General features: G+C 66.9%; 43 protein-coding genes and 1 tRNA gene (2 of these 44 cut by a window edge). 15 read left to right on the top strand and 29 right to left on the bottom strand.

From position 1 onward, the window contains the following. The 3 genes in view from AMYAL_RS0112310 to AMYAL_RS0112300 are tightly spaced (each overlapping or abutting the next) and all read left to right on the top strand, a layout consistent with a single transcriptional unit that may run on beyond the window. On the top strand, positions 1–42 hold the 3' end of the coding sequence (locus AMYAL_RS0112310; protein WP_020631609.1) for a hypothetical protein. Its footprint begins 117 nt before the window's first position; 42 of the gene's 159 nt are visible here — the last part of the coding sequence; the start codon falls outside the window, past its left edge; the stop codon is at positions 40–42. Then, a complete protein-coding gene (locus AMYAL_RS0112305; RefSeq protein WP_020631608.1) occupies positions 39–386 on the top strand; it encodes a VOC family protein in 348 nt (115 codons plus the stop codon). The genes AMYAL_RS0112310 and AMYAL_RS0112305 overlap by 4 nt, the downstream gene beginning before the upstream one ends. After that, entirely contained in the window at positions 383–1615 is a 1233-nt protein-coding gene (locus AMYAL_RS0112300; RefSeq protein WP_020631607.1) for an MFS transporter, read from the top strand. The genes AMYAL_RS0112305 and AMYAL_RS0112300 overlap by 4 nt, the downstream gene beginning before the upstream one ends. Positions 1616–1761: 146 nt before the next feature. On the opposite strand, the gene AMYAL_RS0112295 is transcribed toward AMYAL_RS0112300, so the two are convergent. Genes AMYAL_RS0112295 through AMYAL_RS0112280 form a run of 4 tightly spaced genes read right to left on the bottom strand, consistent with a single transcriptional unit; the run spans position 1762 to position 17688 of the window. Further along, positions 1762–3894, bottom strand: coding sequence for a UvrD-helicase domain-containing protein (locus AMYAL_RS0112295; protein ID WP_020631606.1), 2133 nt, complete (start codon positions 3892–3894; stop codon positions 1762–1764). A 14-nt stretch (positions 3895–3908) separates the two neighbouring features. Next, positions 3909–10157, bottom strand: coding sequence for a DEAD/DEAH box helicase (locus AMYAL_RS0112290; RefSeq protein WP_020631605.1), 6249 nt, complete (start codon positions 10155–10157; stop codon positions 3909–3911). Next, entirely contained in the window at positions 10154–14827 is a 4674-nt protein-coding gene (locus AMYAL_RS0112285) for an Eco57I restriction-modification methylase domain-containing protein (protein WP_020631604.1), read from the bottom strand. The genes AMYAL_RS0112290 and AMYAL_RS0112285 overlap by 4 nt, the downstream gene beginning before the upstream one ends. Beyond that, a complete protein-coding gene (locus AMYAL_RS0112280; RefSeq protein WP_026467001.1) occupies positions 14827–17688 on the bottom strand; it encodes a helicase-related protein in 2862 nt (953 codons plus the stop codon). Before AMYAL_RS0112280 ends, AMYAL_RS0112285 begins: the two co-directional genes overlap by 1 nt. Positions 17689–17724: 36 nt before the next feature. On the opposite strand from AMYAL_RS0112280, the gene AMYAL_RS48385 reads away from it, so the two are divergent. Continuing rightward, positions 17725–18249 (top strand): very short patch repair endonuclease, encoded by a 525-nt coding sequence (locus tag AMYAL_RS48385; protein ID WP_245192895.1) that lies wholly within the window; start codon positions 17725–17727, stop codon positions 18247–18249. On the opposite strand, the gene AMYAL_RS0112275 is transcribed toward AMYAL_RS48385, so the two are convergent. The 3 genes from AMYAL_RS0112275 to AMYAL_RS0112265 are packed head-to-tail and all read right to left on the bottom strand — an operon-like array spanning position 18185 to position 24493. After that, positions 18185–19918, bottom strand: coding sequence for a hypothetical protein (locus AMYAL_RS0112275; RefSeq protein WP_020631601.1), 1734 nt, complete (start codon positions 19916–19918; stop codon positions 18185–18187). The two genes, AMYAL_RS48385 and AMYAL_RS0112275, sit on opposite strands and share 65 nt — an antisense overlap. A 12-nt stretch (positions 19919–19930) precedes the next feature. Beyond that, positions 19931–22978 (bottom strand): helicase-related protein, encoded by a 3048-nt coding sequence (locus AMYAL_RS0112270; protein WP_026467000.1) that lies wholly within the window; start codon positions 22976–22978, stop codon positions 19931–19933. Between the two features lie 30 nt (positions 22979–23008). Continuing rightward, positions 23009–24493, bottom strand: coding sequence for a sigma-70 family RNA polymerase sigma factor (locus AMYAL_RS0112265; RefSeq protein ID WP_020631599.1), 1485 nt, complete (start codon positions 24491–24493; stop codon positions 23009–23011). A gap of 237 nt (positions 24494–24730) precedes the next feature. On the opposite strand from AMYAL_RS0112265, the gene AMYAL_RS0112260 reads away from it, so the two are divergent. Then, the gene (locus tag AMYAL_RS0112260; RefSeq protein WP_051137523.1) at positions 24731–25867 is read left to right on the top strand and encodes a DNA cytosine methyltransferase; all 1137 of its coding nucleotides are present in this window, start codon (positions 24731–24733) and stop codon (positions 25865–25867) included. A gap of 280 nt (positions 25868–26147) precedes the next feature. Here AMYAL_RS0112260 and AMYAL_RS0112255 read toward each other — a convergent pair. The 4 genes from AMYAL_RS0112255 to glp all read right to left on the bottom strand — a co-directional run bounded on the left by AMYAL_RS0112255 (position 26148) and on the right by glp (position 29202). Then, a tRNA-Ala gene (locus AMYAL_RS0112255) sits at positions 26148–26220 on the bottom strand. 71 nt (positions 26221–26291) lie between these two features. Continuing rightward, entirely contained in the window at positions 26292–27098 is an 807-nt protein-coding gene (sepX, locus tag AMYAL_RS0112250) for a divisome protein SepX/GlpR (protein ID WP_020631597.1), read from the bottom strand. Between the two features lie 161 nt (positions 27099–27259). Next, complete coding sequence (locus AMYAL_RS0112245) at positions 27260–27931, bottom strand: GNAT family N-acetyltransferase (RefSeq protein WP_020631596.1); 672 nt, start codon at positions 27929–27931, stop codon at positions 27260–27262. After that, positions 27931–29202 (bottom strand): molybdotransferase-like divisome protein Glp, encoded by a 1272-nt coding sequence (glp, locus tag AMYAL_RS0112240; protein WP_020631595.1) that lies wholly within the window; start codon positions 29200–29202, stop codon positions 27931–27933. The genes AMYAL_RS0112245 and glp overlap by 1 nt, the downstream gene beginning before the upstream one ends. Positions 29203–29420: 218 nt before the next feature. Here glp and AMYAL_RS0112235 point away from each other — a divergent pair, with 218 nt between their 5' ends. After that, complete coding sequence (locus AMYAL_RS0112235) at positions 29421–29996, top strand: 5-formyltetrahydrofolate cyclo-ligase (protein ID WP_051137662.1); 576 nt, start codon at positions 29421–29423, stop codon at positions 29994–29996. A gap of 83 nt (positions 29997–30079) precedes the next feature. Continuing rightward, complete coding sequence (locus AMYAL_RS0112230) at positions 30080–31453, top strand: UTP--glucose-1-phosphate uridylyltransferase (protein ID WP_026466999.1); 1374 nt, start codon at positions 30080–30082, stop codon at positions 31451–31453. Here AMYAL_RS0112230 and AMYAL_RS0112225 read toward each other — a convergent pair. The 6 genes from AMYAL_RS0112225 to AMYAL_RS0112200 form a co-directional block, all read right to left on the bottom strand. Then, entirely contained in the window at positions 31450–32172 is a 723-nt protein-coding gene (locus AMYAL_RS0112225; RefSeq protein ID WP_020631592.1) for a class I SAM-dependent methyltransferase, read from the bottom strand. The two genes, AMYAL_RS0112230 and AMYAL_RS0112225, sit on opposite strands and share 4 nt — an antisense overlap. Further along, a complete protein-coding gene (locus tag AMYAL_RS0112220) occupies positions 32165–34345 on the bottom strand; it encodes an MMPL family transporter (RefSeq protein WP_020631591.1) in 2181 nt (726 codons plus the stop codon). Before AMYAL_RS0112220 ends, AMYAL_RS0112225 begins: the two co-directional genes overlap by 8 nt. A gap of 111 nt (positions 34346–34456) precedes the next feature. Beyond that, positions 34457–34726: a hypothetical protein gene (locus AMYAL_RS0112215; protein ID WP_020631590.1), complete on the bottom strand. Its 270-nt coding sequence runs from the start codon at positions 34724–34726 to the stop codon at positions 34457–34459. Further along, positions 34723–35064, bottom strand: coding sequence for an ArsR/SmtB family transcription factor (locus AMYAL_RS0112210; RefSeq protein ID WP_039793938.1), 342 nt, complete (start codon positions 35062–35064; stop codon positions 34723–34725). The genes AMYAL_RS0112215 and AMYAL_RS0112210 overlap by 4 nt, the downstream gene beginning before the upstream one ends. A 28-nt stretch (positions 35065–35092) precedes the next feature. Further along, positions 35093–35848 (bottom strand): GNAT family N-acetyltransferase, encoded by a 756-nt coding sequence (locus AMYAL_RS0112205; protein ID WP_020631588.1) that lies wholly within the window; start codon positions 35846–35848, stop codon positions 35093–35095. A gap of 49 nt (positions 35849–35897) precedes the next feature. Next, positions 35898–36632: a DUF2786 domain-containing protein gene (locus tag AMYAL_RS0112200; RefSeq protein ID WP_020631587.1), complete on the bottom strand. Its 735-nt coding sequence runs from the start codon at positions 36630–36632 to the stop codon at positions 35898–35900. A 93-nt stretch (positions 36633–36725) separates the two neighbouring features. Between AMYAL_RS0112200 and AMYAL_RS0112195 the strand changes: the two genes are divergently transcribed. Beyond that, positions 36726–38189 (top strand): phytoene desaturase family protein, encoded by a 1464-nt coding sequence (locus AMYAL_RS0112195; protein ID WP_020631586.1) that lies wholly within the window; start codon positions 36726–36728, stop codon positions 38187–38189. On the opposite strand, the gene AMYAL_RS0112190 is transcribed toward AMYAL_RS0112195, so the two are convergent. From AMYAL_RS0112190 to AMYAL_RS0112170, 5 genes are all read right to left on the bottom strand, one after another. Beyond that, complete coding sequence (locus AMYAL_RS0112190; RefSeq protein ID WP_020631585.1) at positions 38153–38818, bottom strand: response regulator; 666 nt, start codon at positions 38816–38818, stop codon at positions 38153–38155. The two genes, AMYAL_RS0112195 and AMYAL_RS0112190, sit on opposite strands and share 37 nt — an antisense overlap. Then, positions 38815–39975 (bottom strand): sensor histidine kinase, encoded by a 1161-nt coding sequence (locus AMYAL_RS0112185; RefSeq protein ID WP_020631584.1) that lies wholly within the window; start codon positions 39973–39975, stop codon positions 38815–38817. The genes AMYAL_RS0112190 and AMYAL_RS0112185 overlap by 4 nt, the downstream gene beginning before the upstream one ends. A 248-nt stretch (positions 39976–40223) precedes the next feature. Further along, entirely contained in the window at positions 40224–40781 is a 558-nt protein-coding gene (locus AMYAL_RS0112180; protein ID WP_020631583.1) for a TetR/AcrR family transcriptional regulator, read from the bottom strand. Continuing rightward, a complete protein-coding gene (locus AMYAL_RS0112175) occupies positions 40760–41560 on the bottom strand; it encodes an SGNH/GDSL hydrolase family protein (protein ID WP_020631582.1) in 801 nt (266 codons plus the stop codon). Before AMYAL_RS0112175 ends, AMYAL_RS0112180 begins: the two co-directional genes overlap by 22 nt. Before the next feature lie 68 nt (positions 41561–41628). Beyond that, on the bottom strand, positions 41629–43110 hold the full coding sequence (locus tag AMYAL_RS0112170; protein ID WP_020631581.1) for a helix-turn-helix domain-containing protein: 1482 nt from the start codon (positions 43108–43110) through the stop codon (positions 41629–41631). 105 nt (positions 43111–43215) lie between these two features. Between AMYAL_RS0112170 and exaC the strand changes: the two genes are divergently transcribed. Together exaC and AMYAL_RS0112160 are read left to right on the top strand one after the other, a co-directional pair. Then, entirely contained in the window at positions 43216–44739 is a 1524-nt protein-coding gene (gene exaC, locus AMYAL_RS0112165; RefSeq protein WP_020631580.1) for an acetaldehyde dehydrogenase ExaC, read from the top strand. Further along, positions 44739–45122, top strand: coding sequence for a DUF779 domain-containing protein (locus AMYAL_RS0112160; protein WP_020631579.1), 384 nt, complete (start codon positions 44739–44741; stop codon positions 45120–45122). Before exaC ends, AMYAL_RS0112160 begins: the two co-directional genes overlap by 1 nt. Here AMYAL_RS0112160 and AMYAL_RS0112155 read toward each other — a convergent pair. After that, positions 45076–45648, bottom strand: a complete 573-nt coding sequence (locus AMYAL_RS0112155; RefSeq protein ID WP_020631578.1) for a TIGR03086 family metal-binding protein — start codon at positions 45646–45648, stop codon at positions 45076–45078. The two genes, AMYAL_RS0112160 and AMYAL_RS0112155, sit on opposite strands and share 47 nt — an antisense overlap. 40 nt (positions 45649–45688) lie before the next feature. Here AMYAL_RS0112155 and AMYAL_RS0112150 point away from each other — a divergent pair, with 40 nt between their 5' ends. Together AMYAL_RS0112150 and AMYAL_RS0112145 are read left to right on the top strand one after the other, a co-directional pair. After that, positions 45689–46384, top strand: a complete 696-nt coding sequence (locus AMYAL_RS0112150) for an MOSC domain-containing protein (RefSeq protein WP_020631577.1) — start codon at positions 45689–45691, stop codon at positions 46382–46384. After that, positions 46374–46985: a TetR/AcrR family transcriptional regulator gene (locus AMYAL_RS0112145; protein WP_020631576.1), complete on the top strand. Its 612-nt coding sequence runs from the start codon at positions 46374–46376 to the stop codon at positions 46983–46985. Before AMYAL_RS0112150 ends, AMYAL_RS0112145 begins: the two co-directional genes overlap by 11 nt. Here the strand turns inward: AMYAL_RS0112145 and AMYAL_RS0112140 are convergent. Next, positions 46967–48550 (bottom strand): beta-N-acetylhexosaminidase, encoded by a 1584-nt coding sequence (locus tag AMYAL_RS0112140; RefSeq protein ID WP_020631575.1) that lies wholly within the window; start codon positions 48548–48550, stop codon positions 46967–46969. The two genes, AMYAL_RS0112145 and AMYAL_RS0112140, sit on opposite strands and share 19 nt — an antisense overlap. A 109-nt stretch (positions 48551–48659) precedes the next feature. Continuing rightward, positions 48660–50567, bottom strand: coding sequence for a propionyl-CoA synthetase (locus tag AMYAL_RS0112135; protein ID WP_020631574.1), 1908 nt, complete (start codon positions 50565–50567; stop codon positions 48660–48662). A 146-nt stretch (positions 50568–50713) separates the two neighbouring features. On the opposite strand from AMYAL_RS0112135, the gene AMYAL_RS0112130 reads away from it, so the two are divergent. Continuing rightward, positions 50714–52483: a serine/threonine-protein kinase gene (locus AMYAL_RS0112130; protein WP_020631573.1), complete on the top strand. Its 1770-nt coding sequence runs from the start codon at positions 50714–50716 to the stop codon at positions 52481–52483. Between the two features lie 79 nt (positions 52484–52562). Here the strand turns inward: AMYAL_RS0112130 and AMYAL_RS50315 are convergent, their stop codons facing one another. Next, positions 52563–53126 carry a hypothetical protein gene (locus AMYAL_RS50315; protein WP_245192894.1) on the bottom strand — a complete coding sequence of 188 codons (564 nt, stop codon included), beginning with the start codon at positions 53124–53126 and terminating at the stop codon, positions 52563–52565. A 103-nt stretch (positions 53127–53229) separates the two neighbouring features. Next, entirely contained in the window at positions 53230–54801 is a 1572-nt protein-coding gene (locus AMYAL_RS0112115; RefSeq protein WP_020631570.1) for a dolichyl-phosphate-mannose--protein mannosyltransferase, read from the bottom strand. A gap of 68 nt (positions 54802–54869) precedes the next feature. Here AMYAL_RS0112115 and rsmI point away from each other — a divergent pair, with 68 nt between their 5' ends. Further along, a complete protein-coding gene (rsmI, locus tag AMYAL_RS0112110; protein WP_020631569.1) occupies positions 54870–55706 on the top strand; it encodes a 16S rRNA (cytidine(1402)-2'-O)-methyltransferase in 837 nt (278 codons plus the stop codon). On the opposite strand, the gene AMYAL_RS0112105 is transcribed toward rsmI, so the two are convergent. Then, positions 55703–56257, bottom strand: coding sequence for a QsdR family transcriptional regulator (locus AMYAL_RS0112105; RefSeq protein WP_020631568.1), 555 nt, complete (start codon positions 56255–56257; stop codon positions 55703–55705). The genes rsmI and AMYAL_RS0112105 overlap by 4 nt on opposite strands. Before the next feature lie 99 nt (positions 56258–56356). Here AMYAL_RS0112105 and AMYAL_RS0112100 point away from each other — a divergent pair, with 99 nt between their 5' ends. Beyond that, positions 56357–57316, top strand: a complete 960-nt coding sequence (locus AMYAL_RS0112100) for a quinone oxidoreductase family protein (RefSeq protein WP_026466996.1) — start codon at positions 56357–56359, stop codon at positions 57314–57316. 1 nt (position 57317) lies between these two features. On the opposite strand, the gene AMYAL_RS0112095 is transcribed toward AMYAL_RS0112100, so the two are convergent. Further along, positions 57318–57671, bottom strand: partial view of an aminodeoxychorismate synthase component I gene (locus tag AMYAL_RS0112095; RefSeq protein WP_020631566.1) — the end only. Its footprint extends 924 nt past the window's final position; only the last 354 of its 1278 coding nucleotides appear in the window; the start codon falls outside the window, past its right edge; it ends in the stop codon at positions 57318–57320.

Here is a 57671-nt window from a genome sequence, read left to right as displayed (position 1 = left end):
CTGGAGGACTACCTGCGGAGCAGTGAGGAACGCGAACGATGAAGGTCATGCCGATCCGCTACAGCTCCGACGTCGCGGCGATGACACGGTTCTATGAGGCGCTCGGCCTGCGGGTCGGTTCGGCGTCGCGCCCCGGCGGCTGGGTCGAACTGCCCGCCGACGGCGGAATGCTGGCCATCCACCAGTCGTCCGGCGAGGACGCGGGCCGCTGCGAACTGGCCTTCGAGGTCGGCGAGCCACTGGAGGCAGTCGCGGAACGCCTGCGGGCGGCCGGATTCGAACCGGGACCGCCGATGGACGAAGGTTTCGGATACTCGATGCGCGTCCAGGATCCGGACGGCATCTGGGTGCAGCTCAACCTGTACGAGCGAGACCTCTACACGTGACAGGGGCCCGGCTCGCGGCCGGCATCGTCGCGCTCGAGTTCGCGGCCGCCGTGACCGGCTTCGTCGCCTCTACCCTGCTCCCCGTCGTCGCCGCCGATCTCGACGGCCGCGACAGCCTCGCACTCCTGATCGCCGGCTCGACCTTGGGCCTGTTCGTCGCGCTGCCCCTGGCGAGCCGGGTCCTCGCCCGCCTGGGCCCGCGCGGCACGCTGGCCGCCGGGATGACCGCCTATCTCGGCGGCCTTTTCCTGGCCGCGGCGGCGAGGACGGCGTGGATGTTCGCCCTCGGCCAGTTCGCCGCCGGGCTCGCGAGTGGACTCCTGGCGGTTTTCGGGATCAGCTCGGCGATCCGGCATCTCGACGACCGCCTGCGGATCCGCGTCGTCGCCGCGTCCTCGGCGATGTGGATCGTGCCCGCGCTGGTCGGCCCGGCCGCGACGCTGGGCCTGGAACATCTCGTCGGCTGGCGGTGGACCCTGCTGCTGCCGATCCCGTTCGTCCTTTTCGGACGGTTGCTGGTCGTGCGCGCCGCCCGTGGCTCTGTGGATTCCCCCGAGGCGCCGCGCCCGCTGTTGCGGACTTTGACGGTGCCGCTGGGCGCGGCGTGTGTCGTGTTCAGCAGTGGTTTCTGGCCGGTCGCGCTCGCCGGAGCGGCGATCACCGTGGTCGGGATGATCGCGATCCTGCCGCCCGGAACCGCGCGCCTCCGGCCCGGAACCCCGGCCGCGCTCGGCGCGATGGTGCTGTTCGCGATCGGCTACTTCGGCGCGGACAGCCTGATCACCGTGCTCCTGACGAGCGTTTTCCAGGTGAGCCTCGGGCAGGCGGCGATCGTCCTGAGCGCCGCTCCGCTGGGTTGGGCGGTGACCAGCCTCGTCGCGGCTCGATTCACCACGACATGCCTCCCCGCCGTCGGTTTGAGCCTGACCGCAGTCGGCACCGCCCTCGTGGCCTTCGGCGGTTCGTTCGCCGTTGCCCTCGCCGCCTGGACTGTCGCCGGAATCGGCGTCGGACTGGCTTATCCGGGGCTGTACATCAGGGCCACGACCGCGAACTCGACCGGCCTGACCGCCGCGGAACTCGCGACCGCCGTCATCACCGCGGAATGCGTCGGCCAGCTGCTGGGCCGGGCCGTCGGTGGCGCCCTGAGTTCCACGGGCACCGGCCTGCTCGCTTCGTACGCCCTGTTCGCGGTGGCTCTGGCCACCGCCGCGATCGCTGCGCGGTGACTGGTGCCGTGCCCGGTCACCTCGAGTGGTTTGTCCACCTACGGTCTCTCGGTGTGGTCATTTGGGATGCGTACAGCTGAGATCTCTGCTGACACACTTTGGCGAAAGGTTCGCATCGGTGTCACCCGATCCAAAGATCACGTGGCCTAGTGCTGCGGGTAGATCACTACCAGTTCATCGCGGGCACGGGTGGCTGCCACATAGCGTAGCGACCGACGACGGAGGTCGGCGTCGGCTCGTTCTGGCGGTGCCAGCGTTTCTAGGCGTGCCAGTTCGGCCGGAGATGGGCGGTCGGCTGCGATCACGACCTTGGAGAATTCGGTCCCCTTGGCGCGGTGCATGGTCATGACTGCCACACGTCCCTTTGCCGGTCGGTCACGATCGACAGCGCGGGCATCGACACCACGCTCGGTCAGCGCAGTCACTACCCGGTCACGATGGAAACGGTCCGGTACGAGGACCGCCACGGTGTCGGCGTGGGTGCCGGACGCCACCCATGCCTGGACACGCTTGCCGATCTCCTCCAACTCGGCACCGAGAGACTCGACAGGAACCATCTTCGGTTCCGGGCCGGTACGCGCTGAACGGTAACCGGTGGTTTCCATATCGTCTTCCAGGTCGACGTACTGCTCACCTTCGATGATCTTCATCGCGTAGTGCAGGTTCTGCGCAGTGGTTCGGTAGTTCAGGGTGAGTCGCTGCGAACGACCGACGATCGCAACGCCATATCTGCCCAGCACCACGCGGGCTCCGTAGATGCGTTGGTGGGCGTCCTCAGCGATGAACAGATCGTCCGGATGCTCACCGGTGAGAGCGCGAAGTAGCTGCCAATGGCTTGGCGAAAGGTCTTGACCCTCGTCGATTAGCACGTGGTCGGCAAGCTTGTCCATCTGCCCGGCCAGATGTGCAGCCGCGACTGCGGCTGCCTCAGCGAAGTCGAGACTCCCATCGATACGACCTTGCGCCCGGTATGCCGCGACGAGTTCCCACACGGCTGATCGCTTCGCTCGATCGAGTGCCACGCCGCGGCCGGGGCGGCGCACCCGAAGGTATCCCGCCTCGTCGTGGATCTTGTTGGGCAGTACGACATGCCCGTACTCACTCGACAAGAACGACTCGTTGGCCAACGCTGTCGGAAGTGACGTACTGGTCGACTCGACGATCTCGCGCCATCGGGTGCCGGTTGTTCGGGCAAGTGGCGCCGAACGGTCTTCTCCGAGAACCTCACGCACACTAGCGGCGAGGCTGCTGCCGGCGCTTCGCAGCACGGCAGAGGCGAGTGCATCCACACCGCTGACGTGCACACCTGGCTGGCCGAGTTTTTTCGTCTGCGGCACTCGTGGGTCGAGTTGTGTGAGACTGTCGCCAAGTGCGCCGGCAAGGTTCGTGGTGAACGTAGTCAACACGATCCGCGCACTGGGGCTTCGGCGCGCTAGTGCGCGAGCGCGGTGTACGAGCACGACGGTCTTGCCGGTGCCTGCTCCTCCGGACAGCCTGAACGGGCCGTTGTAGCTGCGTTCGACGTAGCGACGCTGCTCGGGGTGCAGGAAAACCCGCCAGGCACCGAAGTCGCCCCCGTCGATGACGCGACGCAGCTCATCCTGATCGCCGATCATGGCGTACTGGAAGGCCGCTCCTGGTCGTTTCAGGGAATGCAGAACGTCCGCGTCGGTATCGTCCGATGGAGCAGTCTTCTCGAGTTCCATCCGTGCAACGACCGAATCGACCGCGTCGCCAGCTGCGAGATCGACCAAGATCGTGCCAATCCAGCCGTCGTACCGCTGAGCAAGATCCAACACGGCGTCATCGTCGACAGCGGCGAGTGCCTGACCGGCTATGTGCTCCGGCAAACCGAGAGTCTCGACCAGTACGTTGCGATCGTGCCCCAGACTCCCGAGCAACGACTGGCTGGACGATGATTTGGTTGCGGCCGGGACCGACGCGGCCGGTGGCTCGATCTCGGCGATCTGCGGGAGTCCGTTGATCGGGTTGACACTCAACCGCACCCGGCGAGCCTCGGCAATCGCGTCGTCATGTGGCCAAATGCCGTGGATGACGTAGTGACGCTCGCCGTCGCTGTCGAGGCGGAACATGACCGCTCGCCAGAAGTTGTCCACCCTGCCGGTGCGTACCCGTGGGTCGACGGCGTTCTCGATGGGTTCGATGTGCAGGCCGGACGTGGTGTCGTCGGTCCCGAGCTTTTGCAGGAATGACATGGCCTTGCTGCGGATCGATCCGTCGATCTTGCTGGCCAGCTTGCCCATGATGATGGTCGGCATCGTTCCTCGAATTCCTACGCCAGTGGGAGTGCGGCGAAGATCTGTTCCAGTTCGGCTTCCACGACCCGCCATCCTGCCGCGATCAAGTCGTCCCGGTCCTGCTGGGGTGTGTGTTCGAAAACGACGGCGACACGCTCCGTAGGCCAGCAGATGTCGAGCATGATTCCGTCGGGACCCTCGATCCCGATCTTGGGTGGCGCAACTCCGCCGTGCGCGGCGAGTTTTGCGACGAGCTGGCGTTCGATGTCCGATCCGGCAGAGTCGTAAACGTCGGCCCAGGCACCCAGCGGCCTGTCTTCCTGGGGTAGTTCCTCCACTGGCGTAGTACCTGGGCTCACCTGGCTGGTCGTCGTGATCACTGTCGGCCAGTCGCGCGCAGCGAGCGCGTTGGACAGCTGCAGCCAACCACGCCACCCATCGGCGTGCGTATCGCCCAACTCCTCGTCGCGGTCGTCCAGCACGACCGCCACTCGCACCAGCCCGTTAGACAACAACATCTCGACGGTGGCGGCAAGCGCGCCTGCCCGGTACAGATGCACCTTGCGGTCGCCAATCGGGATGTGCTCGTCGAGCAGGGCCGCCCGGGCGACGACCTCCAGATCGACGGTGTCGGGGACGGTAACCGGTTGAGCGCCACGGGAGAGGAACATCGGCACCGCCCGGCTGACGGCGCGAACCGCGTTCGGCGCCGGGGCAAGCACCCAGTCGACCAGCCAATCCACCGGGCCGCGCCCGAGCGCCCGGTACGCCTCCGGTGGCGCCTGGAATGGCGGCACGTTCAGGAGATTTCCTGCCAGGTCCGGGTGATACCACGACGGCTGCTCGATCGCGTCGAGGTCGGCCATGGTGACGGCGAGGACGAGCAGTCCTGCGTCGCGCAGGTTCGCGCGTTTCGTAGCGTCGTCGGCGAGCCGGTTGCAGGTCGATGTGGCGTGATAGGCCCGGCCGTCGGTGAAGATCGCGATGTCCGGCACGTTCATGTCGTTGGTCTGCAGCAGAAAGTCCGGCCGTGAGTCGGCCACGTTCGCCTGAGGGGTCAACGTCCATTGCCGGTGTCCACCGGGGAAGGTGAAGCGCACTACGTTGCCAGTGGGACCGGGGGTCTCGGTGACAGTGGCGCCCGCGCGGCGGAGCTTGCCGACGAACAGTCGGTGGAACGCGCGCTCCAGATGGGATTCCGGTTCCTCGTATGGCGCCACTTCGGTCACCGTCCAGGTCGTTCCGTCTGCGGTCGACGCGTCGGCAGGCAAGCCGAGCAGGGTGCGCAGGTGCCGTTCCGTCGACGACCTGGACGCGCGGCTGACCATGCCAGGGGCCACGAACGGCAGCAGACAGCGATGGCAGGCCAGCCGTAGCTCGTGCCTGCATTCACACTCACGAACCCGTTGCCAGGCAAGCACCAGTAGCTCCCGCAGCTGCTCAGGAGCGGCGGTTTCGGCGAGATAGCCGGTACCACCGGGCACCACGTCGTGCAGCAGGATCGCTTCGTGGTTGTCGGTGCCGTCCGAGTGCGTCGGATCCACCACGAACTCGACCTGGATATGGTCGGGGTGGCCACCCATGCGTTCGCGCAATCCGAGCAGCAGTGCGGCGCCGAGGCTGGGAACCGCGAAGTCGTCCCCAAGGGTGACCACGCGAGGAAGCCTGATCAGCAGTCCTTGGGTGCGCAACGTTCGAGACAACGCGATGGTGCTCGTCACCTCGTCCGTTGCCGTCCGATAAGGGCACCAAGGTCGGTGCTCGTGTGGCCGGTTTCGGCCGGTCTCGGTGTCCTTCACACCGCACCCGGAGCACACCCGGAACAGCAGTCCCTGACGCGCCTCGCCACTGATCATGCGGGTGGCGCCCTGGCCGGGCGGGCCGAGGTTGATCCAGGTGAGATCGACGCTTCGCAGGTACGTGCAGCCAAGCCCAGTGTCCTCGACGAACCAGCGGCGTACCGCGTTCGCCGGGTCGATGTCGGCCGAGGTGACGATGTGGAACGCGGCCCGGTCGCGGTCGTCGCGCCGGTCGGAGATCGCCACTTCGTCCCGCCGGACCTCGGCCGAGACTCTGGTCAACTCGACTACGTCGAGCCGTTGCCCGGTATCGGAAATCCCCCGGCTGCCGCATCGAGGACACGGCGGGACTGGTAGATCTCGGCCGGTTTCGGCGACGTCCGCGGAGTACCCGCAGGACGGACAGAACGCCCAGGTGCGAATCGACGCGCCGTCGAGGCCGAGGTCCACCGCATCGATGGTGATCTCCCAGCCACGAGCATAGAACGTGGCGCCGGGCGCGAAATCACGCAACGCCAGCGCGGAACCGCGATTGAACCGAGCTGAGCCGTATTCGTGCGCACCGGTGTCAGGGTCGGTCCAGGACAACCCGACGTCGAGGGTGACCGAGTCGTCGAGCAAAGTGTAGTTGGGGAACAGCCCGTACTCCTCCAACACGCTGATCCAGTACGTGCCATTCAAGTGCCCGAGTTGCCCGGAGGTGAGTTTCGCGGTCGCCTTCGCTGAACGCAGCGCTTGCTTGTCGTCGTCGGTGGCGGCAGGCGACGCGATCTTGGCTTCGAGGTCCGGCAGCAACTCGGTGATAGCTTTCTCTCGCCGCCGCAATGTGTCTACTGTGGACTGCCAGCGCACGCTCGCGGCGTGCACGTGCGCGGCGAAGCCGCTGGTTCCTGGCCCGGAGTTTGGCCGAAGCCACTCGCGCAGTTGCATGACGACGTCGTCGGGCAGGTTTGTGAAGGTTGCAGTGAATGCGGCAAGGTGGTCGTCGGCACCCTGCTCGGCGTGCCGAACGAGTTCGCCGAGGAACGTACCAGGCTTGTCCGATCCGATTGCGCTGACTGCAGCGCGCGGGTGTGGACGCCGGGGATCGCGGGCGAAGCCATCGGCGAGGTAGGCAATGTACTGTCGGCGCAGGATCTCTTCCGCGGCAAGGTAAGTGGCGGGCGGTCGAACCTCGCCGTCCACGACGGACAACGGGTCGCCGATCTTGGGTAGCTGGTCGCCACGTCCGGTGACGAACGCCAAGCTCAACGCGTTGCCGGTGAGACGACCAGCGCGGCCGACGCGTTGCAGGTAGGAGGCCACTGTGCGCGGCAACGAAGCCAGAAACACCGCGGACAGATCACCGATGTCGATACCCATTTCCAACGTCGGCGTCGCGACCAGCACGTTCGGGGCCTGCGGGCTGCCTGCCGCGTTGCGAAAACCTTCTTCGTAGGCCAGCCGGGTCTTGTCGTCCAGCAGGCTGGTGTGTTCACGGGCGACCACGCGCCGCATGTCCGGGGATGCGTAAAGACGCCGGTAGAAGTTGTCCGGCGACTCCTCTACCCGCAGCCTCCCGCGGCAACGGTCGTGCAAACAGGGCGCAGCGATGAGCTGGTCGATGGCGGCGGACGAGCCGGGTGTCACAGCGCGACAGGTGTCGCAGACCAGCAGACGCGGCGCGGTGTCCGGCGGCGCGACCACGACACCAGAGGCTGGGATGGCGTACACAGTGGCACCGGCGTCGCTGATGGTCGTGCTAAGCACACCGTCGCGGGCGAGCCGATCGAACAAGAGCTTGGCCAGCCGCCCGCCGTCCAGCGGGGACACGTCGAGCACTCGGCTGGTCCAGCGGGCGTACCAGGACTGGGATGAGGTGACGGCGTCCACACCGCGTCCGGTGGCGCCGGTCCCACCGACCTTCGGGTATGCAGGAGCGGGGCGGTTTCTGGGGAACGCGGGCATGCCTTCGCTGCGTGGCCGGCCGCCCCAGATCGACCAATCCCGGCCGTCTTCGGTGCGTAGCCGGTCGAACCAGGGGTGGTCGATGGCGCCCTGCGCGCGCATCCGGTCCAATACGCCACGTACCCACGCGATCATCGTCGCGTCGGAGCGTGGATCGCTGAAGAGTTTGTCCTGCCAAGACGTACCTGTCAGCGCGGACCGTGCAACTCCGGCGATGCGTTGCGGCGTCCCGGCTTCCACCTCGACGGCGACTGTGCCGGTGAGTTCCAGCGTTCGCCCTGTCCGCGAGTTGAGTCCGAACTCCAGTGCGGCGGCGAGCGCGAGCCGTTTACGTACCCTGGACCGCACGGCCGCGCGTACCGCGCGCAGTGTCGGGGCCTGCCAGAACGGGACGAACGATTCCCGGTCGGCGCAGTCCGGGGCGAGGATCCGGTAGCGGGCAAACGGGTCGTCGCCCGACTGCTGGATCACCTCGTCTACCAGCGCGTCCAGGGTGAGCGGGCCGTCGGCGACGGCGTCGGCGAACACCGAACGCAGGGTGAGGGTGTGCGAGCGGGCCTGCACGAAGCCGGCCCTGTGTGCGGCGTCCTGCACCGAGTCGGTGAATACGAGTGCCTTCTTCTCGCGTGTGTCCAGGCTCGGCGTACCGAACAACGTGGACAGCGACACCGACAGCAGAGTGGCGATCGCGCTGCCGAGGAACCGGATACCGTCTTCCTGACCGCACGACGGGCAAGTGTCCTTGTTCGCGTCGGCGTCCGTGTCGAGACCGGTGGTGGTGAGCACCGGCAAGATCCAGCCGTCACGCAGTTCCGGGTCGTCCTCGGCAACGCTGGTGAGCAGTTCTCGGTGACGAACGGAAAACCACACCAGCCTCTCGACAGGCTGGTCGTCGTCCAGGTCTGTGGCGGCTTCGGCGGGCGCGTAGAGCAGAGCCCGGAACCGGCCCTCGCGGGCGGCGTGGTTGCGTCGGATGTCTTCGTCTTGGACCGCCAGACTGTTGCCGACCGGAGCAAGCCCGACACCCCAGCCAGACCGGCCGCAGTGCCTGCAGAAGATGGCCGGGAACGATGGCCGGGCTTCGGCGTCGTCCGCGACGGCCGGGCCGTCGTCGCTCCAGCGGAACCGGGTGGCCGCGGAGGCAGTCCTGTCGATGCGGGTCAACTCGCGCACCCATTGGTGTACGTCCACCGACAACGCTGCCCTGCCGGCGACGGCACGGACGTGCCCGAGCGCGCCGATCACGTAGCCGACGAACTCCAGGTCCGTGCCGAGGACGTCAGTGGCCAGGTCGTCGAGCGCGATCGCGGCTTCGGTGTGCCGGACGAGGTCATGAATCAGCGGGTGCGCCCGACAGGCAGCGTTGAGTCGTTCCGGTGTGGCGTCGGCGAACGCTGTCGCGTCGACGCCGTAGAGCGAGCCGAGCGCGATGTGCGCGAGTTGCTCACCAGTCGGGTCGTGCCCGAGTTCCTTGACCTTCTTCACGATGCCCAGTACGTCGAGGTCGGCCAGTGGGACCGGCTCAAGTCCCGGCTCTGCGCCCTCGGACCACTCGTCGAGGCCGAGCCGGGTTTCGGTGACTACCGCTTCAGCGTCGAATTCCTCGCCGAACACGGTCGCGGCAAAGTCGAGCATGACCGTCGGGTCGCCCTTGTCGCCCAAGGTGGCGGAGGTGGCGACCGGTGCCGCGAGCCCTAGCGGGCGTCGTCGCGCGGCGGCGTCGATGTCGGGGTCGTCGTCGTTCCAGTGACTTTTCAGCGCCAAGCCGAGGCGGCGCAGCAGCATCGCGACGTCGGTACCCTGCGCGCCGTCGTAGGTATGGAACTCGTCGAGCACCACGTAACGAAGGCTGGTCGCGGACTGCCGCCAAATCTTCTGATCCTCTACCCGCAACAGCAGTTGGTCGAGCATCTTGTAATTGGTGAGCAGGATGTCTGGTGCAGTGTCCTGGATGATGCCGCGGTCGGTGATCAGCCCATCTTTTGTGACACTGGCGCGCGTTGCTCCGTCCTGACCGGTGTAGAGAGCCGCGGTGACGTCGGCGAGTTCGCGGTGCGTGGTGAGCAGGGTGGTGAGCCGGCCCGCCTGGTCGTTGGCGAGCGCGTTCATCGGATACAGGATCAGAGCTTTTGTGCCCTTTTCGCCGTTGCGCCGGGCGCGCAGGACGTGGTCGATGATCGGGTACAGGAACGCCTCGGTCTTGCCGGAGCCAGTGCCGGTGGTCACCAGCGTCGGTAGCGGACGGCGCTCCTGTCCATCCACCGAGGATGCGAGTCGGGCGAACGTGGCGGCCTGGTGCCCGTACGGCGGGAAGCCTTCGTACCAGTCGAGAGTGTCTCGCCAGCCTTCGTCGGCAGGACGGAATGGCATACGGAGTCGGACGTAAGGACCCTTGAACATGCCGGTGTCCGGATCGGAGAGAAACCGATCGAGCGCATCCCGCGCGTCTCCATCGGTCAGTCCGAACGTGGTCGTCAGGTAGTCGACGAGACCGACCCTGATCCGATCGGCCTGCAGTGTCGGCAGCAGCTCACTCACGAGCGCTCCTCAAGACGCCGCTGGAACTCCGCATACGCCACCCGCATGTCGTGCTCTCTGTCCAACGTGATGAACGGCAACTCGTACGTGTAGGTGTTCCCGACCTGGTTGGTGGCCGTCCGCTCCTCCTCGGACATCCGATCCCCCTTCTTCCGCCACACGGTGAGCACGGAATTAGGAACCAGCCGTCCGTTGGCGTCGTAGTGGTAGAAGTTCCGATCGTACCCGTAGAGCACTGAGAAATGCGTCCGGTAAATCGAGCACAACTCGTCCGCGGTGAGCCCAAGAGTCAACGCAACCAGTGCATCAATTTCCACCAGTGCCTGTCGTCGGTCAGCTGCAATCCGGAGGGGTGTGTCAACGTTCCAATCAGGGCCGACGTCGCCAAGGTTCGAGCGCTTGGCATGCATGAATCCGCTGGCCCATGAATCCTCGCTAAATGCTTGGTTGAAGCAGTGTTGCCAAAGTTTGCCATAAGCATCCGTGACACAATTCAACCGCAAGGTGCGTAGCATGAGCTCAAGCAGGAATTCTCCTTGGGTATAAGAAAGGCGACCAATAGTAGAACCAGTAATTGCCGACTTGGGTGCAACTCGCACGGCAAAATCAGCCAGCAAAGACGACATGAACGCTGCGGTGGCAACCAAAGACTCTTGCTCGGAGTTCGGCGCCCCTACCGTCGACACGGTGTGGACATGTGTGCTACCTGGGGGAACAAGTGCCGGGATCAAGGTGCGTTCACCGGTGTTCGCGGCCATGGCTCGCCAGGCAATGCGATAGTAGTCGCGAGCTGGGTACTCGTTGTCGTCGCCCCAATGGGTGTAGTCGAGGTCGTAGTGGGCTCGGTTGCCTCGGGGTTTGTAGGCGGTGACTGGTATCGCATCGGTGGCCAACGCCTCGAAGTCCGTCGCCGACCAGTCGAGATGATTCAGCATCGTCTCGTTCGGCGCCTTGTAAAATGGAGTTGCCACGAACAGGTGTGGACCTTGCAGGATTACGTCACCCCACGACGCAGGCGCCCCCCATTTCGACTCGAACCGGCCCCTCTTTCGGTCAATGGTTTCATTCCAACCACGAGAGAATTGGAGGCCCAACTCGCCGATTCGGGGAAGGTCGGCAAGTTTGTCGAGAACGGTTGAGGCGGAGCGGTTGACCGCATAGACCATCCGGGTCTGGCGGACCGGAACGTCGTCCGATTCGAGGATCGCATGCCAGGTGGCCAACGTGTCGTCGGTGACGGTCGTGATCCTGTCCCGATGCGGCCGCAGATCCCAATTACCGTCGGGATCCTTGAAGCCGGGCTCGGGGCCGGATCCGTCGTGCTCTTGCGAACGAATGGCGGTGTCGGGATGATACATCGACACCGAACTAAGGAACTTTACATAATCTCGCGAAGTGCCATAAATGTTGACGCCATAATGCTTTTGATGCTGAATCTCAAAGAGTTGAAGTTCATTGATAAACTCCCAATGTTGCCTCAGTCGTGAATATGCTGCAGCTCGCAGATCGCCAGCATTCTCGTCCGTAAAATGAGATTCGAGGCTTATAAGGCCAATGGTGCCGAAATGTGAGACGTGCCGCCAGGTTTGTTCCATAAAACAGCGATAGAGGTCAGATCGGAGACCTTGCAGGTGTGGATATTGAGGCGGGGAGCCGACGAATTCGGCCAGGCAAGCCACGTCGACGGTGCCGTCAATGACGAGGTCACGAATGCCGGGTAGGGCAAGCGTCGTTTCACGTTTCTGCGCTCGCTTCTGCTCGGACGGTTTGACCGCAAGTTCCCACCAGGGGTCGCCTTCTGCCAGCAGGGCATCAAAGTTAGAGTCGGGGCGGACCCAGGGTGGGTTTCCTACTTGGAGGTCGAAGCCGCCTCGGGCGAATACTGTGGCAAAGTCCAGGTTCCAGTGGAAGAAACCCTGCTGTTGAGCCACCCGTTCGCACACCGCTAACCAGCGGTGGTCGCGAAGCACAGTGGCTACCGGCCGGGCGCCGGAAAAGGTGAGTTCGAGGTCTTCCGCCTGGTTGAGTTCGTTCCAGTCGGCGGCCTGGGCGAAGGTCGGGCCTGAGTTCTTCTTGCGGATCTCCGGGCTACGGCCGAGCAGGCCTTGTAGGGCTTCGATCCAGCCGTCCAGGTTCGGGGGTGGCGTGTCGGTGGTTAACGGCCAGAACCATAAGGCGGTCCAGGCGTCCATGACGCGGCGGAGGCGTTGGTAGGCGCCGTTTGGATTGGCCAGTGTGGTCTCGATCTGTTCGCGTTTCACCGCGCCGCCAGCCGGAAGATCGTCGGCGCCCCAGACTGGAACGTCCCGTCGGATCTCCTGTTCGGCTATGTTGAGCCTACGGTAGGTGATTTGCCAGAGCATCTCGACCCGGTGCGCGAGCTCGGTGAGCGCGTTCACTTGTTTCTGGGTGGGTTTGGTGCGGACCTTCTTGCGCCACTCCTTCAAAGCCTTCACCGCGTCTGGGGTGAGCACGGCGACTTCCTTCGCTTCCGCGGCAGCGCCCCAGCCGTCCGCGGGCAGGAGGAAGTGATGGATGCCGTCGGCGGCGATCCGATCGTTCGCGACGTCGTCGACGAGCGAGGTGAGCGGGATGTCTCGCGGGATTTCGGTGAGCCAGGACTTGGTGCTCACCTGGTTGCGGGAGTAGACCGCGCGGCGTGCCCCGACCAGGGAGTTGCCGCGGCGCAGGTGCAGGCCGAACCACGGCGCGGACAAGCCGGAGACCATTGTGTCCAGCCAGAGCGAGATTTCCGCAAGCTCCACCGCGGTGGAGTTGAGGTCGACCCCGTACACGTTGTGCAGCGCCAGATATGCTTTGACCTCTTGCAAGCGGCGGGGGTACTCATCCGGATCGATCCGGATGCCGAGTTCCGCTTGCCTGCGCTTGAGGTACTGGTCCGCCAGCTGTCGGACCGCTTCGATCGCGAACGCGCCGGAGCCGAGCGCGGGTTCGCACACGGTGAACGTGAGGATGTCCGCCGCGCTCGTTGTCCCATCCTGGTCGAGCAGTTCTTCCAGCGCCTGGCCGACGGTGAAACGGGTGAGGACCTCCGGGGTGTAGTACGACGCGGATTGCTGGCGCTCCCGGCCAGCAAGGCGGAAGACGAACGAACCCTTCGGGTGCAGCACCGGACGTTTCTCCCCGGTACGCGGGTCGATGGACTTGACGAAGTCGTCTGGTGAGATGTCGTGCGCACGATCGACGGGCACCACCCACGATCCCTTGACGCTGTCGCCGCCCTTGGCCACTTCGTACAAATCGGTCTCGGCGAAGAAACCGGTGTAGGACATCAGGCCCTCGTACACTGCGCCCAACTGGTTGATGCCGAGTTCCGCATAGGAAATAAAGCCGCGGTCCTTGCCACGGGATTCCTTGCTGAGCAACAAGTGCGTGAGCACCTGCTGCAACGCGGCATTGCCGAGCCGCACCTCGTCGATGTGCGCGGTCTTCGCCGGCTGGAACAAGTCGGCGCGCAGCGCATTGAACGTGAGTCCTCCCGTGGCCTCCGACTCGTCGTCACCCGTCAACGGGGCGTGGCCGTTGTCGACCAGCCGAAACAACACCGCCAGGGATTCGTACAGGTGAGTTCCGCTGCGGGCCTGCGGGGTGGCCAGTTCCACCTGGATCAGCTCCCGCAGCCGGTCGAGGCTGTAACCCTGGTCGTATTCCGGGGCGCCGGCTGGGAGCACTCCGAGTTCGGGTGACGCCTCGGCGTAGAGGAGGAACAGGATGCGGTACAGGAACCGCAGCGACTGTTTCGCCAGCTCCTGTGCCTCGGTGGTGGGGAGCGGATCGAGGCCCTGCGCCCGGCGGCGGTCGAGTACCTCGTTGGCGATGATCTCGATCGACAGACGGACGCCGTCGCGGAGATCCTTCGACACCCCCACGGTGTGCTTGACAGACGCTTCAAGCACTCCGTGCCACCAGATGGCGCCTTCCGCGTCAGGGGCGATCGACTCCGCGGACAAGCAGGTGAGCGCCCGGTCGATCTCGCCGGCCTTCTTGGTGTCGTTACGTTCGCAAACCAATTGCAGGTCGACTGCCAGATAGCGGCCTTCGGCCCAGCGATCCCGTTCCGCCAGCAGCGCCCATCGACCGGCAAGCACCAGCACGAATTCGGGGGCCTCCTCGGCGACGAACAACGACGACGTCAGCCGGGCGACGGACTTGATCTCCTCGTCGTCCTCGGTGAGTTGCACCGGTTCTGGCAGCGTCACCGCGTCACGGGCGAGCAGATCTTCCACCGCGCCGACCGGGCGAGCCGACAGCACCACCAGCGGGGCATGTTTCTCGACGCCGGGGGCAGACACCCGAAGGAGCGGGCCGGACCGATCGAGCACCAGGCCGTGGCCGGTCAAGCCAAGGACGCCGATCAGTCGCTCATGCACGTCCGCGGCGACAACGTCCGCGGTACGGCCGTCACGGACGGTTGCCGCCTCTGCGGACGGGTCGAGCAGCTCGGCCATCAGAGCAAGATCGCGTTCCAGGTCCTGACGGGCGCTGATGAACCTAGACCGGGGCGTATCACGGCCTTCTTTGTCTTCGTCGTCCCAGAATTTCCGCCGCTCCGACACTTTCGCGCGAAAGGACTCCTTGGTGGCGTCGGTGCTGAAGTAGTGCTCGGAGAGCCAGCCTTCACCGACGATGATCGCGTCCGAACCGGCCATCATTTCTCTCCTTCGGATTCCGGAACGACCACCAGCAGCGGGCGGACCAGTTGCCGGTCCGGCGCCATCGCGGCCACCATCGCCCGCTCTTGGTCCACGGTTGCCCGGCGGAGTTTGAGTTCACTGCGTTGGATGAGGGCCTCGGCCTCGTCCTCCCAGTGGTCCAATCGGGCCGACCATTGCTTGACCCGGCTCTTCACGTCCTCGGCCGCTGCGTCGAACAAGGTACGCACGTGTCGTTCAGCCTGGTGAACGGCCGGGGCGACGAGAGCTTTCAGGCCGGTGACGTCGACCGGGCCGGGGTTGGTGCGGGCCTCGTCCCAGCCGAGTTCGATGAACGCATCGCGTGCCGAGCCGTGCGGCGCGATCAACGCGAAGGTTGGGTTCTCCTGATCCGGGAACTGGGCGGTCAACCAGGCGACCGCGACGACCTGGCCGCGTTTGTTGGTCAACGTGCCGACCAGCAGCACAGTGGGCGCGTCGACGGAACCGCGCACGGCGAACACCTCGTTGCGACCCAACGCGGCCAGCGCTCGGTCCGCCGCCCAGTCCAGCACCGGGTGCAGCGGCGCAAGGTAGTGCGCGTCCGGCCAGCTCAGTTTCGAGGCGTCGCGCAGCGCGGCGGCAAGCCGGTCCTTGCCGCGTGCCGGGGTGGTGGCCAGCACCAGCTTCTCGGTGACTTTGCGTTCAGCCAGATACCGCTGGGGCAATACGTCGAAACGCTGCACCAGATCTGGTGGCGGGACGAGTTCCGCAGTGCCGAAGTCGACATTCCTTCGCCAGCCAACACCGTCTTTGGACGGAGCCGCGGTCGGGTCGATGAACGCCTGACGTAAAGCGTCCTCCAGATAGGACACGTCGTCGGGGTAGAGCGTGGGGCCGGTTTTGGTCGGCTCTGGCGGGCTCGGGGCCGGCTGCTGCGTGCTGGGGGTGTCGAAGAGCTGGGCGAACAACGCGGTGAGGTCGTTGCCCGCGGCGACGTCCGTGACCGGGCGGACCACGTCGTCGAGCTCCTTGCGGCCGGCCAGCACCGCGCGGATGTCGTCCTCCTCGCTCTTCACGTCGTAGTGGCCCATCAGCGAAGCGACGTCACCGAGCGCGGTGTGCGCCTCGTTCTCCTTCTCGAGCAGCCTGGCCAGAATCCGTACGTCACCGGCGAACTTCTCACCGTCCGGATCAAGCAGCAAAGCAGTGATCAACGGGGGATTTTTCTGCCCGTACCGGTCGATCCGGCCGTTGCGTTGCTCGATCCGGATCAGGCTCCACGGGATGTCGTAATGAATCAGGTGGTGGCATTGCGCGTGCAGGTTGACGCCCTCGGACGCGACGTCCCCGGTGACCAGCACCCGCACCGGCGCCTGTTCCTGTTTGAACGCCTCGACGACAGCTTGCTGCTTGTCGTCGGCGAGCCCGCCGTGCATCAACTCCACGGCTTCGGCAGGCACTTTCAGGTCCTTCGGCAAACTACGTTGAAGCCACCGCAACGTCTCCACCCGCTCAGCGAACACCACGGCGCGGATCGGCTTGTTCTTGCCGACCCCGATCTTCTTCAGGTGCTCGACAAGCCGCTGATACTTCGCGGAGGTCCGGCAATTGTCATTCAGCTCGGCAAGTTCCTGCAGCGCCCGGCGTTCCCGCGCGGCCTGATCGTCGTCGCCGAGCCTGCCAAGTCTGCCGTCGATGCTTTCCCGCAGGGCTGCCGGTGAGGACAGAAACGCCTTGGCCAAGGTCCACGGAAACAGCGACGCGTTTTGTCCCGAATAAGGACTCCCGCCTGGCCCCGGCCAAAGCCAGGTGTCCGCGAGCTCACGAGCGACCGCATTCTCCTCGGTCGTCGCTGGGACGAGAAGGTTCTCCGGCTCCTGCCGCGGTGCCCAGTCGGCGCCGACGACCTGTGCGACCTCCGGGCTGTGCCGGTGCCTGCGCACTACCAGCCTGCGCACCTCTTCCTTGTCGAGCTGGCCGTCCGGTGGAACTGCGGACGGATCGAGCAGTCTGAGCAGTTCGGCGAACGAGTCGGCACGCCCGTTGTGCGGCGTCGCCGACGCGAGGATCAACGCCTCGGCGTTACGGGCGAGGATCCTGGCCAGTCGGTTGTTCATCGTCGTCGAGTTGGACAGGTTGTGCGACTCGTCGATCACCACTGCGTCCCAGCGCTGTTTGCTCAGGCTCGCCACGTAGCGGTCCGACTTCAGTGTGTCGATCGAGATGATCGCCCGCTTGAAATAGGTGAACGGATTACGGGTGGCAGGCAGCTTCTGCCGCACCCGCTGAATCCCCGCCGAGTCCAGCCGTACGAACGGCAATGCGAATCGGCACCAGAGCTCGTGCTGCATTTGTTCCAGCACGTGCCTGGGTGTCACGACGAGAATGCGTTCACCTCGCCCTCGGCGCACCAGCTCCGAGAGGATCATGCCGATCTCGAGGGTCTTGCCGAGCCCAACCGCGTCCGCCAGGAGCAGCCGTGGTCTCAGGTTCGCTGGATCGAGCGCCTTGCGTACTGCCGACTGCTGGTAGCTCAATGCGTCGGCGAGCCCCCGTGTGGCCACCGACAACGCCTGCTCGCCGATGGGCTGTGGGGTCTTGCGGATCGTCGACTCCAGCCAGAGCCGGGCGGTGCGGTAGCGGGGACTGTCGTCGGTGACGACCGTCGCGTCGGCGGGCTCCAGGGGGACGACCTCGTCGAGGTTGCGGTAGAACGACGCACTGGTGCCTCTGACCAGCTCGCCAAGGCCTTGCACATGAACGAGCTGCCCGTCAGTGGTCTCTTCCACTGCGCTGACCAGCCATTCCTCTCCTCTGATCAGCACCGTCGAGCCAGGTGCGACCGCCCCATCGGCTTCAGGCTTCGTTGCCGTCACAACTACCTCTCGGTCTTGGTTACGTCACTGACAAGAATGGTCGACATCGCGGCGGGTTCGTTACCGACCGAGAAGTTAGGGTCTGGTGTCATGGATCACTCGCCGACGCCGCTGGACGCCGCGACCTCTGCGCGGCTGCGTCGCCAGCCCCGCTCGAGCACGAAACCGGAGGTCGTGTTGCGCCGCGAGCTCCACCGCCGGGGCCTGCGGTTCCGGGTGAACCATCCCGGCCTTCCTGGTCGTCCGGACATCGTGCTCACGAGAGTGAAGGTCGCTGTGTTCGTGGACGGCTGCTTCTGGCACCGCTGTCCCGAGCACGGCACGTTGCCACGTAACAACCGAGACTGGTGGCGGGCCAAACTCGACCGCAACGTCGACCGCGACCGGGCCAAGGACGCCGCCCTCGCCGAACTTGGCTGGCACGTGATGCACGTGTGGGAACACGAGCCGACCGAGCGGGCCGCCGATCGGGTCGAAACCGAGTGGCGGCGCAGGGTCATGAGCCGATCCGCAAATAGCCACCAGGACCGAACAGCGCGTCCCGGTTCAGGAACCGGTTGAAGAACCTGCACGACGGCTCGCCAAGGTGCACGCAGGCGCTGCACGCTCCGCTGCCGCGGCTGCACCCCGGGTCCAACGGGCATCGGTGCTCGGCGTCCACGAAAGCCTTCAGCAAATCGTCCAAATTGGACTCGAACACCGCCTGCAAACCGCCGAGCACGAAGTCACCACGAGCTCCCGCGTACACGAAGAACGCCAGGTGACCGGGGACCAGGTACTCGCTCAACGCGTCCCGTTCGATCCCGGAAAACGCTGCGGTCTGCCGGATGAACCGGTGCGCATAGGTGTGAATCAACCGCAGCAGGTCCGCACCCGGCGAGTTGTCGGACTGGGGGGCCGTCTTGTCCGGCGGTGTGACTGATTCCAGGATTGCCACCCTGGCCTCTACCGGGTCGGTGTTGCCCGCAGACCACCCTGTCAGCGTGTGGCCGTGTCCGGTCAGCCAGTTGGCGACCCGGACGGGGTCCAAGCGAACCAGGTAGGCCTCCGTCTCGGCCATGCTGCCATAGAGTCGGTAGCCGCCTCCGCGTCGACGGAACGGCACCAGAGTGCATTTCGCTGGGTTGTCGTCCCCTCTGGTAAACCCGTACATGGCAGTGAGGACCGGGAACTTGTCGACCAAATCCAGTCCGTCGATGCCCGCACGCGTCAGGGCTGCCGGGTACGCTGTGCGATAGCGCCGATCGAGTTGGTCGCCCTGCGTCGAGCCGCGCAACGCAGTGGTCGGCTGCCTGATTTCGGCCAGCGCCATGGCGATATCGACTGCCGCGCGTTCAGCCTCCTCCCTGCGCGCTTCGGACAAGGAATCAACTGGATGCTCGCCGGGCTTGGCCAATTGTCCGCCTTGCTCGGCCATGTCCGCCATGTTCTTTGCGAACGTCTCGTCCATGCCGTCTTTGACGAGTTTGGCTAGAAACTCGTCCTTGGTTTGCTTCGCAACGACGTCCGCTGGTCGCTCTGCGTTGAGACCGTCAACTATCCACGCCAGCGCCTTCCGGGCGCCTCCGGCCAATTTGAGGTTCTCCCGATGTTCTGGGCGCGGCGGGTTGATCAGTACCATGCTTCTTGGTGTGTAGACGGTGCGTGCTTTGTGCACGTTCCAGCGGAACGCGCCGTCGCCACACGGACATTTCCGGTTGAAACCGAGCCCGTTCATCGTTGTCGTCTGGCATTCCGGGCACACGAACGCGATGTCCGCGGCCTTGGCGCTTTTCGGAATGACGACCTTTACGTCGTCGTGTACGGCACAGCGGCGGATATACGGCACTTCGGTTCGGCCGCAGTCATGAATGCCAACGAAATGCAGCTGTCCCCAACGGTGCTGGCCACATTTACACTTCCTGTTCAAGGATTTGCCGATGCGTTTGCAGGCGCGGCACAACCATATCTCCGGATACCGTTCGACGGTCACACCGCGCCGCTCGTCCAACTCGACGACCTCGACCGATGCCCCAGGCAGTTCCGCCCCGACTCCGCTGTCTTTGCCGTTTGCCGTCCACGCAGCGATCTCGCGACGCAAACTCCACCGCACCCGTTCGGTGTCCACCTCGATCGGCATGGGGGCCGACCATTCGGTGACCCGGTAGATGTCGCCGCGAAGATCGACGGTCTGCTCGGGCAGAAACGTCCGCAAGATCTGGCTGCCGCTTCGACTTCCCAAAATCGTCATGTCGTTCCAAGCTCAATCGTGAATGGGGGCGGTCGCTTCGACGTCCCGCAGGCTCCTCATAGGCGGGGTCGGTCCGATTTCGCTCATGAAGTTCGTCTTCAAGGTCGGGTCTTCGAGGTCGGCAAACCAGTCCTTCAGCCAGTCGAGGATCTGCTGCTGATGCAGCGAGTCCTCGGCGCCGTCGAGGCCGAACACTGCCGCGACTGCGTCCGCCTCCTCCTGCGGTGTCAGGCCGAGGGCGTTCAGGTAGACACGCAACTTCTCCGGCGTGCTCAACCGCTGCTTGCTCGCCGGTTCGCGAAGCATCAACGTGCGGGCGGCCACCGCACCCGCGATCGTGAGGTCGAGGACGCGCCGGCTGCGCCTGGTGATCGGGATCGGATCGACGAACCGGTCACCTTGGCGGACGTACGGGCCAAAGTGACGGAACGTCTGTGCATCGCGTTCCCGGCCGATCTTGTGCAGCACGTACACCAGTCCCGGCTGCGAACGGCCGACCCGCGCGGTCGTCTGGATGAACTCCGCGGTGGTCAACGGCAGGCCGAGCATCACCATCGTGTTGAGTCGTTCGACGTCCACGCCATGCGAGAGCATCGAACTGGCTGCGACCACGTGCACCCGATCGGTGAAATCCTTCTCGGGCTTCTCCAGTCGTTCCAGAATGGCCCGGACCTCGTCGAACTCGGTCTGGCCTGTGAGCTGTTCGACGTTGATCCCTTCGACGGTGTTGTTGCTGCCCAAACTCCGCCCTGCGGCCTCCACGTCGTAAAGCGTGGAGCCGTACACGACGTTGGTGCCGTACTGGCTGACCAGCATCTCGGCGTCCTTGGGATCGACGCCCGCTTCCGCGCAAACCCTCGCCGGGTCGTCGATCAACTCCCTGATACAGCGTTGCAACGTGTCCAGGGTGCGGTCGCTGACGTGTTCGAGAGTTACGCCTCGGGGAGCGACGGCGACGAACCGCCGCAACGGTTGAGCGGTCGGCACCGTCCAAAACGACTCGCCTGCGCGTGGGCCGGGTTGTGGGAACACCCGACCTTCGCGCTGGTAAAGCACATCGACCTGTCGTTCGTAGCCTGTCAGCGTCGCGCTGCTGGCCACGATCTTGGCGCGGCTCCCGCTCGTTTCGTGCTGCAGATGATCGAGCAGGCTCTCGTAATGCGCGTCGACGGCGCCGAGGCTGTCCCGTAGCAGGTGCAACTCGTCCTGGAGCCGTAGCGTCGGCGCGAACCGTGTCTCGTCTATTGGCAAGCCCATCAAACTGCCCTGGCAGTTCGGTACCAAGCAACCGTTTGGTGTCCTCGCGCGATCCGCATAGGTGAACCCATGCCACGCCTCCGAACACGACCCGCGCGGTGGACCGACCAACCCCCGCATGGCCTGCTGCAAACTGATTGACGCCGCCTTGTCCAAAGTGCCGACCACCACCGTCGGCAGGAACCGGTACACCTCTTGGTCCACCACGTACACCGGAAGCGCACGGTTCGCGTAACGACAGTTCTCGTTCTTGCAACAGTGTTCGAGCATCCAACGCTGCCTGTTGAAGCGCATGTCCAGGTTCTCGTCCCGGCAGAATGGACAGCGCAACAGCACCTGGTACTTGTCCGGCACTCCTGGGCTTTCCGGAGTGACTTCATCGTCCTTCGCTGTCGCCGTTGGCACGATCTTGTTGGGAGTGCCTGCCTGGCCGACGAGAAATCCGAGGCTGAAAGGTGCCCCGCCGACCTTGTGATCCTGACGCACGATTTCAGCGGAGGCCAGTGCGTCGGCAAACCGCTGGGTTTGCTGCAAACTGAGCAGGCGCAAGGGGAAACGGGACCAGGCGGTCACGCCTACGGTCTTTCCGGTAAGTCGGTCGTAGAACGCCGCGGTCAGCAACAATCCGAGGTAGGTTTCGGTCTTGCCGCCACCAGTGGCGAACCAGACGGTGTCGACATAGGCGGCTTCTTCAGCCGGTTCGACCAAGAACCGAACTGACGACAGCAGGAAGCCGATCTGGAACGGCCTCCAGTCGGGGTACTTGTCCCTGGTGCTGTCCCCGATCGCCTCGTTCATCAACTGGAACGCCCGCAACAGTGCGGGCGTGGACTCCAACAAAGCCAAACCGGTACGTAGCCTGTCCAGCTCGGCGAACACCGCTTGCGCCGACGCATCTGCCTCTGCGCGCATGGCGTCCGTCCAGCCCTCGGCATCGTGCCGGACGTCCAGCGCGGCAGGTGCCCAGTGTGTGTCGTCGTACTGGGCCAGCGCATCCACCAGCTTCGCCAACTGTGGCAATGGGTCATGGGCCAGGACCGAGAATTTCAGGTCCGGTTTTGGATAGGTGCGATCCCAGTAGTCGGGTCTGCGGGTTTGCACGCTGACGGTGTCCGTGCTGCGAAAGACTCCTGGCGCCACCTCGTCAACTCCGACGTTGACTCCGTACGCTGGCACCGCACGGTCGTAGCGGAAACTGTCGGGCAGAGACTCCAATTGAAACGGCACCGTAGCGAGACCCGAGATTTCGAGCTCGGTCTCGTACAGATGCGAATCTGTGACACCCTTCTGCGGGCTGGTGTTGACCAACTGAACCACCAGCTCGGTCTGCTGGTGCCAGTCCTCCACCTCCACACGTACCTCGGCGGTCAGACCGGGAGCGCCGACAGCAGCGAACGCCGCAGCCAGTTGCGCGGAGCCGAACGACCCGCCGTTGCCGCCGACCGAAACGGGCACCTTTTCCTCGACGAGGCCCGTACGCCACCAGCGCTTGTCCGGATCAGGCCCGTCTTTGGAATCCTTCACCCAGCCCCTCGCGCGTACGATCACGGACATCGACCATGACGGAGGGCTTGATGGCCGCAACCGAATGCCGATGGCACAAGGGTCCAGCCTTTCGGACCGTTCGTCGCCAGCAGCCTTCTGGACCTCTTCCTCGCAGGCCAGCCGACCCAGCCAGAAGGTTCCCGACGGGGCTACCTCCAGCCGGTCCAGGCCATCACCTCGTCCTGCTGCGACGACCCGGCGGTCGAGCCAGTCGACGAACGCCTGACATGCTTGCTCCGACTGGTTGCTGCCGTTCACTTGCTTCGATCCCTCCAGTGCGACGCCGGCTCAGCCGAACTTCAAGTCATCCATGATGTACGACCGCAAAGACGTCGTACAGTTACTCTCGCGTAACTTGGTCAACGAACGCTTTTCCAGCTGACGGATGCGCTCGCGTGTCACACCCAACGACGCGCCGATGGCTTCGAGCGTCTCCTCGTTGCCTGTACCGATGCCGTACCTGCGTTCCAGGACCTGGGCTTCCCGCATCGACAGACTGGAACGAAGTGTTCGAGTCAAATGCTCTCTCATTTGTGCATGGACAGCGATCTGTGCTGGATCGGTACGACCATCACGGTCTTCCTCGGAGGCCAATACGTCGGACAAGCGAAGATCACCGTCGTCCCCCAATAGTCCATCGAGGCTGATCACTGGCCTGTCCAGGTCCAGCAATGCCTGGACGTCTCCTGGTTCCAAGTGGGCTTTGCCGGCGATCTCGACCCACGTGGGCTTCCTGCCAAACTGCCCGGTCAGGTCACGCATCGCTTTCCGCACTTTCTGAACCTTCTCGTGTACGTGAACCGGGATGCGGATCAACCTGCCGCGATCGCCGATGCCACGCTCGATCCCCTGCCTGATCCACCACGTGGCGTACGTCGAAAACTTGAATCCCTTCGACCCGTCGAACTTCTCGGCTGCCCGGATCAGCCCGCAGTTGCCATCCTGGATGCGGTCCAGGAACTCCACGCCAGATGCCTCGTAATGCCGGAGCTTGGCAATGGACACCACTAGTCGCAGATTGGCGCACACCAATTGAGCATGAGCACGTAGTCCGCGCTCGATCTGCATCTGCAGGCTCCGGCGCAGAGACACTTCCAACGTATCACCCGTGGACAGGTTCAATTCGTCTCGGGCCGAGATACCTTGCGAGATCAGCGACCATAATTCAATCTCTCGCTGACCATCGATCAAGGGGTAGCGGGCCACCGTTTTCAAGTACTGGCCGACCGCATCCTGCTGATGCCCCAGGCTCACGCCGCTCTGCTGCTGGAGCGGCGCGGACTCGTCGGGCACAACCCCAGCCTCGGCCAGCCGTTCCGATAGGTCATGATGTTGGCGGGGGCTGAGCTCTCGTTTACTGACGAGCAGCGCGATTTCGGCCTGGGTGAGCTGCTCGCCTTTTCGTAGCCAGTCCCCGAGGAGATCGTCGAACGTTCGCCCCACCACGTCTTCGGCACTCCGCAAGACGGTCGGCTCTGGGGCGCCCCCGAACATCCAGGCGAGATCGACGCCCGCGGCTTCCTCTTCGAGCTCGGCCGGCTTTCGGCTCGGTTCTTGAACCGGCACGTTGGTAGCGCTTTCACCGGTCGAGCTCGGCTCGTCTTGATCCCAAGCAGCCAACAAGCGATCGACGTCGCGGTGGCTCAGGTGATGGCGCTTGGTGAACTCCCAAATGGCGTGCCGTCCCGGACGTCCACCATAGCTCTCTGAGATCGACCGCAGCTCGTCGGCAAGACTGTCGGTACCCGGCGTGGGGCATGCGGGCGTCGCCATGTCCAACTCCTCCCTCGGTTACCGATTGACGTCGAGGCGAGACTCCTCAACGTTAGACCCGCACGTGAGGTCGTCACTAATCGTTATAAAGATCGACACTCCGTGCAAGGCTCATCGATACGATCGCCGCTGCAGGTCCGCAAGCCAACCGACCGAGTTGCGGTCACCGTCGGATTTGTTGGGCCTGACCTCGTGTCCGGTCGCCCTCCGCAGCCTTAGATCGACTACAGTCCCAACGTGACCGCTCGACCCTCGATCATCTCTGCTGTCGATCTCTTTTGCGGTGTGGGCGGCCTCTCGTACGGCCTACGCGAGGCTGGCGTCCAGATCGCCGCCGGGGTCGACATCGATCCAGCCTGCGCGTACCCGTTCCGCACCAACATTGGAGCGCCATTCCATCAGCAGGACATCCGCAAAGTCGAGGCTGCTGATCTCGCAACGATGTGGCATGCCCGTGCTCGCGTCCGTGTTCTGGCTGGCTGCGCTCCCTGTCAGCCGTTTTCGTCGTACCGGCGAGGTGTCGATACGTCAAAGGAACCCGCCTGGCCGCTCGTCGACGAGATGCTCCGGCTCATCGAGGGAACACTGCCAGAGGTGGTCACGATGGAAAACGTCACCCGCATTGGCAGTGCCTCGGTGTTCAGGAACTTTGTCACTGGTCTCGAGAAGCTCGGCTATCACGTCGATGCTCAGTCTTGCTACGGTCCGGCGCACGGCGTGCCTCAGCACCGCAGGCGGATGGTCCTCCTCGGTTCGCGATTGGGTGAGATCACCGTGCCGAAGGGCGCCTTCGCGCCCGAGAAGTACCCCACGGTGCGTCAGGCCATCTCTGCCCTCCCGCCTGTAGCACACGGAGAAGCAGATCCTCAAGATCGCCTTCACAAGAGCCGCAGCCTGAGTGCGACCAACTTGGAGCGGATCAAGCGGTCCAAGCCTGGGGGGACCTGGGAAGATTGGCCGGAAGAACTGCGATCCGCATGCCACCGGAAGGACTCTGGGGCGACCTTCCGCAATGTCTATGCGCGCATGGGGTGGGACGAGCCGTCGCCCACGATCACCACCATGGCGTACAACTTCGGGACGGGACGGTTCGGCCACCCCGAACAAGATCGGGCTCTCACCTTGCGAGAGGCAGCCAACCTCCAGAGCTTCCCGCCGGATTACGAGTTCGTGGCCCCGGACCAGCCGGTCCAACTCGCTCCGCTTGGTCGGCTGATCGGCAATGCCGTACCACCTCGGCTCGCTGAAGCCGTGGGGCGAACGATCGTGGATCACGTCAAGGGGACTGCTGGGGACTCGACCAAACCCGCTGCCGCTCGGCACTCTGGTAAACGGGCGAAGCAACCAGCGCGCCCGCGCGGAAGCAAAGGCTGAGCACGATTCGAACGCCAGGATACCCACCGCAAGACTTCACTCCAGCTGGCAGCTGATTGCCTGGTGGGTATCTTCTTCGCGTGCCGCAGCCATTCTGCTTGGGCATTGTTGTTTGTCGCGCGTGCGGAAGGCCGGGTTGTCATCTCCGGACTGCGGCGATCGGCCAACAGGCCTAGGTGGCGATGAGCAGTTCGCCGACCATCATGCAGTCGTAGACTGGACGACCTCGAAACCTAAAAAATCTCCGACCCGCAGCACCGGGTCGGAGATTTTTGAACTGTGGAGCTGAGGGGAATCGAACCCCTGACCTTCTCGATGCGAACGAGACGCGCTACCAACTGCGCTACAGCCCCTAGTGAAACTTGCCCCTCATTCAGGGCTCCATGAGCTTATCAGTGGCTCACAGAGCCCCGAACGCGGGGGGTCACTCTCCGGCGGCCCGGCGGAAAGGCCTGGTCCCTGGCTCGTCGAGCTCGTGGAAGGCCGGATCCTCGTCGTCGAGGTCGACGACGACGGCTTGGCGCCGGATGCGGGACATCGGGGAAGGTTTGCGCTCCACGACTTCCGGGCGCTCGGCGGCGACGACCTCGATGTCCTCGTGGGCTTCGGGGCTTTCGTCGTCGGCGATCGTGCGGCGCGGGGCGCGGGTGTTGTTGAAGCGGGCCTGGCGGCGCTGCCGGATCTCGTTCTCGATGCGGACCTGGCGGCGCAGGTAGATGAGGTAGCCGATGAGGACGGCGTCGACGACACCGTTGGCCCACCAGACCGTGGGGGTCAGGAAGCCGGCGACGGCGGCGGTGGTGACCACCAGGACCAGGAGTGCGATGACGATCCGCTGCCGGAACGCGTATTTGGCGCGCGCGGCGATGTCCGCGGCCTCGGGGTCGAAACCGCCTCGGCCAGGCCGGTAACCGGCGCCTTGGCGTTCTCTTTCGGTGTGGGACCCGCGCGAGGGCTGGGGAAGCGGTTCGGCTTCCGGTTCCTCGTCTTCGAGGTCGGCGTCGAGTTCCGCCTCGAGCTCGGCCAGATCGTCTTCTACCGACGGTTCCGTGTTCTCCGCCATGGCGAACTCCTCCGGTCCCTCTTGGCGTGTGCTCCCGCTCCGCACGACCCGCGCCGCCATGGCCGAGTCCGTCGTCCGTGCGACCTGCTGGCGCTTGCGGGCGACCATGGGCACGAGAACGACGAGCCATGCCGCTGCGAGCGCGACGATGATCACCGAACTGGGCATCTCCCGTCACCTCCCCCGATCCACTGCTGTAGTCACGCTAGCCACAACAGTCACACACGCCGCGCAGACTCGCCGGTTCCGATCACGGAAAATGCCTCACCAAATTAGGTGAATCTCACAGCTTGTGGTAACGCGGTCACCGGAACGGCCCGGTGATGGGGTCAAACGCGCTCCGCGAGGCCCTTCGCGACGAGCCTGGAGACCAGTCCGTCACCGGTCTCTTCCTTGGTGATCGCGTAGCAGAAATGGTCCCGCCAGCCGCCCGCGACATCGAGATAGCGTTCGAAAAGACCCTCTTGCCGGTAGCCCGCTTTGCCGAGAACCCGCAGGCTGGGGGTGTTTTCGGGGCGGACGGTCGCCTCGAGCCGGTGCAGCCCGCCGAAATCGAAGACATGATCGGTGACCAGCGCGACAGCGCCGGTCGCGACGCCGCCGCGGACGATGTCCGACGACACCCAGTAGCCGATCCAGGCGGACCGGAGCGACGCCCGGATGACGTTACCCACAGTGATCTGCCCGGCGAAGCGTCCATCCACCGTGATGGTGAACGGGAGGCACTGCCCGCGCCGGGCGAGGCCGCGCAGGGCCAGCCACTGCGACGGCCAGGACCAGAACGCGTTGCGGTCCGGCCACGGCCCGATGCCGGTCGGTTCCCACATCTCCAGGTGCTCGCGATCCCGCAGCCGGACGCGGCTCCACTCGCCGGCGTCCCGCAGCCGGACCGGCCGGACGGCGAGTACCCCGGCAGGCACCCGGAGCGGCCCCAGCTTCGCGGGCCAGCCCGGATGCCGGGTCTCGATCGGATACGCGACGCCGGAAATCGGTGCGCCCATTACGCCCGCTGGGCCAGGAAGGTCACCTTGACCTGCTCGCCCGCGGCGACCTCGGTGAGGTCTTCGTCGATGTTGATCAGGCAGTTCGCCTCGGCCAGCGACGCGAGCAGATGCGCGCCGGAGGTGCCGAGCGGTTGCACCAGGTACTCGCCGTTGCCCTCGTCGCGCAGCAGTTGCCCGCGCAGGAAGCCTTTGCGGCCCTTGGTGGAGGTGATCGGGGAGAGCAGTCGCGCGCCGACGATCCGGCGGTGCGGGTTGCGGGTGCCGCGCGCGGCGCGGATCAGCGGGCGGACCAGGACCTCGAACACGACCAGCGCGCTCATCGGGTTGCCGGGGATCAGGAACGTCGGCACCGAATCGGGGCCGAGCCTGCCGAAGCCCTGCACCGAACCGGGGTGCATGGCGACGCGGGTCAAGTCGATGGTGCCGAGGTCGGACAGTGCCGCGTGCACCTCGTCGCCCGAGCTTCCGCCGGCGCCGCCCGCGACGACGACGATCTCCGACATCAGCAGGCGGCCCTCGACGATCTCCCGCAGCCGTTTCGGATCGCCGGGGACGATGCCGACGCGGCTCACCTCGGCGCCCGCGTCCCGCGCGGCCGCGGACAGCGCGTAGGAGTTGACGTCGTAGACCTGCCCGACCGACGGGGTGCGGTCGATGTCGACCAGTTCGTCGCCGACGGACACGATCGAAACCCGTGGCCGCGGGTAGACCAGCACCTTCGCGCGGCCGACCGCGGCGAGCAGGCCGACCTGTGCCGAGCCGATGGTGTCGCCCTTGCGCACGGCGACGTCGCCGATCTGCACGTCCTCGCCGGTCCGGCGCACGTAGCCCGCCGACGGCACCGACTTGTGCACGGTGACCTTGGCCTGGTGGCCGTCGGTGTAGGCGGTCGGGACGACGGCGTCGGCGAGTGTGGGCAGTGGCGCGCCGGTGTCGACCCGCACGGCCTGGCCCGGCTGCAGCCGCCGCGGCTGGCGTGAACCGGCGGCGATCTCGCCGACCACCGGCAGCTGCACCGGCTCTTGGCCCGCGTTGCGGACATCGACACTTCGTACGGCGTAGCCGTCGACGGCGGCCTGGTCGAAACCGGGCAGCGCGTGTTCGGCGACGACCTCTTCGGCGCACAAGAGGCCTTGGGCCTCGGAGATGGCGACCCGGACCGGGCGCGGGCGTACCGCGGCGTCCAGGGTCAGCGCGATCTGATCCTCGACGGAACGGAACTGTCCCGCGTCTTCGGTCTCGGCCGCTTCTGCGATGGGCTCCGTCATGACTGGGGGATCTCGATCCGTTCGTTCGACCAGGCACGCGATGAAGGCCCGTCGGTGAACTGAAGTTCACCACCGTTACCAGGAGTGATGCGGTCCGAAGCCGTGGAAATCGCCCGATCGGGCAAGCTCCTCGTGGTCCGTGCCGCCTGGATGGTCGCTGCGCCTGTCATAGGCGCGAAGCCTAACCTGACCATGTGGTCAAGCCCGGCAATGAACACCTGAGCAAAGCGGAGTGGCGCTCTCGGATAACCGCCGAACGGCGTTCACAGGTGACGGATGAGCGGGCCAGGGAGGCCCTCGCGCTGGCCGCCGCGGCCGCCCGGCTGCCGGGCGAGGTCGTGTGCGCCTACGTCCCGTTCGGGACCGAACCGGGTTCGACGTCGCTCCTTGATCAACTTCTGGACCAGGGCAAACGTGTGCTGTTGCCGATCGTCCCGGACGAGCCGGGGCCGCTCGGCTGGGCCGCCTACGAAGGCCCGTCGAGCCTCGGGCCGGGCCGGCTGCGGGGGCTGCTCGAACCGACGGGCCGCCGTCTCGGTCCCGACACGCTGGGGACGGCCGATCTGGTGCTGATCCCCGCGCTCGCCGTCGACGACGAAGGCGTCCGGCTCGGCAGGGGAGCCGGGTACTATGACCGGTCGCTCTCCTTCGCCGCGCCTGGCGCCGCGCTGATCGCCGTCGTCCGGGACGCCGAACTCGTGCGCGCCCTGCCCGCGGAACCGCACGACGTCCGGATGACCGGAGTGCTGACCCCGGACCAGGGGGCTGCCCCGCGACCGGTAATACCCGGATAACAGGAGTGCCGACCCGGACCAGGGTGCCGTCCTACGACCGGTAATACACTGACGCCCCGACGCAGTGGTTCAGAAAGGGCACAATGAGCTCTGACGCGCACCTGTCCGATCGTTTCGCCGAAACGCTGTCGAAAATGCGTTCCGCGGGGGCTCACGCCATGGAGCTGGCGGCCCTGAGAAGGCGCCTCGAGCAGCTGTCCGAACCCGGCGCCGGTGAATTGCCGGGAAACGAACTCGAACCTCTCGATGACATCAGCAGGCTCGTGGATCTGCCCGAGCCGGACGACGGGGAAGCGCGCCGGGTCCTGGACCGCACGGCGGTGCTCAAGCTCAACGGCGGGCTCGGCACGAGCATGGGGCTCACCGGACCGAAATCGCTGCTGGAAATCAAACCGGGGAAGACGTTCCTCGACGTCATCGCGATGCAGGTGCTTTCGGCCCGCGCGAAGTACAACGCGCGCCTTCCGCTGATCCTGATGAATTCGGCCGGCACCCGCGAACCTTCGCTGGAGTCGCTGAAGAAGTATCCCGATCTCGCCGACGACGTCATCCCCGCCGACTTCCTGCAGGGGCGCGAGCCGAAGATCACCGCCGACGGGCGCCCGGCCGCATGGCCCGCGAACCCGGAACTCGAATGGTGCCCGCCGGGGCACGGGGACGTCTACGTCGCGCTCGCGGTGAGCGGAATGCTCGAAACGTTGCTGGCCGAAGGCATCCGCTGGTGCTTCGTGTCCAACGCCGACAACCTCGGCGCGCTCCCGGACGCGCGGATCGCCGCATGGCTCGCGAACGAGAACATCCCGTTCGCGATGGAGACCGTGCTCGGCACCGCGGCCGACCGCAAGGGCGGGCATCTCGCGCGGCTCGCGGGCCGGATCGTCCTGCGTGAATCGGCGCAGGTTCCCGACGGCGACGACTCGTTCGGCGACGTCGCCAAGTGGCGTTTCTTCAACACCAACAACATCTGGTTCGATCTCGAACGACTGAAAGCCCTGCAGGACGTCGACCCGGCCGCGCCGCTGTTGCCGTTGATCGTGAACCGGAAGACCGTCGATCCGGCCGATGCGGCCAGCACACCGGTGATCCAGCTCGAAACGGCGATGGGCGCGGCGATCGGCTCGGTCGAGGGCGCGCGGGCCATCGAGATCCCGCGGACCCGGTTCGCGCCGGTCAAGACCACCGACGACCTGCTCGTCGTCCGGTCCGACGCGTACGTGCTCGACGACGGCGGGGAGATGATCCCGGAGTTCACCACCACCCCGCCGGTCGTGTCGCTGAGCAAGGAGTTCTACAAGCTCCTGCCGGACTTCGACGCGCGTATTCCTTCCGCGCCCTCGCTCAAGGAGTGCACGAGTCTCGAAGTGGACGGCGACGTCACCTTCGGGAAGAACGTCGTCGCCCGCGGCGATGTGAAGATCACCGGGCCGAAAACCGTTCCGGACGGTGAAGTCCTCTAGCTTCGCTGGGCGATGAACACGTACTCGCGTCCTGGGCGGTCGGGGGCTTCCCGGACGTCCAGGACGCGAAAACCGTGCTCCGTCAGCGAAGCTTCCAGCTCTTCGCGTTCGCGGAACCAGAGGGTGGAGTCCGAGGTGACGACCTCGCCGTCGGGGAACCGGTAGCTGTACCGGAACGAGACGAACGGGAGGTTCACCTCGGTGACCTCGCGCCACTGCTCGACTTCGCCGACCCCCTGGACGTCGATGACGTCGTGCGCGGTGTCGGCCGCCCAGTCCTCCCACACGCGGCGACCGGGGCGCCGGATCTCGAACACCAGGTGGCCACCCGGCTTGAGCGCCGTGTGGACGCCTTCGAGAGTCCGGCGCCATTCCTCGTCGGTCAGGAAGACCTGGGCCACGTTGCCGGTCATCACGGCGAGATCGGCGCCTGCCGCGCCCGCCGCTTTCGCGTCACCGTGGATCCAGGTGATCTTCCCTTCCGGGTCCTTGGCTTTCGCGACCTCCAGTGACGCTTCGGCCGGATCGACCCCCACGACCTCGATCCCGCGCTCGGCAAGGAGAACGGCCAGGCAGCCGGTGCCGCAGCCGACGTCGAGCACTTTCTTCGCCCCGAGCTCGCCGATGAGGGCGAGGTAGTGGTCCAGATCGTCGCGAGCGCCGTCGAAGGCGTCGTAGATCGGAGCGAGCCGGGCGTGGGCGAAGAGCGCGTCAGGCATGCGGCGACGATAGTTCCGGGACACGTTCGGGAGCCACGGATTTACGGTCCCGCCGCCAGGCCTGCTCGCCCAGCAGCGCCAGGAAGGCGGGCAGCAGTACGCCGCGGACCAGCGTGGCGTCGATCAGGATGGCCACCGCCATCCCGACGCCCATCATCTTGTACTCGATCGCGCTCAGCGTGATGAAGACGCTGAACACGCCGACCATGATCACCGCCGCGCCGCTGACCACTCCCGCGCTGGTGCCGGTGCCGCGGACGATCGCGGCGACGGCTCCGTCGGCCCGGCGTTCACGGATCCGGCTGAGGATGAAGATGTGGTAATCCATGCTCAGCCCGAGCAACAGGACGAACATGAACATCGGCAGCCAGCCGACCACCCCGCCGTACGGGGTGAATCCCAGCAGGGAAGCGAAATGGCCGTCCTGGAAGATCCAGGTGAGCACACCGTAGGCCGCGCCGATCGACAGCAGGTTGAGCAGGATCGACACGAGTGACACCGCGACCGACCGGAAAGCCAGCAGCAGCAACACGAACGCCGCCAGCAGGACGAAACCGACGACCAGTGGCCTCCGTTCGATGACCCGGTCGGCGAAGTCGCGGGCGCTCGCCGTCCGGCCGGCCACCGCGAACTCGACGCCGTCCACCTCGCCGATCGTCGCGGGCAGGACCTCGGTGCGCAGTTTCGCCAGCGCGGCGTCGGCCTGAGGATCTCGGCCCGCACCGGACAGCGGGACCCGGATGACGACCGCTTCGTCGACGTTCGCGACCGCGAGGGGTTTGTTCAGTACGCCCTGGGTTTCCCCGATCCGCCGTTCGAGATCCGTGATCGCCGCCCGCAGCGCCGGACTGTCGACCGGGCCGCCGTTCCTGGCTGTCAACACTACCGTCGCGGGGTAGACCACGCCGGGGAAGGCGTCCTGGGTGCGGAGGGCGGAGTCGATCGTCGTGACCGATCGCGGCAGGCTCTCCGCCGGCGTCGGATCCTGCAGGCGCATACCGAGCGCGGGCAGGGTGAGCAGGATCAGCAGCGCGGTCGCGAGCCCGCCCCACAGCGCCGGGCGCCGGGTGACCGCGCGGGCGGTCGCGGACCAGAATCGTGAAGTCTCGGCGGTGGTGCGCCGCTCGCCCAGCCAGGGAATCCGGCCGCGATCGACCTTGTCACCCAGCAGCGAGAGCAGCGCGGGCAGCACGGTGACCGCGCCGAGCACGGCCAGGCCGACCACGAACGCCGTGCTGATCGCGAGGCCGGTGAAGTTGTCGAGCCCGGTGAACACCAGCCCGCTCACGCACAGGACGACCGTCACGCCCGACACGATCACGACGTGACCGGACGTCCGTGCCGCGATGAGGATCGCGTCGTCGATCGAGTGGCCTCGCGCGCGTTCTTCTCGTTGCCGCCGCAGGAAGAACAGCGAATAGTCGACGCCGACCGCCATGCCGATGAGCAGGGTGATCACCGTCGTCGCGCCGTTGATCGGGGTGAAGTCGTCGACGACGGAGAGGAAGCCGAACGTCGCCGCGACACTCGTCCCGGCCAGCAGCAGCGGGACCGACGCCGCGACCAGCGCCCCGAAGACGATCAGGAGGATCACCAGCGTCATCGGCAGGGAAAGGAATTCCGACCGTTTGACGTCTTCCCGGATTCCCTTGTCGACCACGGTCGACAGGCTGAGATCCCCGGAGAGGCCCAGCCGGACGGACGGGTGCCGGGCCGCGACCGCGTCGACCTGCGCGGACGCGGTCTCGAAGTTCGGGCGGATCTCCTTCTCCCCGCCCGCGATCGAGAACCCGACGAGGCCGGAAGCGCCGTCGGCCGAGATCCGTTCGGCGCTGTCGCCTGCCGGCGGTGAGCGGACGTCGGTGACGGAACCGGACCGGGTGAGCGTGGTGACCAGATCCTCGGTCGCCCGCCGGAGTTCTTCGTTCGCGGTGAACGGTGGCGAGCCGGGGTTTTTCGCTTCGACGAGGACGTTCTCGCGGAAGGGGTCGAAGGTGTTCTGGGCGTTCAAAGCGGTCTGCGCGCGGCCGGATTCGCCGGGATCGGTGCTCCGCCTGCTTTCACCGTCCAGCAGGGCACCCGACAGCAGGGCGCCGACCACGAGGGCGACCCAGCAGACGAGGGTGAGCGCGCGATGCCGGAGCGACCAGGCGGCGAGCTTTTCGGGCAGCATGAACTACAGTCCTTTACGTGAAGGAGTGAGACGCCTCGGGCGAGGTTTTTGCTTCTTCTTTCCTGGGCCGTCGAGTTGCCGCTCGGCGGCCCAGGGTCTTTCAGCGGCCGGTCAGTCGACCTCCTTGAGGATCCGCTCGACCGAGCCCACGCTCTTCTGGAGATCCGCGAGACGTCCGTCGAGTTCGGTGAGTTTGCGTTCGGTCTCTTCCTGCGCCTGGACGGTTTTTTCGGCGAGCCTGCGGTATTCCTGTTCGCGCGCGAGCGCGCCCTTGGCCCGGATGGTCGCGCCGAACTGCCACACGACCACCGTGATCACCACGGTGAGGAACACGAAGATGCCGATCAGCCCGGCGACTTCCTGCCATTGATGCCAGTTCACGGTCGTTCCCCCTCGTCCACGGGTGCCGGTGTGCTCAGTGTCGGTGCCGCGGCGGCGATGGCGTCCGGGCTCAGCTCGATCAGGAACGGTTTCACCTCGTAGAACTTCATCGCCTTCCCGTCCTCCGACAGCTCCAGGGTGGCCGACACGAGCCCGGCCGCCTCCAGTTTGCGCAGGTGGAGCTGCAACAGCGCCCGGCTGATGCCGAGCTCTCGCGCCAGCTGACTCACATACGCGCGCTCCACCCGGAGCGCCGCGACGATCCGCAGCCGATGCGGATTCGCCAGCGCCCCCAGCAGTCGCAGCAGCTCGTCGCCGGTGGGTCCGGTGGCGTTCATGCCCAGCTCCCGCACATGCCAAAGAAATCTAGCAGGTGCTGACTCGATCTACCAGGTGCTCCAGCCAGACGTTCGGCTCCACGTAGACGCCGACGTCCAGCGCCGAGGAAGCGAGCACCGGCGCGATCCCGCCAGGCACGGCCGTGAGGCCGTCCCGGAGTTCGACGCCGGTCCACGCCTTCCACTGGGCGAAGGTGCCCGTGACCGTCATCGAGAACGGCGCCACCTTCACGAACCGCGCGCCGAGCCGCTCATGCGTGCGCAGCCAGGGATCCTCGGGCAGCCCGTCCGGACGGCGGCGGGCGACATAGTCCTCAAAGGACAGTCCGGGTTCGTGCTCCTTCCCGGCCGGACGGACCGGCACGAAGAGGTTGCGCATACCTGCCATCGAGGCGCGCTCTTTCAGTGCTTCCAAGGCTTTTGCGGCCAGGCCGCCACCACGGCGGCCTGGCGCGACCATCACTTCGAGTGCGATCAGCGTGTTCGTCTCACGGGTGCTCAGCACGTCTTCCGCGGCCCAGGTCAGGGCGGCGTCCCAGCCGTGGTCCGGCAGTTCCGGGCGCTCGGCCGTCGGGAATTCGACCGGCACGGCGGCCGCTCTCGCCACCGGGACGCCGTCTTCCACCAGCACGAGGAAGTATTCCGGCCAGCGGGCGGCCAGATGGGACGACTTCGCCAGCAGGCCCGCCAGTCCGTGCTGGAGGAATTCGCCGCCGACACCGCCGAGGCCGAGCGCGGGCATACGCAGCTCAGGCCTGGTGGCCAGGTCTTCGATCACGATCATGTCCTCAGTAGACCCGAGGACACGCATTTCTCACGAGGTCGTTTTCCGGCTAGCGCACGGGCAACGCGCGCCGCCGTCCGGTGAGGCCGGTGGTGTTGAGGTTGGCGCGCTCGCCGGCGGAGTGCCCGTCGAGGTAGCCGCTGCCGGACAGCCGCCTCGGCGGTGCCGAACGCAGGTCGCCGTACTGCTCATCGTACGCCTGTTTGACCATCGCCGTCCGGTCCTGGATCACCAGTTCCGCGGAGCGATTGCCCGCTGTCGTGGTGTGGGTGCGGGCCGCGGTGTCTTCGCTGTTGCGGAGCCGTTCGTAGACCGCGCCGGAGAACCCGTGCAGCCAGGTGCGCCGGTACGCGGCCAGCGATTCGCCCGCGAACACCCGGTTCTCCGGCCGGACCCTGGTCAGCTGCGTGGTCGCCTGCAGCAGCAGGCTCGTGTACAGCAGTTCCGCCCGCTCCAGATCGGTGCGGAAGCCGAACACCGTCACCGCGGTGACCGACTGGCCGAGCCGGTGCAGCAGGGCCCGGCAGCGCAGCGGATGCGCGATGTTCGTGAGCAGCCCCGCCTTGTCCCGGCTGTACGGGTTGTCGAGCGGGATCATGATCTGGGTGATCTCGTCGGCTGTCGCCCCGGAGGCGGCCAGCAACGCCTGATCGATGCCGTACCGGGCGATCAGTTGGGCGGCCTTGGTGTTGTACGACTCGGCTTCGGCCTCGGTGACCGCCGGGTCCTCCGCCTTGGCGAGGAGTTTCCGGACGCGCGCGAGCAGCGTGTCGTGGTCGGGCATGGCCCTCCTTCCTGATTGGGTTGGAGCGGATCAATCTAGGAGAGAGGTCCGACAATATTCGGACGGATGTTCGGATCCCGGCGAGGGGGCGGTATGGCGATCGACGTGTCGGTGGTCGGCTCCGGCCCGAACGGGCTCGCGGCGGCGGTCCTGCTGGTCAGGGCGGGTCTGTCGGTCGAGGTGCACGAGGCGGCGGACGAGATCGGCGGCGGGGCGCGCACGGCCTCGCTGTTCGACGACGACGTCCGGCACGACATCTGCGCCACCGGGCATCCGCTGGCCGCGGCGTCCCCTTTCTTCCGCTGGTTCGGCCTCTCCGGGCACGGAGTCGATCTCCTGCGGCCGGAGATCGCGTACGCGCACCCGATCGACGGTAGCCGCGCGGGACTCGCCTATGAAGATCTTGACCGGACCTGTGATGCCCTCGGTGCGGACGGCCCCCGGTGGCGCCGCCTGCTGGGACCGCTGGCCCGGCACAGCCGCGAACTCGCCGATCTCCTGCTCGGCGACCTCCGTCATCCGCCCCGCGACCCGCGTGCCGCGGCCCTCCTTCCCGCCCGGATCGCGATGCTCGCTTCCGGACTGGACCGCCGTCTGTTCACCGGCCCGGAAGCGCCCGCGCTGCTCTCCGGCGTTTCGGCGCACGTGATGAGCCGTCAGCCCTCGCTCGCCGCGGCCGGTGCGACCCTCCTGCTCGGCCACCTCGCGCATTCGACGGGCTGGCCGATCGTCCGCGGCGGCAGCCAGGCCATCACCGACGCGCTCGCCGCCGACCTCCGCGCGCACGGCGGGCGGATCCACCCCGGCAGCCGGATCACGGATCTGCGGCGGCTGGCGAGTTCGCGGACGGTGATTCTCGACATCGCCCCGCGCGGTTTCCTCGACATCGCCCGCGATCTGATGCCGCCGCGATACCGGAGGGCGCTGGAGTCCTATCGCTACGGTCCCGGCGCGGCGAAGGTCGATTTCCTGGTGTCCGAACCGGTTCCGTGGGCGGTCCCGGAGGTCGGCAAGGCGGGCACGGTCCATCTCGGAGGCACACGGGACGAGGTGTACGCCGCCGAGAACGCCATCGTGCGCGGGGAAGATCCGGACGACCGGTTCGTGCTCGTATCCGATCCGATGGCGACCGACCCGTCCCGCGGGCTGCCGGGCAAACGGCCGGTGTGGGCGTATTGCCATGTGCCGCACGGGGATCCGCGGGACGTGACCGAGCTCGTCCGGCGGCGGATCGAACGGTTCGCGCCGGGGTTCTCCGACACGATCCTGGCGAGCCGCTGCCTCACCGCTCCGGAATTGGAGGCCTACAACGCGAACTATCCCGGCGGTGACGTCGCGGCGGGCGCGGTGAATCTGCGCCAGGTGCTCGCGCGGCCCGTCCCGCGGTGGAATCCGCATCGGACCCCGCTCGGCGGTGTCTTCCTGTGCTCCGCCGCGACGGCGCCAGGGCCGGGAGTGCACGGGATGGGCGGCTGGCACGCCGCGAAATCCGTACTGGGAGCGGACTTCGACCGCGTGATTCAGGAACAGCCAGGCCGCACGAGGCCGGTTTCGTAGGCGACCACCACGGCTTGGGCCCGGCTCGAGATCCCGAGTTTCGTCATCAAGCGGTTCAGATGCGTCTTCACCGTGGCCTCGCTGACCAGCAGGCTCCGCGCGATGTCGGAGTTCGGCACGCCGGTGCCGACGAACCGCAGTACTTCGAGTTCGCGTTCGGTCAGCCCGGTCAGCTCGGGCGGGGCCGCAGGCTTTTCCGGTGGTCCCTGGGTGAAGGCCTCGACCAGCCGCCGGGTGATGGTCGGGCCGAACAGCATGTCGCCGCGCGCGACGGCGTGGATCCCGGCGATCAGGGTCTCCGGCGGGCTGTCCTTGAGCAGGAAGCCCGCCGCGCCGGCGCGCAACGCGGTGTAGACGTACTCGTCGAGATCGAACACCGTCAGCATGAGCACGTTCGGCTTGTCCGGCCCGGTCTGGGCGAGGATCCGCTCGGTCGCCTTCACGCCGTCGAGGTGGGGCAGCCGGATGTCCATCAGGATCACGTCCGGACGCAGTGCGAGTGCTTTCTCGACGGCTTCGAGCCCGTTTCGCGCTTCACCCACGACGCGCACGTCGGGAACGGCGTCGAGCAGGGCGACGAAACCCGCCCGGACGAGATCCTGGTCGTCGACCACCAGCACACTCGTCACCGGGTTCGCTCCTGCGGCAGATAGGGAAGGGTCAGCACGATCGCGAAATCGCCGGATCCGCCCGGTCCCATTTCGATGGAACCACCGTACATTCTCGCCCGTTCGCGCATTCCGATGAGGCCTTGCCCGGCCGGATTGGGCGGTGGTGTCTCCTCGGAAGCGGAATTGCGGACGCTCAGCACGAGTGCTTCCTCACCGTATTCGAGGACGAGTTCCGCAGTCGTCTTCTCCGCGTGTTTCAGCACGTTGGTAAGCGCTTCCTGCGCGATTCGGTAGGTGCACAGTTGCTGGCCCGGCGGAAGTCGTCGTGGTTCGCCGATGGTCCGCGCCGTCACCGTGAGCCCGGCTTCGCGCACGCGGGCGACCAGCGCGGGAAGGTCGGCGAGGCCGGGTTGAGGGCGGTACTCGCGGGGTTCGCGCTGTGGCGGGCGCAGCACTCCGAGCAGGCGGCGCAGCTCGTCGAGCGCTTCGGTCGAGGTCCCGGTGATGGTGTCCAGCGCGGTGCGCGCTGTGGCGGGCGAGGATTCGAAGACGTAGCGCGCGAGGTTCGCCTGCACCGCGATCACCGAGATGTGGTGGGACACGACGTCGTGCAGCTCGTGGGCGATGCGGATCCGCTCCTCGACGACGGCCTGTTCCGCTTCGAGCCGGATCTCCCGTTCGGCGCGGACGGCGCGGTCCGCGCGCAGGTAGCCGAGCCGTCCGACGATGATCGTGCCCGCGCACTGCGCGATCAGACGGGTCGTGTCGGCCACGAAGGACGGCACTTCCCCGAGCACGAGTCCCCATTCGAAAAGGACGACCCACGCGACGGTCGGCGCGACGGCCTTCGCGGGCGGGTACCGCGCCCACACCGTGTACGCCGCGATGAAGGCGGAGGGCTCGCCCAACGTGGCCCGGTAACCCAAAGCGGTGTAGACGGTCATGATCGAAACCGAGGCGAGCAGGACCGCGATCGGCTGACGGCGGCGCATGACCAGCGGGAGGGCGATGGACACCGCGAGGATGACGGCCCCGGTTTCGACGGGGTCGCCGAACGAACCGCCGCGAGGTGCCGCGCCCAGTCCGAGGAGGGTGGCCGCGGCCGCTGTGATCAGGCAGTCGGTGAGCAACGGCCGTGTGCGGAGGAGCTGAAAGGGCTGAACGAGGGGCGGCACTTCCGCACGTTACCGCCGGAGTGTCGGACCGCCCAATTCCTGCGACTTTCGCGGTATTCACCCCGCGTTATACCGCCAAGGTTTACCCCGGCTTTCGACTTACGGTGATTCCGCTCGATGATCCATCCGGATAACGTCGGGGCAGGATGGATATTCCATTCCCCCAACTCGGCGAAGAGGGTGACCCACTCCGGGTAAGAGGGCCTTCGGGAGGGGATATCCGGAACGGGCGGCCTCTTCGCCGAGCTTCAGCCCAGATAGGCGTCGAGGGTGACGGCCAGCGCGCTTTCCGGTGACGGCGCGAAGCTCGCGCCCGCCAGCCCGCCCCAGAGCCACAGTTGGGCGAGACCGTGCAGCGACGCCCACAGCGAGGACGCGAGCAGCCGCGGGTCGGTCGTGGGATGCCAGTCGTCGTCCTGGACGTCGGCGACCAGCGCGGCGAAGAAGTCGAACACCTCGCTGCTCACCCGCGTGAGTTCGGCGTCGCCCGGATCGATGAGGTCGCGGCGGAACATCAGCTCGAACATCGCCGGATTGGCCAGCGCGAAGTCGAGGTAGCCGTGGCAGGCCGCGATGAGCCGTTCGCGCGGTGTCCCGTCCGGCAGGCCGGTGCCGCGATCGAGCAGTTCGGTGTAGCCGCGGGTGGCGACCGCCGAGAGCAAGGCCGCGCGGCCGGTGAAATGCCGCAGCGGCGCGCCGTGAGAGACGCCGGCCGCCTTGGCGATCCCGCGCAGCGTGACCGCGCCGACGCCGTCTTCGGCCAGCAGGTTCGCCGCGGTGTCGATCAGGCGGGTTCGGGCGCCCATGACCGGGTCTCCTCGAGGACGGGTAGGAGGTCCGGGCGTTTCGGCAGGAAGCCGTCGCCGGGCTGGCGGCCGCTGAGCCGGTTGCGGAACCGGCTGACCGCGACCGGGAGGACCTCCCGCGTCAGCCAGTTCAGATCCGCGCGCAGGCCGGGGCGGCCTGCCGAACCGGGCAGCGGGGCGAGCCAGGCTGGGTCGTGGGTGACGCCGAGCTTGCCGAGCACGTGCCCGGCCAGGCGCCGGTGGCCCTGCTCGGACAGGTGCAGCCGATCCGGACCGAAGTAGCGGGAATCGTGCGTGGCGTCGTCCGGCCAGAGGTCGACGAGCGTCGCGCCGTAGCTGACGGACGCCTCGCGGACGGCGTCGTTCAGCGAGACGATGCGCGGGCGCATGCGGTGACCCATCGGCATGCGGTGGGAGATGTCGCTGAGGGTGAAGGTGACGACTACCGGCGCGATCTCGGTGCAGGCGCGGATGGCCGTGTCGACCCGGCGCGCGACCGTGCGCGCGTCCCAGCCCCGGCTCATCACGTCGTTGCCGCCGCCGAACAATGCGATCAGATCGGGCCGCAGCCCGCGTGCCGCCGGGGTCTGCTCGGCGTGGATCTGGTCGAGCCTGCGCCCGCGGACCGCGAGGTTGGCGTAGCGGAAACCGGGCTCTTCCTCGGCGAGACGGGCCGCGACGAAGTCGGCCCAACCGCGGTAGAAGCCGCCAGCGGGATGCGGGTCGGCCAGCCCTTCGGCGCAGCTGTCGCCGAGCGCGACGAAACGTTGGTAGCCCATCCAGATCTCCGTAACCGCGAGTTCACCTTGTAGACACTGTCTATCAAACTGACGTAGACGCTGTCTACTCAGCGGTTCAGGCGACCACGATGAGTGAAGGCGACGGCACGCCGCGGGTCGCCGTCCGGGAGCACCCGGCACAGCGCGTCGACGATCTCGACGTCGTCGGCACCGCAGGGCGTCTCCCAGTACGACCACAGCGCCGCCGCGTCCCCGCTGCCGAGCGCGACCCGCCGGACCGACGCGGTGACCGACTCGCGCTCCTCGCGGATGGCGGGCGACTCCGATTCGGCCAGCAGCGGACCGCGGAACGCGTTCGCGGCACCGGCGACGTCGCCCCGTTTGAGCGCCGCGCGGACCCGCAGGAAGTCGGCGTCGACCTCGGCGGAGAGCCGGTACGGCCGGGTCTGCACGATGTCCGACCCGAGCTGTGTCCGCAGCCGGTGGATCTCCGCGCGCACGGTCACCGGGTTGCCGCTCTCGCCGTAGAGCAGCAGTGCCAGCCGTTCCGCCGACAAGCCGCCTGGATGCAGGGCGAGCAGAGTCAGGATCTCCGCGTGTCGCAAGGTGAACGGCACTTCACGACCGTCCACTGTGGTCGATGGCGGGCCGTCGGTGAGGAACTCCAGCGCGAGCCGCGGCCGCCTCGACGGACCCCGGTTCCGCAGGCGCAGCAGATACCCCTCGCGCAACGGCTCCACCGTGCCGAGCCGTCCATCGGGCAGGGTGATCGCGCCGCCGCTGGGCCGGACGTCCACGGTGGCGGGAAGATCGCCGCAGGATTCGGCCGCCAGCACGCGGCCCTTCGCCGAAAGCAGGGCGCCCGGTGTGCCGCGCAACGCTTCCAGGTGCGTCATGTTGGCGACCCGCAGCCGCTCGTCGCGCATCGCGATCCTGGCCCGCAACTGGCCTTCGGCGAGCTGGGCGGCCGCCGTGACCAGCGCGAGCATCGCCGGATGGACCGTCCGCAGCGGACCGCTGACGTCGATCGACCCGAGCAGCGTGCCGGTCTCCGGGTCGCGCACGGGCGCCGCCGCGCAGGTCCAGCCGTGATAGGTCCGCACGAGGTGCTCGGCGGAGTAGATCTGCACCGGTTCCCCGGTGGCGAGCGTGGTGCCCATCGCGTTCGTCCCGATGACGTCCTCGCTCCACCGTGTGCCTTCGGCGAGCATCACGCCGTCCGCGCGCCGCAGCACCCCGGCCGCGCCTTCGCGCCACAGGATGTGCCCGGCCGCGTCGGTCACGATCATCATGTGCTCGGCGTCGTCGGCGATGCTCACCAGCGTCTGCCGCAGGATCGGCAGCACCGGCGCCAGCGGATGCTCGTCGCGCAGCCCGCTCACTTCGCCGGAGTCGTAGACCAGCGGGGCGACACCGGTGTCCGGGTCGACGTGCGCGGCCAGCGAGCGATTCCACGACGCCGACACGATCGACCTGGGGGAACGCGGCGCGGGAACACCGGAGAGGACGGCGTCGTGGACGTCCTTCAGCAGCCGCGCGTACGCCTGAGGGTCACGCGGCGACGCTTCACCTCCGGGCAGCTCCGCCACGTTTCCGAGGATAGGTGACCGGGCTCACTTCGTTGCAACGTGCGTGCAACCTCACCCGGCCTACCTTCGCCGCCATCCGCCACCCCTAGCGATGAGGCAGGAAAGATGGCCAAGTACGCGGCACCGAACACCGAAGGCAGCGTCGTCAGCTACGAGTCGCGCTACGACCACTACATCGGCGGCGAGTACGTACCGCCCTCGAGCGGTCAGTACTTCGAGAACCCGACCCCGGTGACCGGGCAGGTGTTCACCGAGGTCGCCCGCGGCACCGCCGCCGACATCGACCGCGCGCTCGACGCGGCCGAAGGCGCGGCCGCGGCCTGGGGCCGGACGTCGGTGGACGAGCGGTCGAACGTGCTGCTCAAGATCGCCGACCGGATGGAACAGCACCTCGAAGCGATCGCCGTCGCCGAATCGTGGGAGAACGGCAAACCGGTCCGCGAGACCCTCGCCGCCGACATCCCCCTCGCGATCGACCACTTCCGCTACTTCGCCGGCGCCCTGCGCGCCCAGGAGGGCGGCATCTCCCAGATCGACGACAACACCGTCGCGTACCACTTCCACGAGCCGCTCGGCGTCGTCGGCCAGATCATCCCGTGGAACTTCCCGCTGCTGATGGCGGTCTGGAAGCTCGCGCCCGCGCTCGCCGCCGGCAACGCGATCGTGCTCAAGCCGGCCGAGCAGACCCCGGCGTCGATCCACCTGCTGATGTCGCTCATCGGCGACCTGATCCCGCCGGGCGTGCTGAACATCGTCAACGGCTTCGGCGTCGAGGCGGGCAAGCCGCTCGCGTCGAGCAACCGCGTGCGGAAGGTCGCGTTCACCGGCGAGACCACCACCGGACGGCTGATCCTGCAGTACGCCAGCGAGAACATCATCCCGGTCACCGTCGAACTCGGCGGCAAGAGCCCGAACATCTTCTTCGACGACGTCGCCGCGGCCAACGACGCCTTCTACGACAAGGCGCAGGAGGGCTTCGCGCTCTTCGCGCTGAACCAGGGCGAGGTCTGCACCTGCCCGTCGCGGGCGCTGATCCAGTCCGGCATCTACGACCGGTTCCTCGGCGACGCCGTCGAGCGCGTCAAGAAGATCAAGCAGGGCCACCCGCTCGACACCGAGACGCAGATCGGCGCGCAGGCCTCCAACGACCAGCTGGAGAAGATCCTTTCCTACATCGACATCGGGGTGAAGGAAGGCGCGAAGATCCTCACCGGTGGCGAACGCAGCGACCTCGGCGGCGAACTGTCCGGCGGGTACTACGTGCAGCCGACGGTCTTCGAAGGCGACAACAAGATGCGGATCTTCCAGGAGGAGATCTTCGGACCCGTGGTTTCGGTGGCGAAGTTCGACGACTACGCCGACGCGCTGAAGATCGCCAACGACACCCTGTACGGCCTCGGCGCCGGTGTCTGGTCGCGGGACGGCAACACCGCCTACCGGGCAGGCCGCGACATCCAGGCGGGCCGGGTGTGGGTGAACAACTACCACGCCTACCCGGCGCACGCGGCCTTCGGCGGCTACAAGGCGTCCGGGATCGGGCGCGAAAACCACAAGATGATGCTGGACCACTACCAGCAGACCAAGAACATGCTGGTGTCCTATTCGGACAGTGCGCTCGGGTTCTTCTGATGACCGAGCGGGTCGGCTTGACATCGGCCGCCGCGGATCTGCTGCGGCGGCTGGTGTCGCTCCACGGACCGGTGATGTTCCACCAGTCCGGCGGATGCTGCGACGGAAGCGCGCCGATGTGCTACCCGGCGGGCGAATTCCGCACCGGGGTGTCCGACGTCCGCCTCGGCGACCTGGTCGTCGAGGGGATCGAGGACGTCCCGGTGTGGATGTCGGGGCCGCAGTTCGAGTACTGGAAGCACACGCATTTGACCATCGACGTCGTCCCCGGCCGCGGAAGCGGATTTTCCTTGGAGGCGCCGGAAGGAGTCCGCTTCCTGGTCCGTTCCCGGTTGTTCAGCGACGAGGAATCGGCGGAATTGAACGGCCCAGCAACGCGATGAGCCGGGCACCGGACCCGGCGCCCGGCGGTGCCTCGACAGCGTGGTCGAAGGCGCCGCCGGGCCCGCGAACCGGCATCACGTCGGGATAGCGGCTCGCCACGCGCAACGCGGCCGTCGCGAGTTCGTCGTCCCAGCGGTGTTCGCGGCCGAGTGCGGCGTCGAGGTCCCAGTCGTGGACGAGATTGTCGACGAACAGCACGGCCAGGGCGTTCTTCCCCGGCAGCGGGCCGAAGGTCCCGAAGTCGAAGGTCTTTTCCAGGGCCTGGGAGTCGAAGGCCGCGAGGAACTCGGCGGAACTTTCCTCGTAGGACCTGACGAGGTCGGCGTCCGCCGTCGGCCGGGTCTTCCTGGGACGGCCGGACGCCTGCGCGGCGCGGTGCTCGTTGTTGTCGATCAGGTGTTTCACGACGTCACGGACGGCCCACTCGGCGCAGGGGGTCGAGCGGCCCCAGTCGTCCGTGCCGATCCCGGCGATCGTCTTGCCCGCCGCCTGATGTGCCCTTGTCGTCAACGCGTGGAAGTCCATTCCGGCAACATATACGAACGGTCGTGCTATTTTCTAGGGTATGAGTGCGATCGAGGTGAACGAGGTCTTCGTCGGGCGGCCGTCCTTGCTGGGGACGAAACGCGACGTCCCGGTGTACAGCGCGATCTCGAAGTCGCGGGTGGAGGCGCACTTCCTGGAACTCGGTGAGATCAATCTGGCCGGGGACGACCAGGCGGACCGTACCGTCCACGGCGGTGTCGACAAAGCGGTCTACGTCTATCCGGCGCCGCACTACGCGGCCTGGTCGGAGCTGGGTTTCGAGGCCGCCGCGGGCGACTTCGGGGAGAACCTGTCGGTCGAGGGCGCGGACGAGTTCGAGGTCCGCATCGGCGACGTCTGGTCCTGGGGAGACGCGCTGGTCCAGGTCTCGCAGCCGCGGATGCCGTGTTTCAAGCTCGCGATGAAGACCGGCCGCAAGGACGTCGTCCCGGCGATGATCGATTCCGGCCGCAGCGGCTGGTACCTGCGAGTGCTCCGGACCGGCGAGGTCCCGACTTCGGGGCGCATGGCGCTCGAAGAACGCGATCCGGCGAATCCGACCATCGCCGAGGTGTACGTCGCGTCGTTCACCAACGTCGCCCAGCTGGACGACGATCGCCGCGCCACGTACTGGGCGCTGGTGGACCGGGTGCTCGCGACGCCGTCACTTTCGCAGCAGTACCGTGGCGGCCTGGAATCGGCGAAACGGCGGCGAGAGGAACGGAATGCCGGGTGACGGCCGGGTGGCCCGCGGCGACGCGACGCGGCGGATCGTGCTCCGGCGCGCTGTCGACATCGCGTCCGTCGAAGGGCTCGACGGGTTGTCCCTCGGCAGGCTCGCCACCGAATTGGAACTGAGCAAATCCGGCGTGTTCGCGTTGTTCGGCTCGAAGGAGGAGTTGCAGCTCGCGACGGTCGAGACGGCGAGCGCGATCTTCGCGGAGAACGTCGTCGAGCCGACGCTGACGGTCGAGCCGGGGATCGCCCGGCTGCGCGCGCTGTGCGCGAACTGGCTGGACTACTCGGAACGCCGGGTGTTCCCCGGCGGCTGTTTCTTCTTCAACGTCGGCGCCGAATTCGACGCGCGGACCGGCCGGGTCCACGACGCCGTGGCGAAGGGGAGCCGGGCCTTCGCCCAGTTCATCCGCTCCACCGCCGTCGAAGCGCGGCAGCTGGGACAGCTGGGCGCGTCCGTCGACGTGGAGCGGCTGGCCTTCGAACTGCACGCCCTCGGCCGGGCCGCGAACGCCGATTCGGTGATGTTCGGCGGCACGGAGCCCTACGCACTGGCCCGCGCCGCCATCACCGAACGTCTCGACTACTCCCAGACGACCTGAGTGGACCGGTAGAAGTCGATGCCCTGCTGAACCCAGCGCGGGCTCTGCTTGCCCAGCCGGAGCCGGTAGGCGTCCCAGGTTCGGGAATCCTTCGGCGACCAGCCGATCTCGGCGTAACCCGGCAACCTCGGGAACGCCATGAACTCGATGTTGTCACTGGTCACGAGCGTTTCCGACCACAGTGGCGCCTCGACGCCGATGACGTTGTTCTCCGTCACGCCCTGCAGGTACGTGGCCGGATCCCAGTCGTAACCGGTCTTGACCTCGATGAACCCGGCCCAGCTCAGCCCGAGCGGTGTCTGCGCGTTGTACTTCATGTCCATGTAGGCCTTGTTCGCGGGCGACATCAGGATCTTGTTGCCCCGTGCCGCGGCCGCGGCGACGTTCGCGTCCGAACCGGTCGTGCCCCAGAACTGCGGGACGGCCGAAACCGGCGGATTCGTCTTGGCGATGTCATGCCAGCCGGTGATCTGCTTGCCGTACTTCGCGACGAGCGGCTGCACCTTCTTGGCGAAGGTCTGGTAGTCCTCCGGAGTGGTCGCGTGCGCCTCGTCGCCCCCGATGTTGAGGTACTTGCCGGGGGTGATCGCCGACAGTTCGCGCAGGACGTCGTCGACGAAGGTGTAAGTGATGTCCTTGTTGATGCACAGCGAGCTGTAGCCGACCTCGATGTCCGTGCGCAGCGGTACCGCTTTGCCGTCACAGTTCAGCTCGGCGTACGAGGCCTGTGCTGCGTTGGTGTGGCCTGGCATGTCGATCTCGGGAACGACCGTGATCTGCCGCGAAGCCGCGTAGCGCACGATGTCCGTGTACTGGTCCTGGGTGTAGTACCCGCCGGGGCCGCCGCCGACGGCGGTCTGCCCGCCGAAGGTCGCCAGCTTCGGCCAGCTCTTGATCTCGATCCGCCAGCCCTGGTCGTCGCTCAGGTGCAGGTGGAGGGTGTTGATCTTGTACTGCGCGATCTGGTCGATGTAGAGCTTGACCTGCGCCGGCGTGAAGAAGTGCCGGGCGACGTCGAGCATCGCGCTGCGGTAGCCGAAGCGCGGGTAGTCGAGCACTGTTCCGCCCGAGACCACCCACGAGCGCTTCTGGACGGTGGTCGCTTCGATCGCCGACGGGAACAGCTGACGCAGCGTCTGCACGCCGGAGAACAGGCCCTTGTCGGTGTTCGCCCGCAAGCTCACGCCGGAGGACGACACCTTGAGCTGGTAGCCCTCGGTGCCGACGCGGTCGCTCGCGTGGCCGGTTTCGAGCGAGATGGCGGGGCCGCCGCCACCGCGGTGGTCGCTGACGACGGGCAGCCGGTAGCCGGTGGCGGGCCGGAGGAGTCCGGCCAGGTATTCGGCGACTTGTCTGCCGTCGCGGTCGGAGCGGATGACGGTCGAGGGGCTGAGCCGGAAGTTCGCGCGGGGATCGGGCTTCGCGTCGACAGGCGCGGGGACGACGTCGGTGACGGTCCGTTCGGCCTTCGCGTGCTGTGCCGCGCTCGCCGTCGCGGGCAGGCCGAACGTGACGAGGCTCAGGACCGCCACGCCGAGCACGGTCGTGGACAGGCGTTTACTCATGGAGCACCTCCGGTCGGGGAACTGGAGACTCTCTGCTCATAGAGGTATAGACCAATAGGGCAAAGGGGACAACACCCGATCGGACTAGGAATACGTACCGGTCATTGGTTCACTCGCCACGCAGAACCGCTTTCAGGGCATCGAGAACACTCGCGTCCTCGATCGTCGACGGCACCTGCTCGTCGCGGCCGTCGGCGATGCCGCGCATGGTCTTGCGCAGGATCTTCCCGGACCGCGTCTTCGGCAGCGCGTCCACAATGGACACGTCACGGAACGCGGCGACCGGCCCGATGTCGCGCCGCACCAGCGCGACCAATTCGGCCTTGAGGGTTTCGGCGTCGACGTCGACCCCCGACTTCAGCACCACGAAACCGCGCGGAAGCTGCCCCTTGAGCTGGTCACGGACGCCGATCACCGCGCATTCGGCGACGGCGGTGTGGGACGCCAGCACCGCCTCCATCGAACCGGTCGAAAGCCGGTGGCCCGCGACGTTGATGACATCGTCGGTGCGGCCCATGACGAACAGGTAGCCGTCTTCGTCGACGTATCCGGAGTCACCCGTCAGGTAGTGGCCTTCGTACCGCGAAAGATACGCCTCGCGATACCGCTCGTCGTCCTGCCACAGCGTCGGCAACGATCCCGGCGGGAGCGGTAGTTTGATCGCGATGGCGCCTTCCCGGCCGGCGGGGAGCGGATCGCCCGCCTGGTCCAGGATCCGCACGTCCCAGCCCGGCACCGGTTTCGTCGCGGAACCGGGTTTGACCGGCATCGGTTCCAGCCCGCGCGGATTCGCCGCGATCGGCCAGCCGGTCTCGGTCTGCCACCAGTGGTCGATCACCGGCACACCGAGCTTGTCGTGCGCCCAGTGATAGGTCTCCGGATCGAGTCGTTCACCCGCCATGAACAACGTCTGAAACCGGCTGAGCTGGTATTTTTCGATTTCGCCCGCGTCGGGGTCGACCTTCTTGATCGCACGCAACGCCGTCGGAGCGGTGAACAGCGCCTTGACCTCATGGTCGGCGATGACGCGCCAGAACGCGCCCGCGTCGGGAGTGTTCACCGGCTTGCCCTCGTACATGAGGCTTGTCGCCCCGATGAGGAGCGGCGCGTAAACGATGTAGGAATGGCCGACGACCCAGCCGACGTCGGACGCCGTCCACCACACGTCGCCGGGCTGGATGTCGTAGATCGCGTCCATCGACCAGGTCAGCGCGACCGCGTGCCCGCCGGTGTCGCGCACGACGCCCTTCGGCTTCCCCGTGGTGCCGGAGGTGTACAGGATGTACAGCGGATCGGTGGCGGCGACCGGAACCGGATCGGCCGGCGAGGCCTTCGCGACCAGTTCGGCCCAGTCCGCGTCGCGCTCGCCCAATTCGGCGCGAGCGCGTTCACGCTGCAGCACCACGACCTTGTCCGGCTGATGCGCGGTGCCCGCGAGCGCCTCGTCGATGATCGGTTTGTACTCGACGACCCGTGCCGGTTCGATCCCGCACGACGCGGCCACGATGACCTTGGGCTTCGCGTCCTCGATCCGCGCCGCGAGCTCCTTGGGCGCGAACCCGCCGAACACCACCGAATGCACCGCGCCGAGCCGGGCGCACGCGAGCATCGCGATCGCGGCCTCGGGAACCATCGGCAGGTACACGATGACCCGGTCGCCTTTCCCGACACCGAGATCGGCGAGCGCGCCGGCGAAGCGCGCGACGTCGTCCAGCAGTTCCGCGTAGGTGAACCGGCGTACCGAATCGGTGACGGGAGAATCCCAGATCAGCGCGGTCTGCTCGCCGCGGCCGTCCCGCACGTGGCGGTCGAGCGCGTTGAACGCCGTGTTCAATTCCCCATCCGGGAACCAGCGGTAGAAGGGCGCCTTCGACGCGTCGAGTGCCTGCGTCGGCGGACGGATCCAGTCGATCGCCCGCGCGGCTTCGAGCCAGAAACCCTCCGGGTCTTCAAGGCTCCGCTGGTACGTCTCGGCGTACATCGAATGCTCCTTCGCGCTCGGGTACCGGACCATCATGGACTTCCGCCCGTGCTCATGCCCGGTGGTAACAGCGGGGAGACGCCCGTGACAACCCGGCAACCCCGCCATGGCATAGAGCGTCCTAAGCTGAACCAGGAAAAAACTGCCGGAAACGGCCTCGACGAGCTAGGGGAGCAGGGTCCATGGGACTAGCGAGCGCGCTGCTGTCGTTCGCGCACAGCCTGTTCGGGCCGGGGATCTGGCCAGGGGACTGGGTGTGGGCGACGAGCACCGCGGGAGCGCTGGTCGCGCTGCTGCCCGCGCTGGGAGCGATGGTCGTCGCGATCGTCCGCAAAGGCACCGGTAACCGCTACGACGTGGTGACCCTGTCCGTCTTCGGCGGGATCGGCGCGGTCGCCGTCTTCCTGCTGCCGTGGTTGCTGGCCACCGGCGTTTCACAGACCTACCAGGAAGCCGCCTCGACGAAGAATGGCGGTCAGTCCGGTTTCTCCGGCACTGACCTGTCGACTTTCAACGCCGAATACAACCCGCTGGTCGGCGCGCAGAGCGAGTACCTGGGGCGCGGCCAGAACGTGTACGAGGTCCTGTTCTATCCGGGCCAGATGCAGCTCAGCTACATCTTCTACCTGATCCTGCTGGTCGGCCTGCCCGCGCTGTCCCTGCTGTTCGTCATGCTGCAGGCGCGCACAGCTTTCCGCCGCGGACCGAAGTGGCCTTCACGGTTCTTCTGGATCCCGTTCGTGCTGATGGTGCTGGCGAGCGTCGGCATGGGTGCGAACACCGCCGTGCACTTCTGGCTCGGTTTCCTGCCGTTCAGCGTGCTCGGCCTGATCCCGGTCGCGCTGGTCGGGCCGCCGCCGTGGTCGGTGATCAACCGGCCGGCCCCGCAGCCCCGCCAGCAGGTCGAGCCGTACCGCCCGGAGCCGCCCGCCCCGAAGCCGCAGCAGCAGCTGCCGCCCCCGCCGCAGAAGCAGTACCCGGCGACCGCGCTGGCACAGGCGCCCGAACCTCCCGCGCTGGCAGCGGTACCGGGCCCGGTACCGGCGCCCCCTGGTTCCCGCAACTCCGGCAGCGGCCGCTACAAGCGTGTCCGGCGGCTCGGCCACGGCGGCTTCGGCACCGTGTGGGAAGCGGTCGACACCCAGCTCAACCGCACGGTCGCGCTGAAGATCGCGCACGCGCCGGACCGTGACACCGAGGAACGGATGCAGCGCGAGGCCAGGGCACTCGCCGTGGTGAACCACCCCAACTGCGTCAAGGTGTACGACCTCGTCGAGGAGCCCGACGGGCTCGCGCTGGTCATGGAGTACCTCGAGGGGCGCTCGCTGTCCGAGATCGTCGACTCGCAGGGCCCGCTCGACGACATCGCCGCCGGACGGCTCTGGTCGACCATGGCGGGGGCACTCGCCGCGGCGCACGAGAAGGGTGTGCTGCACCGCGACCTCAAGCCGTCGAACATCATCCTCGACCGCAACGGCCTCGCCCACCTCATCGACTTCGGCATCGCCCGCAGCCAGGGCGACTCGAAGATGACCGCGACCGGGATGATGATCGGCACGCCGGACTTCGTCGCTCCCGAGCAGGCGATGGGCTCCCCGGCGAGCCCGGCGTCGGACGCCTGGCAGCTGGCCGCGACGGTCAGCTACGCCTTGTCGGGCCAGCCTCCGCGCGGGACACGGGAGACCCCGATGGCCGCACTGATGGCCGCCGCCCGCGCCGAACCGGTGTCGAAGCTCCCGAACCGCAGCGCGCACGCCCGGATCCTCATCGCGTCGCTCGACCAGGAGCCCCGCCGCCGCCCGACGCTCAGCGCCGTCCGGCGTGACGTCGAAGGCTGGCTCGCGCGGGCTGGTAAGTCGCCGGACGGCCCGGTGACCCAGATCGTCCCGCGCCGCCCTCAGCAGCCACAGCAACCCCATCAGCAGCCGCAGCCCCAGCGCCACCCGCGCTGACCTGCGAAAGAGAGCAAGGGACCTTTGCTCCCGTTAGTTAGTGTGCTAACGAACGCTAGCAAAGGTCCCTTGCTCTCTCTCAGTCGACGACGACCCAGGTCCCGTCGCGCCACGCCATGGTGAACGTCTTGGGGTCGGACGCCATCATCGCGATCTGCGGCGCGATCGAGGCCGGTGGGAAGACGACCTTGTCCGCTCCCTTGCTCTGCAGCTTCGCCCGGTCGACGCGGATGGCCTTCAGTTTCTTGAGGTCATCGTCCGAGAACATCCCGAACTGCATCGGGGTGAGGGTGCGGCATTCCTTCATTCCGCCGTCGAACGCCGGACCGGTGATCCGGCAGACCGTTTCGAGGTCCTTGGCCCCCAGTGCATGGAAGTACTCCTCCATCACGCTCGCCGCCCCGTCCGGGCTGTGGGCCACCGCGCCGCCGGTGGCGGGCTTGGTGGCCTCGGAGACGGTCGCCGCGGTCGCCGAAGGCCGAGAAGAGGCACTGGGCTGTGCCGAGCTGCTGGCCGGCGCCTCCGAAGTGCTCGGAATGGCGGAAGTCTGCGGCGACGCGGTTCCCGGCGTCTGCTCTTCACAGCCCGCGATCAAGAACAACGCCGCGGCCGCACAGGCCACTCCGAGCGGTCGGATCATCATGATGCCCCCTGTCGACTGCTGCTGACCAGGGGAGAGTAACAACGATCGACCAAGTGTCACACTTGAATCGGAAAATCAGCGATCGCTCGTCAACCGGTCGTGGTCACTTCCAGGACGGAAGCCACAACTCGGCGTTCCAGTGCTCGTTGGTGATCGCTTCGCCGTTCAGGATCGGCCACAGCCAGGCGAAGTTGGCCACGACGAGACCCACGTAGAGGGCGACGACGAGCATGCCGGTGCCCCGCCGTTCGAATCCGCGTTTCGCGCTGCCGAGGATCTGGCCGAGAACCAGCGTCAACCCCAGGACCAGGAACGGTGCCAGCGGCGTCGCGTAGAAGTAGTACATCTGGCGGTCGAGGTTGGTGAACCACGGCAGGAACCCGGCGAGGTAACCCACGAGCACGGCGGCGTAGCGCCAGTCCGCGCGGAAGAACGACCGCCACGCGCTCCAGCCGAGCATCGGCAGGGCCAGCCACCACATCGCCGGCGTCCCGATCAGCATCGTCGCCCGCACGCAGGTCGACTCGCCACAGCCGGTCGCGTCGGTGCCGCCCGCGTAGGCGTAGAGCATCGGCCGCAGCCCCATCGGCCAGGTCCACGGCTTCGACTCCCATGGATGCGGTTTGTCCTTGGGCGTCACCAGATGCGCGTGGAAGTCGAGCACGTTCATCGAGTAGTTGCCCAGCGAACGCAACGCAGGGGGTATCCAGCCCCAGAATCCGGGATCGAGGTCCTTGATCGCGACCAGATTGCGGTCGGTCGCGGTCTCGCTCGCGAACCAGGCCCAGTAGCAGGCGAGGTACACCAGGATCGGGATGACGACGATCGCCCACAGCGCGGGCAGCACGTCGCGGCGCAGCGTGCCGACCCAAGGCCGCTGCACCCCGGCGGCGCGGCGAGCGGCCACGTCGAAGAAGACGGTGAGCAGGCCGAACGCGGCGATGTAATAGAGCGCCGACCATTTGACGCCGAAGGTCAGCCCGATCATCAGGCCGCCGGCGAACCGCCACCACCGGAAGCCCAGCTTCGGGCCGAAGCGGGACTCGTCGATCCAGCCTTCGCGGACGGCCACGGCGAGCCGCTGCCGCACCTGGTCGCGGTCGCACAGGACACAGGCGAACGCGGCGAGCACGAACAACGCGATGAAGATGTCGAGCATGCCCATGCGTGACTGCAGGTGCAGGACGCCGTCGCTGACCACCAGGATCCCGGCGACCGCGCCGAGCAGCGTCGAACGGGTGAGCCGCCGGGCGATCCGGATGGTGAGGAACACGATCAGCGTGCCGGCCAGCGCCGGCATGATCCGCCAGCCCCAGGCGTTGTAGCCGAACAGCCACTCGCCGATCGCGATGAGATGCTTCGCCAACGGCGGGTGCACGATCAGCTCGTAGCCGTAGTTGTCTTCGTAACCGCCGTTGCGCAGCATCTGCCACGCCTGCGGGACGTAGTGCTTCTCGTCGAAGACGGGAGTGCCCTTGTCCGTGGGCGTCGCCAGGTTCTGGATCCGGATGATGCCGCCGATGAGCGTCAGCACCAGCGTGACGATCCAGCCGCGCAGGCGGTCGGTCGGCATGCCGCGGCCGAGGAGGCTGGCCTCCCGGTCGCTCGGTGGCCGGAGCGCGTCGACCGGATCCGGCCGCACGCTCTCGTTGTCCCGTGTCAGCAGTGCGGTCACGGGGCATGATCCTACGGGCGAAAGAGTGAACTCGGTGGCCGGATATGCGAACCGGTTAACCTTCGGGAATGACCGAAGGACGCCTCGTGCTGGCAGCCACCCCGCTCGGAGACGTCCGCGACGCTTCGCCGCGCCTGTCCGAAGCCCTCGCGACAGCCGACGTGATCGCCGCCGAAGACACCCGTCGCCTGCGTTCCCTCACTTCGGCCCTTGACGTTTCACCGGTCGGACGAGTCGTCAGCTTCTACGAGGACGTCGAGACCGCCCGGCTGCCGAAACTTCTCGAATCGCTCCAGTCGGGCGAAACGGTGGTCCTCGTGACCGACGCGGGGATGCCGAGCGTCTCGGATCCCGGATTCCGCCTGGTGGCGGCCTGCGTCGAGGCCGAGGTGCCGGTGACCTGCCTTCCCGGCCCGTCCGCGGTGACCACGGCACTGGCACTGTCGGGCCTTCCTTGCGACCGTTTCTGTTTCGAAGGATTCGCTCCGCGCAAGCCCGGCGAACGCGCGAAATGGCTCGGTTCTCTGAAGGGCGAGCCCCGTACGGCCGTGTTCTTCGAGTCACCGCATCGCCTCGCGAGCACGCTCGCCGACGCCGCCGAAGTCTTGGGTCCCGATCGTCGCGCGGCTGTCTGCCGCGAGCTGACCAAAACGTATGAAGAGGTCAAACGCGGCACTCTGCCGGATCTGGCCGCTTGGGCCGCCGACGGAGTCAAAGGTGAGATCACGGTCGTCCTAGCGGGCGCGCCACCGCGTTCGGTGAGTGTCGCGGACCTGGTTTCGGAGGTCTCCTCGCGGGTCGCGGCAGGCGAACGTCTCAAATCCGCCGCCGCCGAAGTCGCCGAGGCCGCCGGGGTGTCGAAGAAGGAGCTCTACGACGCCGTGCTTGCGTCCCGCAAGAGCTAGGACAGCAAGGCCGTCGCGGCCGCGTGCGCCTTCGCAGCATCGGGCTCGGCGCCGGTGATGACGTCGGTGTAGATGAAGGACTCGCCGATCCGCACCAGCAGATAGGCCAGGTCCTCGACCGGTAAGGGCGGGGCGAGACGTCCGGCCTCGACCTCTTCGTCCAGGAACTCGCGCATCTTCGCGATCGCGCGGCTCTGCACCACGCTGGCCTTCGTCGTCAGGATCCGCAGTGCTCGCTCGGGCTCGTTGCGCAGGAACTCCCGGAACGGTTTCGAGTCGTTCACGGTCCGGACGAAGGTGCCGACGAGTTCCGCGATCCCCGCCGCGCCGCGTCCGAGCTTGCCGGAAGCCCGTGCCTCGAAGACCTCCACGGTCATCGACCACAGGATCTCGCCGAGCAGCTGATCCCGGCCGCCGACCCAGCGGTGCAGCGTGGCCCGGCTGATGCCCAGCGCGCCCGCGAGCTCGCCCATGTCCACCCGGCGCCCCTCCAGGAACCAGGCGCGCGCGATCGTGAACGCGCGCAGGGCGTCCGGGCGCGGCGAAGTCAACTGGCGTTCGAGTGCGGTTTCGATGAGTGAAACATATCATGCATCGTCTCATGGATGAGACATATGCAAGAATGTCTCATCTCGATGAGGAGGATGCGGATGCGCGCAGTACAGGTGACCGAATTCGGCGGACCCGAGGTGCTCAACCTCGTCGACCTGCCCGATCCCGTCCCCGGACCGGGTCAGCTGCTGGTGGAGGTCGACCGGATCGGCATCAACTACGCCGACACCCACCAGGCCGAGAACTCCTACCTTGCGCCGAGCAAACTCCCGCTCGTGCCAGGCGGAGAGGTCGTCGGCCGTACCGCGGACGGCAAACGTTTCGTCTCGCTGCTCAACGGCGGTGGCGGCTACGCCGAGCGTGCCGTGGCGGACGAGGTCACCAGCTTCGCCGTGCCCGACGGCGTCGACGACCTGACCGCGCTCTCCTTCATCGTCCAGGGCACCACCGCCGCACTCCTGCTGCGTAGGAGCGCCCACCTCGAACCCGGCGAATCCGTCGTCGTGCACGCGGCGGCGGGCGGGGTCGGCACCATCGCCGTCCAGCTCGCGAAGGCTTGGGGAGCGGGCCGGGTCATCGCGACCGCCAGCAGCGACGAGAAGCGTGCCCTCGCCCTCGAACTAGGCGCCGACGTCGCCATCGATTCGCGCGCCGAGAACATGACCGACGCGCTTCGCGAGGCGAACGGCGGCAAGCGCGTCGACATCGTGCTGGACATGACCGGTGGCACCGTCACGGATCAGAGCATCGCGGCCCTCGCGCCGTTTGGCCGCCTCGCGTTCTACGGTATGGCCAGCCGCGAGCAGCCGAAGCCGATCGAAGCCCGCAACCTGCTCGGCCACAGCACCACCGTGGCCGGGATGTGGCTGCCGCACGCCTTCAAGCTCCCTGGAAACGTCTTCGGCCGCACGCTCGACGAGCTTTTCGAGCTGGCCCTCGACGGCCGGATCCGCGCCGTCGCCGGCGGCGAATACGCGCTTTCCGACGCGCGTGCCGCCCACGAGGCCCTGCGTTCGCGCGGCACCGCGGGCAAGCTCCTGCTGGATCCCACCAAGTAGCTCAGCCGAGCAGGCGTTCCAGTGGAGCGGATTTGTGCAGGCATTCCTGCCATTCCGCTTCGCTGTCGGAGTCGGCGGTGATCCCGCCGCCGACTCCCAGCGCGATCTCGCCGTCGTGGATTTCGAAGGTCCTGATCGCGACGTTCAGCTCCAGCCCGGCGACCGGCGAAACGAGTCCGATCGCGCCCGTGTAGACACCGCGCGCCACGGGTTCGAGTTCGGCGATCAGATCCAGTGCCCGGATCTTCGGCGCGCCCGTCACCGAACCCGGCGGGAACGTGGCCGCGAGCAGCGCCGCGTCGTCGACCCCGTCGGCGAGTGATCCCTCTACAGTGGACTCGAGGTGCCAGACCCC

Source organism: Amycolatopsis alba DSM 44262 (genome assembly GCF_000384215.1).
Classification (GTDB): Bacteria; Actinomycetota; Actinomycetes; order Mycobacteriales; family Pseudonocardiaceae; genus Amycolatopsis; species Amycolatopsis alba.
The sequence above is the reverse complement of the archived record's forward strand: the minus strand, read 5'-3'. Positions and strand labels throughout refer to the sequence as shown.

What these genes read in the sequence shown, in the direction of transcription:
- AMYAL_RS0112305 (WP_020631608.1), top strand. Translation starts at nt 39, where the DNA reads ATGAAGGTCATGCCGATCCGCTACAGCTCCGACGTCGCGGCGATGACA.
- AMYAL_RS0112295 (WP_020631606.1), bottom strand. Translation starts at nt 3,894, where the DNA reads ATGCCGACCATCATCATGGGCAAGCTGGCCAGCAAGATCGACGGATCG.
- AMYAL_RS0112285 (WP_020631604.1), bottom strand. Translation starts at nt 14,827, where the DNA reads ATGGCCGGTTCGGACGCGATCATCGTCGGTGAAGGCTGGCTCTCCGAG.
- AMYAL_RS48385 (WP_245192895.1), top strand. Translation starts at nt 17,725, where the DNA reads ATGGTCGACATCGCGGCGGGTTCGTTACCGACCGAGAAGTTAGGGTCT.
- AMYAL_RS0112275 (WP_020631601.1), bottom strand. Translation starts at nt 19,918, where the DNA reads ATGACGATTTTGGGAAGTCGAAGCGGCAGCCAGATCTTGCGGACGTTT.
- AMYAL_RS0112265 (WP_020631599.1), bottom strand. Translation starts at nt 24,493, where the DNA reads ATGGCGACGCCCGCATGCCCCACGCCGGGTACCGACAGTCTTGCCGAC.
- sepX (WP_020631597.1), bottom strand. Translation starts at nt 27,098, where the DNA reads ATGCCCAGTTCGGTGATCATCGTCGCGCTCGCAGCGGCATGGCTCGTC.
- AMYAL_RS0112245 (WP_020631596.1), bottom strand. Translation starts at nt 27,931, where the DNA reads ATGGGCGCACCGATTTCCGGCGTCGCGTATCCGATCGAGACCCGGCAT.
- glp (WP_020631595.1), bottom strand. Translation starts at nt 29,202, where the DNA reads ATGACGGAGCCCATCGCAGAAGCGGCCGAGACCGAAGACGCGGGACAG.
- AMYAL_RS0112230 (WP_026466999.1), top strand. Translation starts at nt 30,080, where the DNA reads ATGAGCTCTGACGCGCACCTGTCCGATCGTTTCGCCGAAACGCTGTCG.
- AMYAL_RS0112225 (WP_020631592.1), bottom strand. Translation starts at nt 32,172, where the DNA reads ATGCCTGACGCGCTCTTCGCCCACGCCCGGCTCGCTCCGATCTACGAC.
- AMYAL_RS0112220 (WP_020631591.1), bottom strand. Translation starts at nt 34,345, where the DNA reads ATGCTGCCCGAAAAGCTCGCCGCCTGGTCGCTCCGGCATCGCGCGCTC.
- AMYAL_RS0112210 (WP_039793938.1), bottom strand. Translation starts at nt 35,064, where the DNA reads ATGAACGCCACCGGACCCACCGGCGACGAGCTGCTGCGACTGCTGGGG.
- AMYAL_RS0112205 (WP_020631588.1), bottom strand. Translation starts at nt 35,848, where the DNA reads ATGATCGTGATCGAAGACCTGGCCACCAGGCCTGAGCTGCGTATGCCC.
- AMYAL_RS0112200 (WP_020631587.1), bottom strand. Translation starts at nt 36,632, where the DNA reads ATGCCCGACCACGACACGCTGCTCGCGCGCGTCCGGAAACTCCTCGCC.
- AMYAL_RS0112195 (WP_020631586.1), top strand. Translation starts at nt 36,726, where the DNA reads ATGGCGATCGACGTGTCGGTGGTCGGCTCCGGCCCGAACGGGCTCGCG.
- AMYAL_RS0112180 (WP_020631583.1), bottom strand. Translation starts at nt 40,781, where the DNA reads ATGGGCGCCCGAACCCGCCTGATCGACACCGCGGCGAACCTGCTGGCC.
- AMYAL_RS0112175 (WP_020631582.1), bottom strand. Translation starts at nt 41,560, where the DNA reads ATGGGCTACCAACGTTTCGTCGCGCTCGGCGACAGCTGCGCCGAAGGG.
- exaC (WP_020631580.1), top strand. Translation starts at nt 43,216, where the DNA reads ATGGCCAAGTACGCGGCACCGAACACCGAAGGCAGCGTCGTCAGCTAC.
- AMYAL_RS0112160 (WP_020631579.1), top strand. Translation starts at nt 44,739, where the DNA reads ATGACCGAGCGGGTCGGCTTGACATCGGCCGCCGCGGATCTGCTGCGG.
- AMYAL_RS0112155 (WP_020631578.1), bottom strand. Translation starts at nt 45,648, where the DNA reads ATGGACTTCCACGCGTTGACGACAAGGGCACATCAGGCGGCGGGCAAG.
- AMYAL_RS0112150 (WP_020631577.1), top strand. Translation starts at nt 45,689, where the DNA reads ATGAGTGCGATCGAGGTGAACGAGGTCTTCGTCGGGCGGCCGTCCTTG.
- AMYAL_RS0112145 (WP_020631576.1), top strand. Translation starts at nt 46,374, where the DNA reads ATGCCGGGTGACGGCCGGGTGGCCCGCGGCGACGCGACGCGGCGGATC.
- AMYAL_RS0112140 (WP_020631575.1), bottom strand. Translation starts at nt 48,550, where the DNA reads ATGAGTAAACGCCTGTCCACGACCGTGCTCGGCGTGGCGGTCCTGAGC.
- AMYAL_RS0112135 (WP_020631574.1), bottom strand. Translation starts at nt 50,567, where the DNA reads ATGATGGTCCGGTACCCGAGCGCGAAGGAGCATTCGATGTACGCCGAG.
- AMYAL_RS0112130 (WP_020631573.1), top strand. Translation starts at nt 50,714, where the DNA reads ATGGGACTAGCGAGCGCGCTGCTGTCGTTCGCGCACAGCCTGTTCGGG.
- AMYAL_RS50315 (WP_245192894.1), bottom strand. Translation starts at nt 53,126, where the DNA reads ATGATGATCCGACCGCTCGGAGTGGCCTGTGCGGCCGCGGCGTTGTTC.
- rsmI (WP_020631569.1), top strand. Translation starts at nt 54,870, where the DNA reads ATGACCGAAGGACGCCTCGTGCTGGCAGCCACCCCGCTCGGAGACGTC.
- AMYAL_RS0112100 (WP_026466996.1), top strand. Translation starts at nt 56,357, where the DNA reads ATGCGCGCAGTACAGGTGACCGAATTCGGCGGACCCGAGGTGCTCAAC.